The sequence below is a fragment of the Streptacidiphilus sp. PAMC 29251 genome (assembly GCF_054208735.2).
In genome coordinates, this window is sequence record NZ_CM135725.2 from 7,360,990 (window position 1) to 7,417,376 (window position 56,387).

A 56,387-nucleotide genomic window follows, 5' to 3' on the forward strand; every position below is an offset into this window, starting at 1 on the left:
GGGTGTACAGACCGTCCTCCCCATGCCCGGAACGCTGGAAACCTCGGCAATCCTGGTAATTCCCTCCGGGTTCCCAGTCGCCCCCGGCGGCTCCCCGGCCGCCCGCGGATGCCCTGCTTACCGCTGCTTTACCGGCCGAGGAGGCAGGATGGAGCCACGTGAACGGTGTCCCAGGAGGGATGCCGCACGGGTGTACTCCTGAAAGGACCACTGCGTTGCGGGTACTTGTGGTCGAGGACGAGCAGTTGCTCGCCGACGCTGTCGCCACCGGCCTCCGCCGTGAGGCCATGGCGGTGGACGTGGTCTACGACGGTCAGGCCGCCCTGGACCGGGTGGCGGTGAACGACTACGACGTGGTGGTCCTGGACCGCGACCTGCCCCTGGTCCACGGCGACGACGTGTGCCGGAAGATCGTCGAGGAGGGCCTGGCCACCCGGGTGCTGATGCTGACCGCCTCGGGCGACATCAGCGACCGGGTCGAGGGCCTGGAGCTCGGGGCGGACGACTACCTCCCCAAGCCGTTCGCCTTCAGCGAACTCGTCGCCCGGGTGCGCGCCCTCGGCCGCCGCGCCACCACCCCGCTGCCGCCGGTCCTGGAGCGGGCCGGCATCAGCCTGGACCCGGGCCGCCGCGAGGTGCTGCGGGACGGCAAGCCGGTCGCCCTCGCGCCCAAGGAGTTCGCGGTGCTGGAGGTGCTGATGCGCTCCGGCGGCGGCGTGGTCTCGGCCGAGCAGCTGCTGGAGAAGGCCTGGGACGAGCACACCGACCCGTTCACCAACGTGGTCCGGGTCACCGTGATGACGCTCCGCCGCAAGCTCGGCGAGCCGCCGGTGATCATCACCGTGCCCGGCTCCGGCTACCGGATCTGAGACCGTGGCCGCCCCCGACCCCGTCCCGCGCCCCTGGCCGGGCGATGAGCCGCACACCTCGCTGCTGCCGTTCCGGCCGACCCTGCGGATCCGGCTGACCATGTTCTACGGCGGGATGTTCCTGCTCGCCGGGCTGATCCTGGTGCTGGTGATGTACGTGTGGGTGGACCAGGCGTTCAACATGGCCACCCAGGTCCCGCAGATCAACGTCGGCAGCGGCGTCCAGGTCCAGCTCACCGACGGGCGGCAGCTCACCGGCGACCAGTTCGCCAACTACCTCGCCACCTATCAGCACAAGCACACCACCGACGCGCTGCACACGCTGGTGCTGAAGTCGATAAGCGCGCTGATCGCGCTGCTGATCCTGGCCGTCGCCTTCGGCTACGCCATGGCCGGGCGGGTGCTCAGCCCGCTCGGGCGGATCACCAGGACCGCCCGCCAGGTGGTCAGCTCCGACATGCACCGCAGGATCGAGCTGGACGGCCCCGACGACGAGCTCAAGGAGCTCGCCGACACCTTCGACGAGATGCTGGAGCGGCTCGACCGCTCGTTCGAGTCGCAGCGCACCTTCGTCTCCAACGCCTCGCACGAGCTGCGCACCCCGCTGGCGATCAACCGCACCCTGCTGGAGGTCCAGCTCTCGGACCCGTCCACGTCCAGTGACCTGCAGCAGCTGGGGAAGACCCTGCTGGCCACCAATGAGCGCAGCGAGCAGTTGGTCGAGGGCCTGCTGCTGCTGGCCCGCAGCGACAACGAGCTGACCGACCGCCGCCCGGTCGACCTGGCCGAGGTGGCCCGGCAGGCGCTGGAGCAGACCAGGGCCGAGGCGGGCGAGCGCGGGGTGCGGCTGGCCAGCACCCTGGAGCCGGCCGTGGTCGGCGGCAACGGGGTGCTGCTGGAGCGGATCGTGCTCAACCTGATCCAGAACGCGGTGCGCTACAACCGGCCGGAGGACGGCTCGGTCGAGGTCTCGGTCGGCATGGTGGACGGGGCGGGCGAGCTGGTGGTGTCCAACACCGGGCCGGTGGTCCCTGGCTATGAGTTGGAGCACATCTTCGAGCCGTTCCGGCGGGGCCGGGGCAAGGAGCGGACCCGCAGCGACAAGGGCGTCGGTCTGGGCCTGTCCATCGTCCGCTCGGTCACCCGTGCGCACGGGGGCGTCATCGAGGCGTCCCCCAGGCCCGAGGGCGGCCTCACCATGCGGGTACGCATCCCCGGCGGGTGAGCGGCTCCCGGAGCGCCCAGAGTGCGCCGGAGCGCCCCGTCCGGCTCCGCCGTCCGCCCCCGGGCCGGCAGAGCCTCTTCTTATGCGGTTCTCACCTGTGACGACCGCCCTTGCCAGCAGTCGCGTTCACAACCTACGGTGGCGTAACCTACGGAGGCGTAGGTGAATGCCGTACCGAGAGTTGGATGCCGTGACCATCGCCCCCTCCCGCCCCGCCGGCTCCGCGACGTGGAGCGACGCCCAGCTCATCCACGCCCTGGAGGAGGTCGTCGAGCGCGAGCTCAACCGCCACCTCGGCGTCGCCAAGGAGTGGATGCCCCACGAGTACGTCCCGTGGAGCCAGGGTCGCGACTTCGACGGCATCATGGGCGGCACCGCCTGGGCGGTGGACCAGTCGCCGGTCTCCGACATCGGCCGGGTCTCGCTGGTGGTCAACCTGCTGACCGAGGACAACCTCCCCAGCTACCACCACGAGATCGCCACCATGTTCGGCCGCGAGGGCGCCTGGGGCACCTGGGTGCACCAGTGGACGGCCGAGGAGGGCCGGCACGCCATCGTGATGCGGGACTACCTGCTGACCACCCGCGCGGTCGACCCGGTGGCGCTGGAGCGGGCCCGGATGACGCACATGGCGGAGGGCTTCGAGTCGGACAACAACCACTCGATGCTGCACTCGGTCGCCTATGTCGCCTTCCAGGAGCTGGCCACCCGGATCTCGCACCGCAACACCGGGCACAACTCCGGCGACCCGGTCTGCGACCGGATGCTGGCCCGGATCGCGACCGACGAGAACCTGCACATGGTCTTCTACCGGAACATGCTGAAGGCCGCCCTGGAGATCGCCCCGGACCAGGCCATGCGCGCCGTCTCGGACGTGGTGACCGGCTTCCGGATGCCGGGCCACGGGATGCCGGGCTTCGAGCGCGCCGCCGCGCAGATGGCCATCGGCGGGATCTACAACCTGCGGATCCACCACGACGACGTGCTGCAGCCGGTGCTGCGCAACCTCAAGGTGATGGACGTCTCCGGGCTCGGCGCCGAGGGCCTGCAGGCCCAGCAGGAGCTGGGGATGTACCTGGCCGGCCTGGACGCCCAGGCGACCCGCTTCGACGAGCGCAGGGCGGCCCTGCTGGCCCGCCGCGCGGTCGCCGCCGAGAAGCGCGCCAACAGCTGAGCCACAGTTTGCTTCCGGTTATGTGCCGGTAAGTCGGGACTTTTCAGAACTGTGACTAACATCACAATTCAGGCCTCTCGGCGATCGTTTCCAGCCGATCGCACTGTGTCACCCCCCGTCCTCCGGTGACGCAGCGCTATCGGCGGGCGGGTGTGGCCGGATCTGCTCTGGCCATGTGGTTTCCTGGGGGCAGCTGGGATCGGCGGAGGTCGCCCGGCAGGTTTCCGATGGTCATGATCACGGTAAGTGGTCAGAGGAGCCGCAGCACGGCCGACCCGGTCAGCGCACCCGAACATGCCCACGATCACCCCTTTGGGGGTCGGGACGGGTGTCGATTGAGTAACGGGGCTTGAAGTAAGGCAAAATCTCGCCCTCGGGTCGGGCACAAGTCCGGCTTCCCGCGCGTTAGCTGCGCTGGAGATACCCGCAGACACCCGAAGGGGGCCCGCGACATGGCTACTGATTACGACACCCCGCGCAAGACCGATGACGACCTCAACGAGGACAGCATCGAGGAACTGAAGGCCCGTAGGAACGAGAAGTCGACCAGTTCGGTCGACGTCGACGAGTTCGAAGCGGCCGAAGGTCTCGAGCTGCCCGGTGCGGACCTCAGCAATGAGGAGCTCTCCGTCCGGGTGCTGCCCCGTCAGGCCGACGAGTTCACCTGCATGAGCTGCTTCCTGGTGCACCACCGCAGCCAGCTGTCGAGTGAGAAGAACGGCAATCCGATCTGCCGGGACTGCGCGGCCTGACGCGTTTCGGGGTAGGGAGGTCCTTATGAGGCCGTTCCGACAGCGAGACAACGACGAGTCGAACAACGGCGACCGACCGGTCGCCGACGCAGCACCGGTCGACGGCACCGCGGACGAGTTGGCCCGCATCGCCGCCGAACTGGAGGTCTGGGACGGATCCGCTCCGGCGGAGTCCGTCCCGCAGGGCGAGCGGGGCCGCAGGATGGCCTCGCTCGCAGGCGCTCTCAAGGGCAGTCTGAGCGCCGGCTGGACCAAGGGGGCGTCCCTGGTCGGCAGCAGCACCAAGGACGGCGCCCTGCGCCTTGTGGACCGCCTGACGGAGGCAGTCCCGCGCATCCCGGTCCGCGACCTGGAGACGCTGCGCGCCCAACACCGGGTCGCGCGGGTCGCCGAGGACCTCGCGGACAACATCACTTCGGGCGCCGTGAAGGCGTCCGCCTCCGTGGGCGCCGGCGTCGGCGCCGCGGCCATGCTCCCGGTCCCGCCCGCGATGGCGGTGGAGATCGCCGGTGAGCTGCTGGCGGTGGCCGCCATCGAGATCAAGATGATCGCCGAGCTGTACGAGGTCTACGGCCAGCCGGTCGGCGGCAGCACGACCCAGCGGGCCGGCGCGTACCTGTCGGTCTGGTCGCAGCGGCGCGGGCTCGACCTGTCCAAGCCGACCACCCTGGTGGCCCTCGGCACGGGCAAGGAGCTGCGGCAGCAACTGCGCAAGCGGCTGACCCGCAGCGGGCTGCGGAAACTGCCGTCGCTGACGCCGATGATGGTGGGCGCGGTGGCCGGGGCGGTGGTCAACCGCAGGGACACCGCCAAGCTGGCCCAGGAGATCCGCCGCGACCTGCGCAGCCGTCCCCCGGCCGATCCCGGCTACTGGGCCGCCGCGGTGCCCCCGGTGGTGCTGGAAGCGGCCCCGGGCCAGGGGAAGTCGAAGCGGAAGGCGGTCGAGGGCTAGCCCTCAGAAGGCGGTCGAGGGTTAGCCCGCCGCCTGGAGGACGTCCTGCCTGGCCGTGTCCAGCGCAGCGGCCAGGCCCTGCGGGTCGCGGGTGGACAGGTAGAGGTAGGGCGTCGGGTCCTTCGGGTCGGTCACCTCGACCTTGAGCGCGGTCGGGATGTAGGCCCGCAGCAGCATGAACGCCCGGGCGTCCGCCTTGCGGGTGCGCCAGAGGAAGGCCTCCTTGCGGTCCAGCGGCAGCGCGGCCCCCAGCGCCTCCACCGGGATCCGGGCGTCGCCGGCCACCAGCAGCCCCTGCACCACCCGGATCCGGACCGAGCCGTAGGAGCTCAGCAGCACGGCGCCGACCGCGGCGCCTGCCATCAGGGCCAGCAGCCCCGGCACCGCCCCGAACAGGTAGAAGATGAGCCCGAAGGAAATGCCGCTGCCCGCGGGGAACAGCCACCAGGTGAGCGGAGCCGTGAGGCGTTCGTCGTACATGGCCCCATTGTCGCCGGGTCGCCCCGGGGGCCGTGCACAGGGGTCGCCGGTTCGGTCTCTCCCCGCGAAGTTCTGTAATGTCCGGTCCGTGAGCACGCACACCTCCCGCCCTCCGCTGACCCCGCCGCCGGACGCGGCCGTCCCGGTCCGGCACGCCGAGGCCCCGGCGCCGGGGGCGCTGATCGACCCGCACTACGAGCACTGCTTCGGCTGCGGTCCGCAGCAGCCGAACGGCCTGCGGCTGGCCGCGACGGCCGGTTCCGGGGTCGACGTGTTCGCCGAGTTCACGGTGGGCCCGGCGCACCAGGGCGGCCCGGGCCTGGCCCACGGCGGGGTCCTGGTGGCGGCCATGGACGACGCGCTGGGCACCCTCAACTGGCTGCTGCACACCGCCTCGGTGACCGCCAGGCTGGAGACGGACTTCGCCCGCCCGGTGCCGGTCGGCGCGACCCTGTTCATCCACACCTGGGTCGACGCGGTGGCCGGGCGGAAGATCTACTGCCAGGGCGAGGGCCGGCTCGAAGGCCCGGACGGGCCGCTGGCGATATCGGCCCGCGCGCTCTTCGTCCAGGTGACCCTGGACCACTTCACCACCCATGGCCGCCCCGAGGACATCAGGGCAGCGATGGAGAACCCCGACGTCTTCAAGCGTGCCCGTGCCTTCGAGGTGAATCCCTAGTGACTGCCCACCATCCTGTTGACGTGCTGCTCCGCCGGCTGGATCCGGATCTGCCGGCTCCCTCCTACGCCCACCCCGGCGACGCCGGAGCGGATCTGCGCACCACCGTGGACGCCGAGCTGGCGCCGGGCGAGCGGGCGGTGCTGCCGACCGGCGTCGCCATCGCGCTGCCCGACGGCTACGCCGCGTTCGTCCACCCGCGGTCCGGACTCGCCGCCCGCTGCGGTCTGGCCCTGGTGAATGCCCCAGGAACGGTGGATGCCGGGTACCGTGGTGAGATCAAGGTGATCGTCGTCAACCTCGACCCGCGCGAGCGGGTGGTCTTCCACCGCGGGGACCGGATCGCCCAGCTGGTCGTCCAGCGGGTCGAGAAGGTCCGCTTCCACGAGGTGGAGGAGCTTCCGGGGTCGGCGCGTGCCATCGGTGGCTTCGGGTCGACGGGCGGCCATGCCGCGGTTAGCATTCCGGCGGCCGGGCAGGAAATCTCTTCGGTACCCGACCGGGAAGGACAGTGACCGTGTTCCGTCGTCGCGCCAAGAGCGAGGACGCTGTCGACCAGTTCGAGGGCTCGGAAGCCCTTGAGGACAGCGAGGACATCGCAGGTGTGGACTCCGTGGAGGAGGACGACGCCGAGGACGACCGAGTGGGGCTTCCGCCCGCGCCGCGTCCGGACGGCCCCTGGGACTCCACCGAGGTGGAGGACGCAGCCGAGGGCCGGGTGGACCTGGGCGGCCTGCTGGTGCCCGGTGTCGAAGGCATGGAGCTGAGGGTCGAGGTGGCCGGCGACTCCATCGTCGCGGCGACCCTGGTCCTCGGCAGCAGTGCCATCCAGCTGCAGGCCTTCGCCGCCCCCAAGTCCGAGGGCATCTGGGGCGAGGTCAGGGACGAGATCGCCTCCGGTATCACCGAGCAGGGCGGCATCGTCGAGGCCGAGGAGGGCCCGCTGGGCTGGGGCCTGGTGGCCCAGGTCCCGGTGGCGCTGCCGGACGGCGCCCGCGGCGAGCAGGTGGTGCGCTTCGTCGGCTGCGACGGGCCGCGCTGGTTCCTGCGCGGTGTGATCTCCGGCCAGGCCGCGGTGCAGCCGGAGTCGGCCGGGGTCCTCGAGCAGGTGTTCAGGGAGACCGTGGTGGTCCGCGGCGAAACGCCGATGGCTCCCCGCGACCCGATCGTGCTGAAGCTCCCCGAGGACGCGCAGATGGTCGCGGACGGGATGCCGCAGCAGCAGACGGCGCCGCCCGAGAACCGCTTCAGCGGCGACCCGATGAACCCGTTCGACCGCGGCCCTGAGATCACCGAGGTTCGCTGATCTCCGAAGTCGGCTGACGACTGAGATCCGCTGACCGCAAGGTCCTGATTCACCCGGCAGGCCCCCGTTCGCGGGGGCCTGCCGCATTTCTGCCCGCGGCAAGCGGAGGGTCGTCTGCAGCTTCCCCGGATTCCTTGATCTGCCGGGCGGGCCGGGCCATGCTGTGCTGATCGCTTCTGGTCTAGACCAGGTGGGCTGGGCGTACAGGGCGGGTCGGGGGAGGGCGGGGTGGCCACGACGGCTGTCAGGACCGCGGGGTCGGGGACCGCGGGCGGCGGACGGGAGCACCGGCTGCCGCTTCCGGTGCGGCGCTCGGCGCACCACGGTCTGGTGCTCACCGCCGCCGCGCTGAGCGTGCTGCTGGCCGGGACGGTGCTGTCGGCCCTGGCCGCGCTGGCCGGTTTCGCGGTGGGTGCGGGCAGCGTCGGCCGGCTCGCGGCCGAGCCGGACGCCCAGGTCCAGGTCGGCGCGACCTACTCGGCGGCGGGGATGGCGGTGGGGGACCGGGACATCCGCGCGGCCGTCGACCGCGCCTTCGGCCCGGTGGCCCAGCACACCTACCTGGGGCTGATCGGCCAGACCCCGCTCTCCCCGGTCGCCGGGGCCGGAGCCAAGGCGCTGCTGCACCCGGCCGCGGTGCAGGGCGCGGCGGCGCACGGCGTCCTGCTCTCCGGCGCCTGGCCGGCCGGCGCGGGCGACCCGTCCGCCGAGGCCTTCCGGCAACTGCCCGCCGTCCGCGCGGGCAGCGGCGGGGACCGGGCGCCGGTGGACGCGGCCGTCCCGCAGCGGCTGGCGCTGGCGCTGCACCTGAGGCCCGGCCAGGTGGTCACCCTGAAGGACTCCTTCGCGCACCGGGTGGAGGTGCGGATCGCCGGTGTGTTCCGGCCGACCGACACCGATCCCGGGTTCTGGGCGGGGGCTGCCGGGAACGCCACCGACGCCCCGAACCTGCTGGTGGTCGCCCCCGCTCAGCTGGCCGGCAACGGGGCTTTCAACCAGCAGATCGGCGCCCTCTGGAACGCCGTCCCCGACTTCTCCCGGCTTCGCGCGGACAGCCTTCCCGGGCTGGGCGACCGGGTCGCCGTCCTCGTCGGCGGTGACACCGGCCACTCGGTGTTCCACGGGGCCGAGCCGGCCCTGGCGCAGGTCAGCACCGCCTCCCTGCTGCCCGGCCTGCTGGACCAACTGGCCGGGACCGCTGCCGTGGCCAGGTCCGCGCTCTATCTGCCGACCGCGCTGCTGGCCGTGCTGGCGCTCACCACCCTGGTGCTGACGGCCCGTCAACTCGCGGCGCACCGGCAGGCGGAGCTGCTGCTCCAGCAGACCCGGGGGGCCGGGTCCTGGCGGCTGCTGCGCGCGGCCGGCGCCGAGTGGGCCGCGATCGTGCCGCCGACCGCCGCGGCCGCGCCCTTCCTGGCCCGTCCCCTGCTGCGGGGGCTGCACCTGGCCGGACTCGTCGGCGGTCCTGTGCCCGGCAGCACCCTGGGCGCCGCCGCCTGGGGCGCGGTGCTGCTGACCGTCCTGGTGCACGGACTCGCCACGCTGCTGCCGGTGCTGCGGACGGTGACCGGGCGCGACCCCGGCGCCAGGTTCCGGGCGCGCGGAGCCCGGGCGGCCGCGGCGCAGCGGTTCGGGGCCGACCTGGCGCTGCTCGCCGTCGCCCTGCTCGGCTACCTGCAGCTGCGGCACTACCACTCCACGCTGACCGCCGACGGGACGGTGGACCCGGTGCTGGTGCTGGTCCCGGTGGTCGCGGTCGGGGCCGCCTCGGTCCTGCTGCTCCGGCTGCTGCCGCTGGTCTCGCACCTCCTGGACGGCTTCGGCCGGCGCCGGACCGGACTGCTGCTGCCGCTCGCGGGCTGGCAGATCAGCCGGCGTGCCAACCGCCAGGCCGGCCCGGTGGTGCTGATCTGCCTCGCGGTGACCGTGGGCGCGCTCGCCACCACCGCGCTGGCCTGCCTGAGCACGCTGGCCGAGGACCAGGCGCAGTTCACCGTCGGCGCCGACGTCGCGGTCAGCCCGACGCCCGGGGTGCTCGGCTACCCGGTGCAGTCGCTGCGCGACCGGCTCCAGGCGCTGCCCGGGGTGACCGGGGTGAACCAGGTGACCGTGACCGAGGCCTCGGTCGGCCAGGCCGGGGTGCCGGTCGGGCTGGTCGGCATCGACACCACCGCGACCGCGCCCGGCCGGGCCGCCCCACCGCTGCCGGCGCTGCGCCGGGACCTGGCCGGGCCCGGCTTCGCCGCCGCCGTGGCCGCCCTCGCCCAGGGGAGGCCGTCCGACGGGATGCCGTTGCCGGGCCGTCCGGCGCGGCTGGACCTCGATCTCGCGCTGACCGCCTCGGTCGCCGGCGGCCGGGTCTCCCCGCCGCTGCTGAACGTCACCGTGATGGACGCGGACGGGCAGACCGACACGGTCAGTGGTCGGATCGGCCGGGCGGACGGCACCCGGCAGACCCTGAGCCTGGCCCTGCCGGGAAGCGCCCGCAGCGCCTATCCGCTGCGGGTGGTCGGACTCTCGCTGCTGCCGGTCGGTCAGGAACCCTCGGTTAGGATGTCGCTGACGGTGTTCCGGATCGGCGGCGACGGCTGGACCGGCTCGCTGCCGGCCGGCACCGGGTGGATCGACCGCACAGCCACCCCCGACCCGAACCTGAGCCAGCGGCAGATCACCGCCCTGGACTGCGGCACGGCCAGGGGGCCGGACCAGCTGGCCGGCTCCGCGGTGTGCGGTCTGACCGGCGGCACCGTCGCCGGAGCGCCGCTGCTGCAGGTCGTGGTCGCCAGCGGCGAGCCCGGACGGACCTCCCAGGGCGGCGAGGTCGACCTGTCCGCGGGCCCGCCGGGGTTCGTCAACCGCCCGGCACCGGTCCCGGTGCTCGCCGGCGACGACTTCGTCGCCGACACCGGTGCCGCGGTCGGCGACCAGCTGCAGCTCCTGGTCGGCCTGGACGACAGCGGCCAGGACCAGAGCATCGACGCGACGATCGTCGGGACCGTCCGGGCCGTCCCCGGCGTCGGCCGGATCGGCGACCGCCTGCTGGTCGACCAGCGGGCCCTGGCCGCCTACGAGCTGCCGCTCGGCATCAAGGGCGGCCGCCCCGGCGGCTGGTGGCTCAGCAGCAGCGACCCCGCCGCCACCGCGGCGGCCGTCGCCAGGGATCCCGAGTTGGGCGCCGCCGTCACCACGGCCCAGGTCGCCGCACGGCAGCGGGCGGATCCGTTCCGCGGCGGAATGCGGGCGGTGCTGGAACTGTGCCGACTGCTCGCTCCGGCCTTCGCGGTGATCGGCTTCACCGTGCACGCGGTGATCACCACCCGGGAGCGCCGCCGGGAGTTCGCCCTGCTCCGGGCCATGGGCCTGCGCGGCAGGGGACCGGCCGCGCTGCTCTGGCTGGAGCAGATCGGGGTCACCCTGTTCGCGGTGCTGCCCGGCACGCTTCTGGGGGTCGGCCTGGCCGCCGTCATCCTGCCGCTGGTGACCCTGGACGACTCGGGGAACCCGCCGTTCCCGGCGCTCCGGATCGACGTGCCCTGGGCCTGGGTGGCGCTGACCGCGCTGGCCGCCGCCGGGGCGATCTGCCTGGTGGTGATGACCCTCTCCCGGCTGCTCGCCCGGGTGGACCTGGTCCGGACCCTGCGGGCCGGGGAGGACGCATGACCGGCTGGTTCCGCCTGGTGCGGCGTGAGGCCAGAGGGGATCTGCCGCTGCTGGCCTGCCTGGCGGTGGTGGTGGCGGTGATCGCCGGGATCGCCGCGGTCGGTCCGGTGGCCCTGGCCGGCCGGGAGGACCAGGCCCTGCGTCAGCGCGTCGCCACGGCCGCCCAGGCCGGCCCTGCGGTGACGGTCTCCACGAAGGTGAACCGCTTCGACGACCCCTTCCAGGAGGCCCAGGCCGGCCCGCTGCTCCAGCAGACCGCCCCGGCCGAGCAGCGCATCGCCCGGACGGCGGCGCTGCCCGCGGGATCGTCGCTGGACCTGGTCCGCACCGAGGTCGACTACCCGCTGACGAAAGTGGTCACGCCGGTTACCCGGATCAACCACATCGTCTCCACCTCGCTGGTGCCGCGTCATGTCAGCGACGCCGCGGCGCACCTGCGCTATGTCTCCGGCGGCGCGCCGGCCGCCCGGACCCCGGCCGGAGCCTTCCCGGGCATCGGCCTCTCGCAGGCCGCGGCCACGCTCACCGGGCTCAAGGTGGGCGAGCACATCCATGTCCTGGTGCTCCTGCAGCCGGTGGTCTACGCCGACTTCACCGTGTCCGGGATCTTCCGGCCGATCGACCCCGACGACGGCTTCTGGCGGGACCAGCCCCAGCTCGACCAGCCGGTGTCGTATCCGGACGGAACCAGGGCCGCGGGCAACGAGGTCTCGTTCCAGGGGCTGATCGGAGCCGACGCCCCGGCCGTCCTCAAAGCCGACGGCATCCCGTTGCCCACCGTCACCTGGGAGTTCGGGGTCGGCCTCGGGCACGACGCGGTGCACCGGGCGGCCGGTGCGGTCGACGCCCTGCGCGCGCTCCCGCTCGCCCTGGCCGCCCGGATGTGCGCCACTGTCGACCCCCGGGGCCAGCCGCTGTGCACCATGGGCACCGTGCGCTCCGGCCCCTACGGCGTCACCGACTCCTTCACCCCGCTGGTCGGAGCCTTCACCGCCGAGGACGGGCAGACCCGCGAGCTGGCCTCGTTCGCCGTCGCCTCGCTGCTCGCCGTCGCGCTGGCGACCACGGTGGTCGCGGTGCGGCTGCTGCTGCGCCGCCGTGGCGGCCACCTCGCCCTGCAGCGCTCGCGCGGGGCGTCCACCACCGGTCTGGTCCTGCTGCGGACCGCGATCACCACCCCGGCGCTGCTCGTGGCGGCGGCCCTGGGCTGGCTGCTGGGGCTCCGGCTCGCCCCCGGCGGCACCAGCGGGGCCCCGCAGCCGCTGATCGCCCTGGTCGGCGCCGGAGTGGCGGTGCTGCTGGTCCCGCTGCTCAGCTGGCAGGCGGTGCGGGAGCCGGCCGGCGGCCGCGAGTCGCGCCGCGACCGGCGGGGCCGGGGCCGGGGCCGGCGGGTGGTGGCGGAGTCGACCGCGGTGCTGCTGGCGGTGGCCGCGACGGTCGCCCTGCGGGCCCGCGGCACCGGCGCCGGCACCGGGGTGGACGTCCAGCTCAGCCTGGCGCCGGTGCTGATCGCGCTGGTCGCGGTGCTGCTGCTGGTCCGGGTCTATCCGCTGGTGCTGCGGCTGCCGGCGGTCCAGGCCCGGCGCGGCGGCGGGACCGTCGCCTTCGTCGGCCTGCGCCGGGCGGCCCAGGACGCGCCGTCGACCAGTCTGGCCCTGTTCGTCCTGGTGATCACCCTGGGCACGGCGGTGTTCGGCGGCCTGGTCACGCGCTCGGTGCAGGACGGATCGGTGGTCGGCGCGGCCTGGGCGACCGGGGGTGACGCGGTCGTGCTGCAGACCGGCAATGTGACGCCGGCACCGGTCCGGACCACGGGCGGCAGCCCGGTCGGGGCCGTGCTGGCGGAGTACGGCCGAGGCGTCCGCCTGGTCGACGACGACGAGGGCGAGGTGCTCGCCGACGGCGAGCTGATCACGGTCGACCCGGCCCGGCTGGCCGCCGTCGAGCCGGGATCGCCGCTGGTCCGCGCCCTCTCCGTGCTCTCCGCGGGCGGCGGCGCACCGGTGCGCACCGGGCCGCTCGATCTGCGGATCCCGGTGCTGACCGACCCGGAGCTGTACGCCCAGGGCGCGCACGCGTCGCTGACCCTCACCGTCGACGCCTCGCTGCCGCCCGGCGACCGCAAGCTGCACCCGCGTCCGGTGGGCGTCCTGGACGCCGCCGCGCTCAGCGACCCGGCGCTCGGGCCGATCGTCGGCGCACTGCCGGACGGCACCCGGATCATGATCGCCTCCACCGCCGCGGACCCGGTCCTCCCCGGCCAGCCGAGCGGCAGCACCGCGCTGCTGGTCTACGCCAGGACCGGCGCCGATCCCCGGGCGGCGGCCGCCCTGGCCGCCGACGCGCTGGGCCCGCTCGCCGAGGTGCGGGTGCGCGCGGACCGGCTGGCGCAGTTGCGCGGGGACGGCCTGGCCCGGCTGGTGGACCTCAGCTACACCGGCTGCACGCTGCTGGCGCTGCTGTTCGGCCTGCTCGCGGTCGCCCTGGAACTGGTGCTGACCTCCCGCGAGCGCGGCCGGACCAGTTCCTATCTGCGCACGCTGGGTCTCGGCAGCCGGTCCACCACCGTGCTGCAGGTGGTGCAGCTGCTGCCGATGGCGGTCGCGGCCGCGGTCGGCGGAACACTCGTCGGGGTACTCGAACCACGGCTGCTGGGACCGTTGCTGAATCTCCGTCAGTTCACCGGCGGGCCGACCGGGCCGGCCCTGCACACCGACTACCCGCTCACCCTGGCGCTGGGAGCCGCGCTGGCCCTGCTGGTCCTCGGGGCGGCGCTGGTGGAGAGTTCGGTGGCCCGGTCGCGGCGGCTGGGCGCGGTGCTCCGGCTGGGGGAGGTGTGATCAGGATGGGCAAAGGCCATACCGATTCCGGCAATCGCACGACAGAATTGGCCCGCGCAGACGCTTCGCCCACAGACGCTGCCAGCTCAGGGGGAACACCGTGACCGTCAACAACCTCGACGCCGAGGCGCCCGACCTCGCCGAGCTGCGCCGTCGCGCCGCCGCGGCCAGCGTCCCGGACCGGGAGGAGGGCCTGATCGTCTGCGAGAACCTGGTCAGGATCTACCAGACCGAGGGGGTCGAGGTGCAGGCCCTGCAGGGCCTCGACCTGGCCGTGGCCAAGGGCGAGATGGTCGCCGTGATCGGCGCCTCGGGCTCCGGCAAGTCCACCCTGCTCGGCATCCTGTCCGGGCAGGACGTCCCCACCGCGGGTTCCGCCGAGGTCGCCGGGCACGACCTGCTCGGAATGAAGCGCCGGGACCGGCTGGCCTACCGGCGCAGCACCGTGGGCTTCGTCTGGCAGCAGACCGCACGCAATCTGCTTCCCTATCTGACGGCCGCCGAGAACGTGATGCTGCCGATGACCTACACCGGGGTGAAGCGGGACCGGCGCCGGGCCCGGGCCGAGGAACTGCTCGACCTGCTCGGCGTCGCCCACTGCCGGGACCGCGGCCCCGGCGAGATATCCGGCGGCGAGCAGCAGCGGGTCGCCATCGCGGTGGCCAACGCCAACGAGCCCCGGGTGCTCTTCGCGGACGAGCCGACCGGGGAGCTGGACACCGCCACCAGCGAGGAGATCTTCGCCGCGCTGCGCCGGGCCAATGAGGACCTGGGCGTCACCGTGGTCGTGGTCACCCATGACGCGCTGGTCTCCGAACAGGTCCAGCGCACCGTCCGGATCCGCAACGGCCGCACCTCCACCGAGGTGCTGCGCAGCGTCACCACCGGGCACGACGGGGTGGAGGAGCTGACGGCGGAGGAGTACGCGGTGCTGGACCGCAACGGGCGGCTGCAGCTGCCGTCCGAGTTCACCGAGCGGCTGCACATGCGCAAGCGGGTGAGGCTGGCGCTGGAGGCCGACCACATCGGAGTATGGCCGGACGCGGCGGCCCAGCAGGCCAGGGCCGACGCGGACGCAGGCAGCAGTAGCGGCAGCGGGGCTGATAGCGGCACCGGCAGCGGCAACGGCAGCGACACTGGCACCGGCAGCGTAGAGATCGAGACCGAAGAGATCGAGGGGGAGCGATGACCAGCAGCACCGCGCCGCAGGGCGGCACCACCGTGGCCGAGTCCGGAGCGCCGATGGTGGAGGTCGAGGACCTGCGGAAGACCTTCGGCAGCGGCTCCACCGCCGTGCACGCCCTGCGCGGGGTGTCCTTCACCGCGCGGCGGGGGGAGCTCACCGCGCTCAAGGGGCGCTCGGGGTCCGGCAAGACGACCCTGCTCAACCTGGTCGGCGGCCTGGACCGGCCCAGCTCGGGCCGGATCGTGGTGGACGGCCGCACCCTGGCCGACTCCGACGGCGAGGAACTGGCCGAGGACGGCCTGCTGGCGCTGCGCCGGGACCGGATCGGCTTTGTGTTCCAGTCCTTCGGGCTGATCCCGATCCTCACCGCCGCCGAGAACATCGGCGTGCCGATGCGGCTGAAGCGCACCCCGCCGCGCGAGCGCGAGGAGCGGGTGCGGGAGCTGCTGGGGCTGGTCGGTCTCGGCGACCACGCCAACCAGCGGCCGGGCGAGCTCTCCGGCGGCCAGCAGCAGCGGGTGGCCATCGCCCGGGCGCTGGCCAACCAGCCGGCCCTGATCATCGCCGACGAGCCGACCGGCCAGCTGGACTCCGACACCGGTCGCGCGATCATGCAGCTGCTGCGCGCGGTCGTGCGCAGCGAGGGCGTCACCGCGCTCGTCGCCACGCACGACCCGGCGCTGATGGAGCTGGCCGACCGGGTGCTCGACCTGCGGGACGGCCACATCGTCAAAGAGCACTGATCCCGTCGCGGAGCAGTGCTCTGCTCCGTGAGCAGTGCACTGCACTGCATCGTGAGCACTGCTCTGCGCTGAGAGCACCGCTCCACCCGCGGAGCAGTGCTCTCAGACGGCCTCCGCCTCCTCGATGACGCCCAGCTCCGTGAGCAGTTCCGTCCGCAGCTCCGCGAAGCCCGCCCCGGTGCGCGCCCTCGGCTCCGGCAGCAGCACCTCGCGGGACGGGCCGAGCTGCCCGTCCGTCAGCACCACGATCCGGTCGGCGAGCGCGATGGCCTCGTCCACGTCGTGCGTCACCAGCAGCACCGCCGGACGGTGCTTCCGGCACAGCTCCCGGAGCAGGGCGTGCATCCGCAGCCTGGTCAGCGCGTCCAGCGCGCCGAAGGGCTCGTCCAGCAGCAGCAGTTGCGGATCCCGCACCAGCGCCCTGGCCAGGGCGGCGCGCTGGGACTCGCCGCCGGAGAGGGTGATCGGCCAGGCCCTGGCGTGCTCGGTCAGGCCCACCTCCTCCAGCGCGGTGAGCCCGGCCTCCTTGGCCCCGGCCCGCGGCAGCCCGAGCACCACGTTGTCCAGCACCCGCTTCCAGGGCTGCAGCCGGTGGTCCTGGAACACCACCGAGCGCCGCTCGGGCACCAGCAGCCGGCCGGTGAAGTCCGGGTCGAGCCCGGCCATGGCGCGCAGCAGGGTGCTCTTGCCGGAGCCGCTGCGCCCCAGCAGGGCCAGGAACTCGCCCTGGTGCAGGGTCAGGTCGACGCCGGCCAGCACCTCGCGGCCGTCGAAGGAGCGGTGCACATCGGTGGCGCTGACGGCCAGTGCTGAAGCGGCCAGTGCCGGAGCGGTCGGTGCGGACGCGGTCGATGCCGTGGCGGTGGATGCGGTGACGGTCGAGGCGGTGACGGTGGTCATTCTCAGGCTCCGTTGAATCCGCGGCGCCAGACCAGCAGGCGACGCTCCAGCAGGCGGACGAGCGAATCGGCGAGCAGCCCCAGCAGCCCGTAGATCAGCAGCCCGAGGACGATGATGTCGGTGCGGTACCAGGCCTGGGCCTGGTTCATCAGATAGCCGATGCCGCTGGTCGCGTTGAGCTGCTCGGCGATGATGATCACCAGCCAGGCGCTGGTCAGCGCGAACCGCAGACCGACCAGGAACCCGGGCACGGCGCCGGGCAGGATCACGTTCCGGACCAGCCCGAACCGGCCGAGGCCGAGCACCCGTCCGGCCTCGACCAGCCGGTTGTCCACCCCGCGGATGCCGGCGTAGGTGTTGATGTAGACCGGGCAGGCGGCGGCGAAGGCCACCAGGGCGATCTTCGGCTCTTCACCCACCCCGAACCAGATGATCACCAGCGGCAGCAGCCCGAGCACCGGCAGTGCCCGCACCACCTGCATGGTGGAGTCGATCAGTTCCTCGCCCAGCCGGAACAGCCCGGCCAGCACGGCCAGCAGCACGCCCAGGCTGACGCCGATCAGCAGGCCGACCGCGACCCGCTGCAGCGAGGCCAGCAGATTGCTGCCCAGCTCGCCGTCCTTGGTCAACTGCCATGCTGCTACCGCGACCTGACTGGGCGTCGCCAGAATGCGCGGATTGATCTGCCCCAGTGCGCCCAGCAGCTGCCAGAGCGCGACGAACAGGGCGGGGCCGGCCAGCCGCCGCAGCCATCGGGGCAGCGGCACCCAGGTCCGGTGCGGACGGCTCAGCGTGGCGGCGTCGATCAACCCCGCGGAGTCGGGGGCCGGGGTCGTTGCCGGTGGTGCTGCGACGGTGGTCGCCATGATGGTCCTCTCGGTCGTCGGCGGAAGGCTCAGACGGTGGCCGCGACGCGGTGGTCGGCGGTGAAGGGCCTGCCCTCGACGAGTTCGGAGCTGCGCCCGTCCGGGCCGACCGGCAGGTCGCCGATCAGGGTGACCCGGTGCAGCCTGCGCTCCACGTCCAGGTGCTCCAGGTCGCGCGGGGCCAGGTGGGCGGTGGCGCGGTTGTCCCAGAAGGCCACGTGCCCGGCCTCCCAGCGGAAGCGCACGGTGTACTCGGGGCGGGTGATCTCGGCGTAGAGCAGGTCCAGGATCCGCTTGCTCTCGCTGGGGGTGACGTCGACCAGGTGGCTGGTGAAGCCGGGGTTGACGAACAGCGCCCGCTCGCCGGTCTCCGGGTGCACCCGGACCACCGGGTGGATCGACACCAGCAGGTTGCTGTTGATCCGCTTGGCGTACTCGCTGTCGCCGGACACCCGGCCGCTGCCGCCGTAGCGGTGCTCGGCCCGCAGCGTGTCCACGAAGGCGCGGACCGGGGCGGACAGGCCCTGGTAGGCCGCGACCAGGTTGGTCCAGGTGGTGTCGCCGCCGACCTCCGGCACCCGCTCGGCCCGCAGGATCGACCCGGCCGGCGGGTTCACCGCCGCCGTCACATCGGTGTGCCAGCCGTCGAAGTAGCTGTACTGGCGCTTGCGGTACTCCTCGCGGAAGCCCTTGCCGTAGCGCTCCTCGAAGCGGGCCGGGTCGATGGTGAAGATCTCCGGGTGGTCCTCCGGCGGGGTGTCGTCGTGCGGGTGGGCGTAGGTCAGCTCGCCGAACTGCCGGGCGAAGGCGATCTGCGAGGAGTGGTCGAGCTCCTGGCCCCGGAAGAACACCACCTTGTGCCGGTGCAGCGCCTCCCTGATCTGCTGGACGTCGCTCTCGGCGAGCGGCTGGGCGAGGTCGACCCCGTTGATGTCGGCGCCGATGTGGCCGGCGACCTGGCGGACGGTCAGAGTCATGGTTCTTCCCCTTGCTGCTGATTGGCCTTACTGCTGGTTGGCTGCGACGAGTGCGCTGAACTCCTGGGTGACGTCGGACGGGAACTCGCCGGTGACGTCGACCTTCGCGGGGACCTGGCCGTTGGCCAGGAACAGGTCGGCCTGCCGCTGCTGGGCGCCGATGACGGTCTGGTCCAGCGGTGCGAACTTGGTCTCGCCCGAGTTCTGGTAGACCAGCTTCCCGACCGCCGGGGTCTGCTTGTTGACCTTGACGTAGTACGCGTCGATCCACTGGTCCGGGTGCGAGCGGGCCCAGCTGGTGGCCTTGATGATGCGTCCGACCAGGTCCTTGAGGGCGGTCCGCTGCCCGCTGTTCGCCAGCGCCTTGCGGCTGGCCAGGTAGAAGGCGTAGCCGGAGGACACCTGCGAGCCGTTGATCAGCTTCACCGCGTCCGGGTGGGCGGTGGTGTAGTGGACCAGGTCCTGGGCGGCCACGGTGGCGGCGTCCACCGTGCCCGACTCCAGCACGCTGCCGACGTTCTGCAGCGGCACGTCGACCGGGGTGACGTCCTGCTGCTTGAGGTTCACCGTGGCCAGGGCCTGGATCAGGAAGCCCTGGTTGGCGGTGCCCTTGGAGTAGGCGACCTTGTGGCCCTTGATGTCGGCGAGGGTGTGGATGTTCGAACCCGCCTTCGTCAGCAGGGTGTAGCCGGGGCCGACGGTGTGGCTGGCGGCCACCACATCGATGGGAAGGCCGGCCGCCGCGGCGAAGATCGCGGGGGTGTCGCCCATGACGCCGAAGTCCACGGCCCCGGCCGACAGCGCCTGGTTCACCAGCGGACCGCTGTTGAACTGGTCGAACACCACCTTGTAGGGGAGGTTGTCCAGCTCGCCCGAGGTCTGCAGCAGGGTCTGCACCTGCTTCCCCTGGTCACCGATGTGCAGGGTGACCTCTCCGGACTTGGATCCGCCGTCCGTGCTCGCGGAGGCACTGCCGCCGCAGGCGGTGGCGAACGGGAGGATCAGTGCCGCGAGGGCGGGCAGGACGAGGACGCGAAGAGCTCTGGTACGCATGGCTGGGGTTTCCTCAGGTCGGTTCGGGCTGAATCAGATGGAGACGGAGGCGTAGCGGTTGGCGGGGCGGGCCAACCCGTAGTGCTCGCGCAGGGTGCGGCCGGTGTACTCCTGCCGGAACAGGCCGCGCTGCCGCAGCAGCGGGACGACGTGCTCGGCGAACAGGTCCAGGCCCTCGGGCAGGATCGGCGGCATGATGTTGAAGCCGTCGGCCGCGCCGTGGGTGAACCAGTGCTCGATGTGGTCGGCGACCTGCTCCGGGGTCCCGGCCAGGACCTGGTGCCCGCGTCCGCCGCCGAGCCTGCCCACGAGTTGACGCAGCGTCAGTCCGTCCCGCTCGGCCAGGTCGCGGATCAGGGTGAAGCGGCTCTTGGCCCCGTTGATCTCGGTCAGCGGGGGCAGCGGCGGCAGCGGGGCGTCCAGCGGATGGTCGCTGAGGTCCACTCCGAGCACCACCGACAGCGTGCCGATCGCCCGGGCCGGGTCGATCAGGTCGTCCAGCTCCTGGTCCAGCGCCTTGGCCTCGGCCTCGGTGGAGCCCAGCACCGGCACGATGCCGGGCAGCACGACGATCCCCTCCGGGTCGCGGCCGAGCGCGGCGGCCCGCCGCCTGAGGTCGCCGTAGAACTCCTGGCCCTCCTCCAGCGTCTGCTGGGCGGTGAACACCGCCTCGGCGTTGGCGGCGGCGAAGCCCCGGCCGTCCTGCGAGCTGCCGGCCTGGACCAGCAGCGGGTGCCCCTGCGGGCCGCGCGGGATGTTCAGCGGGCCGAGCACCTGGAAGTGCTCGCCGCTGTGGTCGATCTCGTGCAGCTTGGCCGGGTCGGTGAGCCGGCCGAGCTCCCGGTCCAGCAGCAGCGCGTCGTCCTCCCAACTGTCCCAGAGCGCCCGCACCACCTCCAGGTACTCGGTGGCCCGCTGGTAGCGGACCGCGTGCTCCTGGTTGGCGCTGCGGTTGAAGTTCCGGGCGGCCCGGTCGCCGGCCGAGGTGACGATGTTCCAGCCGGCCCGGCCGTTGCTCAGGTGGTCCAGCGAGGCGAACTGCCGGGCCAGGTTGTAGGGCTCGGTGAAGCCGGTGGAGACGGTGCCGATCAGCCCGATCCGCTCGGTGCTCACCGCCAGCGCGGACAGCAGGGTGAACGGCTCGAAGTGCCCGATCCAGGTGTTGGCCCGGGCCGGGTCGGGACCCTCGACCCCGTCCGCGAGGAACACCGAGTCGAAGCCGGCCGCCTCGGCGGTGGCGGCGAGCCGCTGGAAGTGGGCCAGCGAGGAGAGGTTCGCCGGGTCGGTGCGGGGGTGGCGCCAGGCGGCCTCGTGGTGGCCCACGCCCATCAGGAACAGATTGAGGTGCAGTTGCCTGCGCGTAGACAGAGACATGCGGAAGCACTCCGGGACGTAGGGCAGCGCGCAGCGGCGTGCGCGGTGCTCGGTTCGGGTGAGGGTGTTGCGTGCTGACGAACCGTCAAGACCCGGCGGTGGCCACGGGGACGGCAGAAAGCGGGAAGCGGGGTGCGGTCGGGAGGGGACTAACAGCCCAGACCGGCGAAGTGGTGCAGGCGGAAGACATTCACGGGGTGCCGGCCTGCGGCCCCCCGGATCGTCGCCCTCCGCTGTGCGTCCATAGGTCGAGTCTGCTGCCTGCCGGAGCCGCCGACAACGGTTTCTGACGCGGTGGAAGTAACTCCGCCCCCGCTCCGCCCCCGCCCCGCCGGGTCATGCCGACCGGGCGGTCCGCAAGGCCATCGGATTGCGGTGCACCGCGGCCAGCACCGGCGCCCCGGCCGCGACCGCGAGCGCCCTGGGGCCGAAGGAGCTGGCCCGCACCAGCTGCTCCACCGGCTGCCGGGTCCGGGCGGCCACCTCCTCGTGCAGCACGGCCAGCAGCTCCGGCAGATAGAGGGTGACCGCCTCGGTCAGCACCAGGACGTCCGGGCTGATCATGTCCAGCAGCTGCGCCACCGCCGGTGCGATCAGCCGCAGCCGGGTCCGGCACAGCTCCAGGGCGCGCTCGTCGCCCTGCACCGCCGCCGCGATCAGCAGGCCCAGCTCGGGGCGCGGCACGATGCCCGCGGCGACCGCGCGCTCGACCATGGTGCGGTCGGAGACGGTGGCCTGGAGGCAGCCGGTCCCGCCGCAGGGGCAGGGCGTGCTGGAGCCCGGCACCGGAAGGTGCGCGATCCCGCCCGCGCCGTTGCGCCGCCCCCGGAGCAGGGTGCCGCCGGCCGCGATGGCCGCGTCCACCACATTGCCGACGAAGAGGTGCACCAGATCGGCGTCCCGGCCCGCGCCGAACAGCAGCTCGGCCTGGGCCAGCGCCCGGGCGTGGCTGTCCACATGGATCGGCAGCCGGGTCGCGGACCGCAGGGTCTGCCGCAGCGGGACGTCGCGCCAGCCCAGCGCGGTGTTCTCGATCAGGACCCCCGACTCCGGGTCCACCCAGCCGCCGGTGACCACGCCGAGGCCGAGCACCGAGCGTCCCCCGGCGTGCCGGCGCAGGAAGCCGGGCAGCTGCGCCGCGATGTCCTGGAGCACCGCCGCCGAGGTCCGCCGCCGGGGCGCCTGCTCCTGGGCGACCACCCGGCCGCGCAGGTCGGTGAGCGAGTAGGTCAGCTGCGGGATCGCGATGTGCACCCCGGCGGCGAGGTGGTGCGCGGTGTCGATGTCCAGCGGGATCCGGGGCCGTCCCGGCCGGGGCGCGGACGGGGGGTCCTGCGGCTCGTAGACCAGGCCGAGGGCCAGCAGGTCGGCGGCGTGCCGGGAGACCGCCGCCGGGCTCAGCCCGGTCTCCCGACTGATCGCGGTACGGGCCAGCGGACCCCCGCGCAGGGCGGCGCGGAGCACGGCGGCGGCCCCGTCCGGCTGCTCCGGCACGGGCGGTGGCGCGGGTGTGGCGATGAGCGCGAGCGGCATCAGTGGTGTCCTCGGTCGACGGGGTGCGGAGCGGTTACCGGCTGCCGGGACAGGTCGAGGAGGTCATGCGCCGATGGTCGCAAGGCCGTTCGGACGGGTCAATGGACGGGTGTTACAGCGGCATGGCGTTTGTGCGAAGCACGGCAGTAGCCGCACCGGGCAGTAGCCGCACCGGGCAGTAGCCGCACCTGGCAGGAGCCGTGGCTACCAGAGCGCGGGCTTGCGGTGGGCCCAGGGCCTGGCGCGTTCCAGCTGGGCGGAGAGCGAGATCAGCGTGGCCTCGTCGCCGTAGCGGCCGCCGAGCATCACGCCGATCGGCAGCCCGGCCTCGGTCCAGTGCAGCGGCAGGCTGACCGAGGGCTGCCCGGTGGCGTTGTAGAGGGCGGCGAACGGGGTGAAGGCGGTGAGGTTGTCGAACTCCTGGGCCGGGTCCGCGTCGTCGCGCAGGCCGCCGACCAGCGCCGGCGGCTGGGCCAGGGTGGGGCTGAGGATGACGTCGAAGTCCTGCTGCAGGCTCGCCACCAGCGACCCGACCGCGCGGAAGGTGTAGAGCGCGGTGGCGAAGTCAGGACCCGACACCGCCTGCCCGCGGGCCCGCAGGTGCCGGGTCAGCGGCATCAGCAGCGACTCGTCCGGCACCGGCCGCTGGGTCGCCATCACCGCCCACACCTGCTCGAAGACCAGCCGCAGGGTGTCGTCGGCCGGCAGTTCCAGCGGCTGCGGGCGGTGGCCGAGCGAGGAGAGCAGCTCGGCGGCGTTCTCGGCGGCGGTGACGCAGTCCGGGTGCACGGTGACGCCGGGGACGGCCGGAGCGGTCAGCACGGCGATCCGCAGGCCGGTCGGCTCGCGGTCCACCTGGTCCAGGAAGGTCTCGCCCGGGGGCAGCGCGGGGGCGGTGTAGGCGTCTCCCGGCATCGGCCCGGCCAGCACGTCCAGCAGCGCCGCCGCGTCCGCGACGGTCCTGGCCATCGGGCCGCTGGTGCTGAGCCCGCTGATGTCGTAGAGGGTCGGGCCGCTGCTGACCCGGCCCCGGCTGGGCTTGATCCCGAACAGGCCGCAGACCGAGGCCGGGATCCGGATCGACCCGCCGCCGTCGCTGCCCTGGGCCAGCGGCGCCAGCCCGGAGGCCACCGCCGCCCCGGCCCCGCCGCTGGAGCCGCCGGCCGAGCGCTCCAGGTCCCAGGGGGTCCTGGCGGGCGGCGCGACCTCGTTCTCGGTGTAGCAGGGCAGCCCGAACTCCGGGGTGTTGGTCTTGCCGAGCATGACCGTCCCGGCCTGGCGCAGCCTGGTGACCACATGGTCGTCGGTGTCCGCGACGTGCCCGGCGAAGGCGGCGGAGCCCTGGGTCGCGCGGACCCCGGCGACGAAGTTCAGATCCTTGACCGGTACCGGGACCCCGTGCAGCGGCGACAGCGCCCGGCCCTCGCCCAGCGCGGCCTCGGCCTGCCTGGCCTGCTCGCGGGCGAGTTCCGGGGTGACCGTGATGTACGCGCCGACGGTGGCGTTGAGCCGGTCGATCCGTTCCAGGTAATGGTCGGTCAGTTCCACCGGGGAGAGTTTCCCGGTGCTGATCAACTCGCCCTGTTCCAGCGCGGTCAGGTCATGGAGCTGCGTCATTGCAATTCCCCTCGGGTCGTGGTGCCGTCGATCCTCGCACCGGGGCCGACGGTAGGACAGGGTGCGTCAGGATGGCGTCAATACTGCCCCGCGGGCCCCGCTGAGCAGGCCCTTCCGGGCCGCCCTCCCGTACGCTTCGGCGAGGGACGAGGAGCGAGGACGGACATGCGCGGCAGGCTGCGGATCTATTTGGGGGCCGCTCCCGGGGTCGGAAAGACCTGCGCCATGCTCGGCGAGGCCCACCGCCGGCTGGAGCGCGGCGCCGACGTGGTGGTCGCCTTCGTCGAGGACCACGGGCGCGCCCGCACCTCCGCCCTGGTCGAGGGCCTGGAGGTGGTGCCCCGGCGCTCGCTGGAGCACCGCGGCTCGGTCTTCGCCGAGATGGACGTGGACGCGGTGCTGGCCCGCCGCCCCGCCGTCGCCCTGGTGGACGAACTGGCCCACACCAACATCCCCGGCTCCCGCCACGCCAAGCGCTGGCAGGACGTGCAGCAGCTGATGGACGCCGGGATCGACGTCATCTCCACCGTCAACATCCAGCACCTGGAGTCGCTCGCCGACGTGGTGCAGGGCATCACCGGCGTCCGCCAGCAGGAGACCGTGCCGGACGAGGTGGTCCGCCGGGCCGAGCAGATCGAGCTGGTCGACATGGCCCCCGAGGCGCTGCGGCGGCGGCTGGCCCACGGCCACGTCTACGCCCCGGAGAAGGTCGACGCCGCGCTCTCCAACTACTTCCGCCCCGGCAACCTCACCGCCCTGCGCGAGCTGGCCCTGCTGTGGACGGCCGACCGGGTGGACGAGTACCTGCAGCGCTACCGCGCCGACAACCGGATCAAGGACACCTGGCAGGCCCGCGAGCGGATCGTGGTCGGCCTCACCGGCGGGCCCGAGGGCCGGACCCTGATCCGCCGGGCCGCCAGGATCGCCGCCAAGGGCTCAGGGAGCGAGATCCTGGCCGTGTACGTGGCCAGGAGCGACGGCCTGACCGGGGCCTCGCCGGAGGAGCTGACCGTGCAGCGGGCCCTGGTCGAGGACCTCGGCGGGAGCTTCCACTCGGTGCTCGGCGACAGCGCCGCCGGCTCGCTGCTGGACTTCGCCCGGGGAGTCAACGCCACCCAGATCGTGCTGGGCAGCAGCCGCCGGAAGACCTGGCAGTGGGTGCTCGGCCCCGGGGTCGGCGCCACCGTGGCCCGCGAGGCCGGGGACGTGGACGTCCACATCGTCACCCATGAGCACGTCGCCAGGGGCCGGGTCCGCCCGATCCGGCGGATCGCCAGGCTCGGGCCCGCCCGCACCGCGATCGGCTGGGTGCTCGGGGTGGCCGGGCCGCTGCTGCTGACCTGGGGCCTGGGCGGCACCAGGACCAGCAACACCGACATGCTGCTCTACCTCGGGCTGACCGTGGCCGCCGCGCTGACCGGCGGGCTGTTCCCGGCGCTGGCCTCGGCGCTGGTCGGCTCACTGCTGATCAACTGGTACTTCACCCCGCCGCTGCACACCCTGACCGTCTCCGACCCGCAGAACATCCTCGCCATCGCGGTCTTCCTGGCGGTGGCGCTGGCGGTGGCCTATGTGGTCGACCTGGCCGCCTCCCGCACCGCCGAGGCCGCCCGCAGCCGGGCCGAGGCGGAGACGCTGAGCTTCCTGGCCGGCAGCGTGCTGAGCGGTGAGCAGGCCCTGCCCGCGCTGCTGGAACGGGTCAAGGAGACCTTCCAGATGGAGTCGGTGGCGCTGCTGGAGCGCAGCGAGGACTTCGGCCCGTGGACCTGCGCCGGCGCGGTCGGCCCCGACCCGGTGACCCGTCCCGAGGACGCGGACGTGGACGTCCCGGTGGGGGAGCGGCTGGCGCTGGCGCTGTCCGGCCGGGTGCTGCCGGCCGGCGACCGCCGGGTGCTGGGCGCGTTCGCGGCGCAGGCGGCGGTGGTGCTGGACCGGCGCAGGCTGGGCGAGGAGGCCGCCGAGGCCCGCCGGCTCGCCGAGGGCAACCGGATCCGCACCGCGCTGCTGGCGGCGGTCTCGCACGATCTGCGGACCCCGCTGGCGAGCATCAAGGCCTCGGTCTCCTCGCTGCGGGCCGAGGACATCAGCTGGAGCGCCGAGGACGAGGCGGAGCTGCTGGCCGGGATCGAGGAGGGCGCCGACCGGCTGGACCACCTGATCGGGAACCTGCTGGACATGAGTCGGCTGCAGACCGGCGCCGTGGTCCCGCTGGTCCGGGAGTTCGACCTGGACGAGGTGGTCCCGATGGCCCTGCGCGGCGTCCCGGCCGGCTCGGTGCGGCTGGACGTGCCCGAGGACCTGCCGATGGTCGAGGGCGACCCGGGACTGCTGGAACGGGCGCTGGCCAATGTGATCGAGAACGCCGTGAAGTACCAGGGGAAGGGCCAGGTGCTGGTCTCCGGCAGCCTGCTCCGGCTGCTGGGCGAGCCCGAACGGCTGGAACTCCGGGTCGCCGACCACGGCCCCGGCATCCCGGACGAGGCCAAGGACAAGGTGTTCGAGCCGTTCCAGCGCTACGGCGACGCGCCGAGGGGCGTGGGCGTCGGCCTGGGCCTCGCCGTCGCCCGGGGCTTCGTCGAGGCCATGGGCGGCAGCCTCGCCGCCGAGGACACCCCGGGCGGCGGCCTCACCATGGTCTTCACCCTCCCGCACACGCTCTCCCCACAGCCGCTCTCCCCGAACGCGCTCTCCCCGATGAAGGACGGTCCCGCATGACCAGGGTCCTGGTGGTCGACGACGAGCCGCAGATCGTCCGCGCGCTGGTGATCAACCTGCGGGCGCGCGGCTACGAGGTCGACGCCGCCCACGACGGCGCCTCCGCGCTGGAACTCGCCGCCGCCCGGCACCCGGACGTGGTGCTGCTCGACCTCGGCCTGCCGGACATGGACGGCACCCAGGTGATCAGGGGCCTGCGCGGCTGGACCAAGATCCCGGTGATCGTGCTGTCCGCCCGGCACGCCTCCGACGAGAAGGTCGAGGCCCTGGACGCCGGCGCCGACGACTACGTCACCAAGCCCTTCGGCATGGACGAGCTGCTGGCCCGGCTCCGCGCCGCGGTCCGCCGGGCCGCCCCGGTCGGCAGCGAGCCGGACGAGGCGGTGGTCAGCACCGACGCCTTCACCGTCGACCTGGTCGCCAAGCGGGTCCAGCGCGAGGGCGCGGACGTCAGGCTCACCCCGACCGAGTGGCATCTGCTGGAGGTCCTGGTCCGCAACGCGGGCCGGCTGGTCAGCCAGAAGCAGCTGCTCCAGGAGGTCTGGGGACCGGCCTACGGCACCGAGACCAACTACCTCCGGGTCTACATGGCGCAGCTCCGCCGCAAGCTGGAGGCCGATCCCGCGCACCCCCGCTACTTCATCACCGAACCCGGCATGGGCTACCGCTTCGAACAGTGAACTCGTACAGCGAATCAGTGAGGTGGAGCGCTGTACGCTTCGGTCATGAGTGGTGACACCGGGAGTGACCAGAAGCAGGGGGGACGGTTCCGCCGCATGCTCAACCGCCTGGCGGCGAGCAGCGAGGAACTTCAGGCGGAGGAACTCCGCCAGGACGCCGTGACAGCGGGCTGCACCCCCATCGCCTCCTGCCAGGACCGCCAGGAGGTCACGGTGACCGGCACGCTGCGTGCGGTCACCCTGCGCCCCCGGGCCGGCGTTCCCGCGCTGGAGGCCGAGCTGTTCGACGGCACCGACGCGCTGGACGTGGTCTGGCTCGGCCGTCGCTCCATCGCCGGGATCGAACCGGGCCGCCGCCTGGTCGCCCACGGCCGCATCAGCCATGCGCGGGGCCGCCGGGTGCTCTTCAACCCCCGGTACGAGCTGCGCCCCGTCGGATCGGAGTAGCACCACGTGAGCCACAGTCTGCAGTCGGCCGAGAAGGCTGAGAAGAGCGAGGTCGACACCTCGCTGATCGACGCCTTCGGCGGGGTGCGGGGCATGGTCGACATGACCGTCCCCGGCTTCGTCTTCGTGCTGCTGTACACGATCACCAAGGACCTCGGGGTCTCGACCTGGTCCGCCGTCGGCATCACCGCGCTGCTGGTGGTGGTCCGGCTGGCCCGCCGGGAGACCCTGAAGCACGCCTTCGGCGGGGTGCTCGGCGTCGCCATCGGCGCGTTCATCGCCCTGAAGTCGGGCAAGGCCGAGAACTTCTACCTGCCGTCGATGATCTACGGCGTGGTGCTGGGCCTGGTCTACCTGGTGTCGGTGCTGGTGCGCTGGCCGCTGATCGGGATGATGCTCGGCCCGATCCTGGGCGAGAACATGACCTGGCGCACCCAGAACCCGGGCCGGCTGGCCGCGTACACCAAGGCCACCTGGGTCTGGATCGCGCTGTTCGCGCTGCGTGCGGCGATCCTGTTCCCGCTCTACTGGGCCAACAAGGTCACCTGGCTGGGTGTCGCCAAGATCGGCCTGGGCGTTCCGCCGTGGCTGATCGCGATCTACCTGTCCTGGCTGATCCTGTCCAAGGCCCCGCCGCCCATCAAGGTCCTCCAGGACGAGGAGTCGGCCGAGGAGCAGGAACTCTCCGTCCCGACCGAGGCCGAACACCGCTAGGCGCGCTGCACGAATGAGGGCCGGTGACCACCTGGTCACCGGCCCTCACCCGTCTGCCGTACTGGCTACTCCTCGTGCTCGCCGGCGAGCAGCGCTTCCAGCTCGCCCTCGCGCTCGGCGGTCGCCACGAACAGCAGTTCGTCGCCGCCCTCCAGGCTGTCGCTGCCGCTGGGCACCAGCACCCGGCCCTCGCGGATGATCGTGACCAGCGCGGTGTCCTGCGGCCACTCGACGTCGCTGACCCGGGTGCCGACCGCGGTCGCGGTGTCGGACAGGGTGATCTCGACCAGGTTGGCGTCGCCCTGGCTGAAGCGCATCAGCCGGACCAGGTCGCCGACACTGACGGCCTCCTCGACCAGCGCCGACATCAGCCGCGGGGTGGAGACGGCGACGTCCACACCCCAGGCCTCGTTGAACAGCCACTCGTTGCGCGGGTTGTTCACCCGGGCGACGACCCGCGGCACGCCGTACTCGGTCTTCGCCAGCAGCGAGACCACCAGGTTGACCTTGTCGTCCCCGGTCGCGGCGATCACCACGTTGCAGCGCTGCAGCGCCGCCTCGTCCAGCGCGGTGATCTCACAGGCGTCCGCGAGCAGCCATTCGGCCTGCGGCACCCGCTCCACCGAGATGGACTTGGGGTTCTTGTCCACGAGGAGCACCTCGTGGCCGTTCTCCAGCAGCTCGCCCGCGATGGATCGTCCCACCGCACCGGCCCCGGCAATGGCTACCCGCATCAGTGATCCTCCGGGCCCTTCGCGAATACGGCCTCGACGGCCTCGAGGTCTGCTGTGCGCATCATCATGTGCACCAGGTCGCCCTCCTGCAGCACGGTCTCCGCGGTGGGCAGGGTGCCCACGCCGAGACGGCTGACGAAGGCGACCCGCACATTGGCGGCCTGCTCCAGCTTGGACAGCCGCAGCCCGATCCAGCCGGCGGCCACCGGGACCTCGGCGAGCTGTACCGCGCCGCTGGGGTCCTGCCAGTTGGGCTCGGCGCCGCTGGGCAGCAGCCGGCGCAGCATCTGGTCGGCGGTCCAGCGGACCGTGGCGACGGTGGAGATGCCCAGCCGCTGGTAGACCTCGGCGCGGCGGGGGTCGTAGATCCGGGCCGCGACGTTCTCGACGCCGAAGTTCTCCCGGGCCACCCGGGCCGCGATGATGTTGGAGTTGTCGCCGCTGCTGACAGCGGCGAAGGCCCCGGCCTCTTCGATGCCGGCTTCGCGGAGCGTGTCCTGGTCGAATCCGACGCCGGTCACCCGCTGACCGGTGAAGCCCGAACCGAGACGGCGGAACGCCGTGGGGTCCTGGTCGACGATGGCGACCGAATGACCCTGCTTCTCGAGGGTGCGCGCGAGAGCAGAGCCCACGCGACCGCAACCCATGATGACGATGTGCACGCCCGTCCTTCCGGTGTGATGTCCCGGTTCGAATCCTGGCACCTGTTCGAACGGTGCCCGCACCAGGGTCGCACCCCGGCGCGGCAATGACACAACCCCGGTACCCCGCTTCCCGGGGGTGCCACACCCCGGGAAGCGGGGAGAACTGGCAGATACCTGGGAAGCCTGGGTAAGAGCGCGTGCGCCGACTCACACCGGGTCGATACCAATCAGCAACCCAACAGTGGCCCAATAGGGTGCTTCGGGGGTTCCCGGTGGGCCGATTCCCTTGGGAAGTAAGGCATCGGGGCCGATCCTCCTGTGAATTGCCGCCTGTCGATCGCTGCTTCCCAAGGTCCGGTAGCAGCTCCGCGAGGAGTGATGGAGGCTGCCAACACGGAGGGGCGTTAAGAGCGCGTCAAACACAGGCTCTACGATCCTCGTCGTGTCCAAACTCACCGACGTGCCCAAGCGGATCCTGATCGGCCGCGCCCTCCAGAGCGACAAGCTGGGTGAGACGCTGCTGCCGAAGCGGATCGCGCTGCCGGTCTTCGCCTCCGACGCGCTCTCCTCCGTGGCGTACGCGCCGGAGCAGATCTTCCTGGCGCTGGCCGTCGCCGGTATCACCACCATCCACTTCTCCTGGTGGGTCGGCGGGGTGGTGGCGCTGGTGATGCTGGTCGTCGTCGCGTCGTACCGGCAGAACGTGCACGCCTACCCGAGCGGCGGCGGTGACTACGAGGTCGCCACGGTCAACCTGGGCGGCAACGCCGGGCTCACCGTGGCGGCGGCGCTGATGGTGGACTACGTGCTCACCGTCGCGGTGTCCACCACCTCCGGTGTCGCCAACGTGGTGTCGGCGGTGCCGGCCCTGCACGGGCACGAGGTGGTCATCTCGGTGACGCTGGTGATCATCCTGATGGGCATGAACCTGCGCGGGGTGCGCGAGTCGGGTTCCGCCTTCGCCGTGCCGACCTATGGCTTCATGATCGGCATCTTCAGCCTGATGGGCTACGCCGCGATCCGGCACTACGGGTTCGGCAGCGACATGCACGCGGCCAGCTACAAGTTCAACCTGGTCGCCGCGCCCGGACACACCGACGTCGCCGGTATCGCGCTGGTGTTCCTGCTGCTCAAGACCTTCTCCTCGGGCTGTGCCGCGCTCACCGGGGTCGAGGCGATCAGCAACGGCGTCCCGGCGTTCCAGAAGCCCAAGAGCAAGAACGCCGCCACCACGCTGCTGATGATGGCGGTGATCTCGGTGATCATGCTGATCGGGATCATCTGGATGGGTAATCTGACCGGTCTGAAGATGTCCGAGAACACCAGCCAGCTGATCGGGGCACCGTCGAACTACCACCAGAAGACGGCGCTGGCGCAGATCAGCAGCGCGGTGTTCAGCAACTTCACGCCGGGCTTCTACTTCATCGCCGCGGTCACCGGGCTGATCCTGGTGCTGGCCGCCAACACCGCCTTCAACGGCTTCCCGGTGCTCGGCTCGATCCTGGCCCAGGACCGCTACCTGCCGCGCCAGCTGCACACCCGCGGCGACCGGCTCGCGTTCTCCAACGGCATCATCATGCTGGCCGGCGTCGCCATCGTCTTCATCATCGGCTACGGGGCCGACCCCAACCGGCTGATCCAGCTCTACATCATCGGCGTCTTCGTCTCCTTCAACATGAGCCAGACCGGCATGATCCGGCACTGGACCCGACTGCTGAAGACCGAGACCGACCCCGCCGTACGCCGCCGGATGATGCGCAGCCGGGTGATCAACACCATCGGGCTGTGCTTCACCGCCTGCGTCCTGGTCGTGGTGCTGGGGACCAAGTTCCTGTCCGGGGCCTGGGTCTCCTGCCTGCTGATGGTGGTCTTCTTCATCATGATGAAGGCGATCCGGCGGCACTACGACCGGGTCTCCACCGAGCTGGTCGCCGCCGAGGAGCGTCCGGACGAGGCGGTGCTGCCGTCCCGGGTGCACTCGGTGGTGCTGGTCTCCAAGCTGCACAAGCCGACCCTGCGCGCGCTGGCGTACGCCCAGCTCGCACGCTCCGCGCACACCTCCACGCTGGAGGCGCTCACCGTCAACGTGGACCCGGCGGACACCGCGGCGCTGAAGAAGGACTGGGAGCGGCGCGGCATCGAGATCCCGCTGAAGGTGCTCGACTCGCCGTACCGCGAGGTCACCCGCCCGGTGGTGGACTACGTCCGGCAGCTGCGCAAGGACAGCCCGCGCGCCGTGGTCGCCGTCTACATCCCGGAGTACGTGGTCGGCCACTGGTACGAGCAGCTGCTGCACAACCAGAGCGCGCTCCGGCTCAAGGGCCGGCTGCTGTTCACGCCTGGGGTGATGGTGACCTCGGTACCCTGGCAGCTGGAGTCCTCCGAGCGCCGCCGCAAGCCGGTCGAGTGGAACGCCCCCGGGCAGATCCGCCGCGGAGACCTCCGCCGTGTGCAGAAGCGCGCGGGCGCCCGTCCTGACAGCGTTCAGCCGGGCGGCACCCCGACCGAAAGCAAGGACAGCAAAGCGTGACACCCGCCGGCAGGACCCCCACCTCATCCGCCTCCGCCACCTCATCCGCGTCCGCCGCCGCTTCGGCCTCCGCCGACTCGTCGGAGGCAGCGTCCCTGGTCGGGCAGCGGTACGAGGTGGAGGTCGGCCCGGTCGCCCACGGCGGCCACTGCGTGGCCAGGCACGAGGGCCGGGTGCTGTTCGTCCGGCACGCGCTGCCGGGGGAGCTGGTGGTCGCCGAGGTGACCGACGGCACCGAGTCCTCGAGGTTCCTCCGCGCCGACGCGGTGGAGGTGCTGCAGCCGTCCAAGGACCGGATCGAGCCACCCTGCCCGTTCTCCGGGCCCGGCAAGTGCGGCGGCTGCGACTGGCAGCACGCCACGCCCGGCGCGCAGCGCAAGCTCAAGGTGCAGGTGCTGACCGAGCAGCTGCGCCAGCTGGCCAAGCTCAGCCCCGCCGAGGCGGGCTGGGACGGCAGCGTGGAGCCGGTCGGCGGCAAGCGGGCCGCCGGCACCGTCCCGCGCTGGCGGACCAGGGTGCAGTACGCGGTGGACCCGGCCACCGGCCGGGCCGGGCTGCGCCGGCACCGCTCGCACCAGGTGCAGCCGGTCGACGGCTGCCTGATCGCCGCGCCAGGGGTGGACGAGCTGGGCGTGGAGTCCCGCGCCTGGGACGGCATGGCGACGGTCGAGGCGGTCGCGTCCAGCGGCTCCTCCGACCGCCAGGTGATCCTCACCCCGCGCGGCGACAGCCGGCTGCCGATCGTGGAGCTGGACCGGCCGGTGTCGGTGATGCGGATCGACGGCCACGGCGGCCTGCACAAGGTGCACGGACGCTCCTTCGTCCGCGAGCGCGCGGCAGGCCGCACCTGGCGGGTCAGCGACGGCGGCTTCTGGCAGATCCACCCGGAGGCCCCCGACCTGCTGGTCTCGGCCGTCCTCGAGGGCCTGGACCCGCAGGAGGGCGAGAACGCGCTGGATCTCTACTGCGGGGTCGGGCTGTTCGCCGGCGCGTTGGCGGACCAGCTGGGCGAGGACGGCGCGGTGCTCGGCATCGAGTCCTCCAAGCAGTCGGTGGCGGACGCCCGGCACAACCTCTCCGACCTGATCGGCGACGGCCGGGTCCGGATCGAGTGCGACAAGGTCGAGCGGCTGCTGCCGCGGACCGGCATCACCGAGACCGACCTGGTGGTGCTCGACCCGCCGCGCTCCGGCGCGGGCCGGGAGACCGTGCGCCACCTGGCCGGGCTGAGCCCCCGCCGGATCGCCTATGTGGCCTGCGACCCGGCCGCGCTGTCCCGTGACCTGGCCTTCTTCGCCGACGCCGGCTACCGCCCGATCAGCCTGCGGGCCTTCGACCTGTTCCCGATGACGCAGCACTTCGAGTGCGTGGCGATCCTGGAGCCGATGGGGCTTGCGCGCTAGCAGAATCGCGCTAGCTTGGAGATATGACGAAGAAGCAGCTGAACGTCCGAGTGGACGCCACCACAGCGGAGATAGCCCGTTCCAGGGCGGAACAGGAGGGGATCAGCATGAACCAGTACATCGAGAAGCTGGTCCAGCAGGACATGGGTGAGACCGGCCGGTCCTTCGTGGACGCGGCCGCGCAGTTCATGAAGGAGTACGAGGCGGCCTTCCTGGCCGAGTTCGGCGACCCCGAGGTGACGGGTCAGCGCCGTTGAACGTCGAGATCGACCTGTCCTGGCTGCTCATGGTCGCCGAGCAGTACACCCCTGGCGACCCCAGGGTCACCGACTACGGCTCTCTGGTCGCGGCGGTGACCCGGCACCAGGCAGAGATCTTCGACGTCCTGGTCTACCCCGAGCCCGAGGACCGGGCGGCGGCGCTGATGCACCAGCTGATCCGGGTGCCCGCGCTGGAACGCAACAACGAGCTGTTCGCCACCGCCGTCGCCTTCGCCTACCTGGTCTCCGGCGGCGCCAACGTGGCCACCACCACCCGCGAGATGCGCAGCCTGGCCCGGGCCATGCGCGAGGGCCGGATCAGCGTCGAGGCCGCGTCCGAACGACTGGCCGGCTGGATCGTCGACCAGCTGCCGGACGGCGAGGACGAGGACGGTGACGGCGGCGGGGTCGGCGGCGCGGAGGACGAGGAGTCGTAGGGTGCTGCAGGACATCGTTGAGTACCTCGCCTGCCCGCACTGCGGCCTCGGTCTGACCACTGTCCAGGACGGCCGCGCCCTGCGCTGCGCGACCGGACACAGCTTCGACATCGCCCGGCAGGGCTACGCCAGCCTGCTGCCCGGCGACGCCCACACCGGCACCGGCGACACCGCCGCCATGGTCGCCGCCCGTGACGCCTTCCTCGGCGCGGGCCACTACGCGCCGATCGCGGCCGCGCTGGCCGCCGCCGCCCAGACCGCGACCGCCCTGCCCGTGACTGACCTGCCCGTGACTGACCCGTCCGGCGCCGACTGCGTGGTCGACCTCGGCGCGGGCACCGGGCACTACCTCGCCGCCGTGCTGGACGCCCTGCCGCAGGCGCACGGCATCGTCCTGGACATCTCCAAGTTCGCGCTGCGCCGGGCCGCCCGGGCCCACCCCCGGGCCGGTGCGGTGGTCTGCGACGCCTGGCGCCCGCTGCCGCTGCGGGACGCGGCCGCCGGCCTGGTGCTGAACGTCTTCGCCCCGCGCAACGGACCCGAGATCCGACGGGTGCTCAGACCGGGCGGAACCCTGCTGGTGGTCTCCCCGACGCCGCGTCACCTGACCGAACTGGTCGGCGAGCTGGGCCTGCTCGGGGTGGACGACCGCAAGGAGCAGCGGCTGGCCGCGACCCTCGGCCCGTACCTGGACGCCGCCGGGAGCAGCGAGCACAGCTTCCCGATGCTGCTGGACCACGCGGCGGTGCGGACCGTGGTCGGGATGGGCCCCAGCGCCTGGCACACCGACCGGGAGAAGCTCGCGGAGCGGCTGGCGGCGCTGCCGGACCCGGTGCCGGTGACCGCGTCGGTCACTCTGAGTGCCTTCACTCGTTGACAGCGGTGTGAGCTCACCGCCCTCATCGCCGCCCTTACGCCGTGCCACCGTCAGCGAGCTGCGACTGGTGGCGTTCAAGTCGCATGTCGGCACCGTGCTGCCGCTGGCGCCGGTCACCCTGCTGGAGGGGGCGTCCGGGACCGGCAAGTCCAACGTCCTGGACGGCCTCGCGGTGCTGTCCGGGCTGGCCGGCGGGGACGAGCTGACCGAGGCGCTGGCGGGGGTGCGCGGCGGCCTCCCGGGCTGCGTGCCGCACGGCCGGCAGGGATTCAGGCTCGGCTGCACCGTGGAGACCCCGCAGGGCGCCGCAGTACGGCTGGAGGTGGCGGTAAGGACCGACGGCGGGCCGCGGATCGTCGCCGAACGGATCACCGAGAGCCGCGGCGGGGGACCGCAGCAGGTGCTGCTCTCCACCGCGGAGGAGGACCGGGCCCGCGGCCGGCTGAACGCCGCCTGGCACAGCGACGGCCGGCAGGGCGACATCCGGGCGCCGCTGGCCTCCGGCAGCCTGCTGGCGTCCCAGCTGCCGCTGCGGATCGCCGGGGCCACCGCCGGCGAGCAGCGGGTGCTCGCGGCCGTGGAGGGGCTGCTCACGGCGCTGCGCGAGGTGTTCCCGGTGGATCCGGTGCCGGCCCTGATGCGGGGCTGGGTGCCGACCGGGGACGACGCCAGGCTGCGCAGCACCGGGGAGAACCTCTCGGCGGTGCTGGCCAGGATCCAGGGCGAGTGCCGGATCCGCTACGGCCGCCTGGTGCAGACCGTCCGCGCGGCGAGCCCGCACCCGGTCCGGGATCTGGGGGTGCTGCGCGGGCGGCGGGAGGACGGGGCGGAACAGGTGGTCGCGGCGCTGTGGGAGGCGGAGCACGGCTGCACCGGGGCGCCGGTGATGAGCGGCGGGCTGCTCCGGCAGCTGGCCTTCGCCACGGTGCTGCTGACCGGCCCCGGGGTGCTGCAGATGGAGTCGGCCGCGGTGCCGGACGCGGAGCGGCTGCTCACCGTGCTGGCCGAGGACCTGGATCCGAGGCTGCTCGGGCTCGCGGTGGAGGTGGCGGCGAGGGGGCATGTGCGGGTGCTGGCGACCATGGGGCCGCTGGCCGGTCTCGGTCCCGGGTCCGTCCCGGACGGGGTGCGGGTGGTCGGCTGCCGCCGCGATCCTGACACCGGTACCAGCACCCTGGATACCAGCACTCTGGAGCACGGCAGAATGGGCGGATGAGCACTGATCTGACTGGTGGGACCGGTGACCCGCGGACCCTCGACGTGCCGGGGCTGCAGCAGCGGCTGCGCGCGTTCGCGGCCGCCCGGGACTGGGGGCAGTACCACACGCCCAAGAACCTGGTGGCGGCGCTGAGCGTGGAGGCGTCCGAACTGCTGGAGATCTTCCAGTGGCTGACGCCGGAGCAGGCGGCGGCGGTGATGGAGGAGCCGACCCGGGCGCACCGGGTGGAGGACGAGGTGGCCGACGTGCTGGCCTATCTGCTGCAGTTCTGCTCGGTGCTGGGGGTGGACCCGCTGGCGGCGCTGGCGGCCAAGATCGAACGCAATGAGCTCCGCTTCCCGGCCGGCGCGACCCCGCCGCTGGACGGGGTCTGAGCGGGGCCCGGACGGGGCTTGAGCGGGGCCTGAGCAGGGTCTGCCTCACCCTTCCGGGTGAGCGAATTTTCCACACCCCCTCGGTTGTCCACAGGCAGCGGACGATGGCGCCGACCAGGCCTTCTGCTCCTCCACGCTGGTCCCCTGACGGGCAGTCGGCCCGTCGGGTGGACGAGTGGGGGGAGTACCGGGATGGACGCTCTGAGGCTGATCCGGTCGACCAGGCACGGCCTGACCGAGGCACGCAGCGTGGCGCAGGTGCTGGCCGAGGCCTGGCAGGCGTGTGCGCTGGTCGAGGCGGTGGCTCTGGTGATGGCGTTGGAACTGACCGAACAGGTCGCGCTGGACGGCGGCGGCTGCGGTGCGGTGGAGATCGCCAGGGCGGTGGCCGAGGCGGCCGGCCACGCCGCCGCCTGCGTGGGCCGGCCCCCCGACGACGGGGCAGGGCCCAGCCGGGCGGAGCGGCTGACCCTGCTCGCTGACCTGCCCGGGACCGCCCGCGAGCTGCGGACGCTGGTCCAGGAGACGGCCGAGGCGCTGATCATCCTCGCCTGCGGCGCCAACGAGCAGGAGCTGTACTGGCGCTGCATCGACTCGGTGGACGCGGCGGCGGAGTGCCAGGATCTGGCCACCCAGCTGCTCAGAGCGGTCGACCCGGCCTACCGGGAGCTGCAACCACCGGGTGCCGAGTGGCAGACCGCCGACGCCGCCCCTGACGCCGCTGCTGATGCCGACGAGCCCGAATCATGACGAGGCTGCTATGGATATTCAACGTGCGGTGGTGGCGCCTGGAGATCGGCGTCGAGCCGTACCAGGTCGGCGTTCAGCTCGGCGAGCAGCTGCTCCATCTGTGCGAGCAGGTTCTGCGGGGCGGGGGCGGGGGCGGCGGCGGGCTCGGGCGAGAGGACGCCCGCCCCCTCCGGTACGACGGATGCCTCGGACATGGTGGACGCGCCCCTTCTGGAATGCGGCGGACGGGTCCGGCGGGTCGTGCCGGTCCCGAGCAGGCCAACGAGCCGCACCCCGGACCGGTCACTGTCCGTCACACCCACGAGGGACGGCCCCGCCCGCCGCCACCACGTCAGTTGTGCGTGTGCAGCTCGGCGTTGAGGCCGCCCCAGGAGCCGCTGCGGGCGATGACCTCGACCGCGCCGCTCTGCGAGTTGCGGCGGAACAGCAGGTTGTCCTGGCCGGACAGCTCGACGGCCTTGGCCACCTTCCCGTCCGGCAGGGTGACCCTGGTCCCCGCGGTCACATAGAGACCGGCCTCCACCACGCAGTCGTTGCCCAGCGAGATGCCGATCCCGGCGTTCGCGCCCAGCAGGCAGCGCTCGCCGACCGACACGGTCTGCTTGCCGCCGCCGGACAGGGTGCCCATGATCGACGAGCCGCCGCCGATGTCGCTGTGGTCGCCCACCACGACGCCGGCCGAGATCCGGCCCTCCACCATCGAGGTGCCCAGCGTGCCGGCGTTGAAGTTGACGAAGCCCTCGTGCATGACCGTGGTGCCCGCCGCGAGGTGCGCGCCGAGGCGCACCCGGTCGGCGTGCGCGATCCGCACCCCGCTGGGGGCGACGAAGTCGGTCATCCGGGGGAACTTGTCGATGCCGTAGACGGCCAGCTGGCCGCCCTCGGCGCGGACGGCCAGCCGGGCCGCCTCGACGCCGTCGACCGGCACCGGGCCGATGCTGGTCCAGGCGACATTGGCGAGCAGCCCGAAGACGCCCTCCAGGTTCTGCCCGTGCGGCCGGACCAGGCGGTGGCTCAGCAGGTGCAGTCGCAGGTAGACGTCGTGCGTGTCCAGCGGCTTCGCGTCCAGCGAGGCGATGGTCGTGCGCACCGCGACGACCTCCACCCCGCGTCGCGGGTCGGTGCGCAGGGCAGCGGCGGCGCCGGCGCCCAGCGCGGCGACGGCCTCGTCGGCGGACAGCCGTACGGTTCCGGCCGGGCCGGGCTCGGCGGTCAGTTCCGGCGCGGGGAACCAGGTGTCCAGCACGGTGCCGTCGGCGGCGATGGTGGCCAGACCTGCGGCGACAGCGCCGCGGAGGGAGGAGGGTGCGGTTTCGTTCGTCACCCCCGTACGGTACCGACTGGCCCCCCGGGCTGCCGAACCGTACCGGTGTGCGGACATCGCGACCCACGGCTCCGCCGGGCTGACCGGATCGTTCCGCCGCAGGACCCGATCCGACCTGGCTCAATGGTCCTGACCAGGGCAGAGTCATATCCATGACCCGAGCACTGATTGTCATTGATGTCCAGGAGTCCTTCCGCGCCCGCACCGCGGAATGGGCCGAGACCAACAACCCGAAGATCGCCGACCAGGTCGACCGCCTGCTGGCGCTGGCCCGCGACGCGGGGGATCTGGTGGTCTGGGTGCTGCACACGGAGCCCGGCAGCGGTGATGTGTTCGACCCGGCCCTCGGCCAGGTCCGGCTTTTCGACGAGTTGGAGCGGCTGGAGGGGGAGCCGCTGGTCCACAAGACCTCGCACAACGCCTTCACCACCACCAACCTGCAGCAGCAGCTGACCCAACACGGCGTCAGCGAGCTGGTGGTCTGCGGCATCCGCGCCGAGCAGTGCGTCGAGACCACCATCAGGGTCGGCAGCGACCTCGGCTACCAGGTCACCTTCGTCCCGGAGGCCAGCGCCTCCAACCCGATCACCCGCAACGGCGTCACCCTCAGTGCCGAGGAGATCATCCAGCGCACCGAGTTCGCCCTGGCCGACCGTTTCGCGACCATCGCCACCGTCGCCGAACTGGAAGCCAAGGCGGTCGACCGGGGATGATGGCGGCACCATGACCCGCATCCTCTTCCTGCTGGTGCCCGGCGTACACCTGCTCGACCTCGCCGGGCCCGCGCAGGTCTTCTCCACCGCCGCCGACTTCGGCCACGACTACACCCTCGGCTATGTCGCCGAGCAGCCGGTCGTGCTCAGCGCCCAGGGCGTCCCGCTCCAGGCCGGCACCGGCTGGCCGGAACTGGGGGCGGACGACCTGGTGCTGATCCCCGGCTGGCGCGCGCCCGGCCAGGAGCCGGAGTCCAAACTCGGCGCGGACACCCTGGACCGGCTGCGCGAGCACCATGCCGCCGGCGGCACCGTCGCCAGTGTCTGCGCCGGCGCGGACGCGCTGGGCCGGGCCGGACTGCTGGACGGCCGCCGCTGCACCACCCACCACGAATTCCAGGACCGGCTGGCCGCCCGCTACCCGCAGGCGACCGTGGTCCGGGACGTCCTGTTCACCCTGGACGACCGGGTGGTCACCTCCGCGGGCATCGCCAGCGGCATCGACCTCGCGCTGTACCTGGTCGCCCAGCGGCACGGCCCGGCGGCGGCCGCCGTGATCGCCAGGGACATGGTCGTCTACGCCCGCCGCAACGGCCATGAGCAGCAGCACAGCGCGATGCTGCGGAACCGCTCGCACCTGGACGACACGGTCCACCGGGCCCAGGACGTCATCGACGCCCGCTACGACGCCCGGCTCCCGCTCACCGAGATCGCGGTCTCGGTCGGCGTCAGCGAACGCACCCTGACCCGCCTGTTCACCCGCGCCACCGGCCTCACCCCGCTGCGCTACCAGCAGACCCTGCGGCTGGAGCGCGCCGAGCACCTGATCTCGCACGGCAGCACCGTCGAGCACGCCGCCCACACCGTCGGCTTCGAGGATCCCCGGATGCTCCGCCGGCTGCGGGCCGCACATCGGGTGCACGCGACGGCCTGACCGGACCACGGCCATGTCATCCGATGTTGTCGGTGTCCGCGGCCGCTCCTTCGACGATTCGCTCGATCTCACTCATGCTCGGCGTGCCCTGGTCCGCGTACGTCACCGACTCCAGCAGGTTGCCCTTGCGGGTCACGACGAGGTAGACCGTTGCCCCGCGCCCTGCCGTGGAGACGGCCTTCCGTGCGTCGGTCGCGTCACCTGCCCGGGGGAACGACACCTGGGTGAGAAGCAGCGGGAGTGTCCGTCCTACCAGCCGCACCGTGAGGTAGCCGCACGACGCCATGGTCCGCACGTAGTCCGTCCAAGCGGCGTCCACCTGGGCCGTGGTGCCGTAGGAGAGGGTCTCCATCAGACTCGGCAGGCTCGAACCTGAGGTGAAGGCGGCTTCGGCCTGCAGGGGAAGGCGGCGATAGGCGGGATCGCTCACGGCCTCGCAGTGGGAGTCGATGCGTGCGCCGCCGGTGGCGTGCTTCCAGCCGGGCGGCAGGTCCGAGAGCGTGAGCAGGTCTGCTCGGAGCACGGTGTCCTCCCCTTCCACGATCATCGCCGATAGGCTGCTGCCCGGGGAGGGCACCGAGATCCTGACCGGGCTGGCCTTCACGATGGGGTGGGTGACGGTTCCGAGGCGGGAGCATCCCGCGATCGCGGTCACGGCGGACACGACGGCGCAGGCGGCCACGGCCCGGGACAGGACGGCGTGCTGGGGCATGATGCCTCCACTCTCGGCAGACACAACCGACGCCTGCTCCGCCCGTACCTCGTGTACGACGTTAGCTCATGGCGTCGCCTGCTTGAACGGGTCATACGGCATGGAATTCGTTGGACGTCTCAGGTGAGGCGGGCGCCCCCGGCGAGGTCGCGGGCGCGGCGATCGCCGCCATGACGCCGGACGCGAGTCTGACGGCCGCCGGGTTCGGCACGTCGCGCAGCGCCCGCAGGGCCCGGTCGTGCTCCCTGCGACAGGCCGCTGTCGCCTCGGTCAGTGCTTCCTTCCCCCCGGTGTCATCGGCCACTGTGGCCAGCCCGCCCGCCACCAGCGTCTTCCAGGACATGCCGAGTCGCGTCGCCTCGCCCGTCAGCGCCAGGACGTTCTCGGCCTGCAGGAAGGCGGCGCCGCAGGCGTGTCCCACGTCGCGCAGTCGCGCAGCGCCAGACATGCCGTCGGCCGTCGGCTCCCGCACCGGCGCCGGTCGCCACGATGACGTGGCGGCTTGTCACGCCGACGCCGTCGACCAGTGCCCGCGTCGGCATGCTGAGGGCCCCGTCGGTCGGTAGGAGCGTCGCGGTGCCGTCGGTGACGTCCGCGCCGGCGTCTCGCGCGGCGGCGCGCAGCGTGTCGATCAGCTGCCTGCCGTCGCAGCTGATCATGTCTGCCTGGGGTATCAGGCGGGTGTGTCCGCCGACCCGCAGCGCCACCGCGCCGAGCGGTGCCTGGTCGATGCCGGTGGTGTCGAGCAGTGTCCCGAGGGCGGCGGTGGTGGCGCGCGGCAGGGCCACGGTGGCCGACGGCGCGTTCGACGGCGGTCCGGCCAGCAGCACCTTGAGACCTTTGCCGCAGCTGTTCGCCGCCGGTGTGATCAGCGGCGGCGGCCGTCCCGACGCGCACCAGGCGACGATCGCCGCCGCGATCGAACTCGCGACGGCAGCAGCGCGCCGGCCACCCCGACGCTCGCGACGCCGAGCACGCGACGTCGTGACACGCCAGTCGCCGGGTTTCGCTCAGAGGTGCTCAAGGGCTGCGAGGTGGTGCCCTCCACTGATCCCTGGTCCACGGAAATCCCTCCGCCAGACGAACCCATCGATTCAGACAATCACGATGGGAAGCAGCTTGATTCGAGTAGAGAGTAGTGACGGCGGGGTCTCCTATAAATCCTTCGTGGCTTTTATGTGTGAGATCAACAGTCAAGCCAGCAGCCGTAGTTGGTAGTTTTCGAGAGGATTTCTAGCATGATTATGGCCTTTTGTGACGACGATTCACGACTCGGCATCCGCAGTGGTCGCGGCAGTGGTCCTTCTGTATCAATACGTACGCATTCAGAAGGAATGGATAATTCGCTGCCCATGCGGGGCACGGCTCGGACCTCCTGGCGGCTCGGCTGCCGACGGAAACCCGGTGGGGAGTTCTGTCCCGTCCGGCGATACTCGACCGTGTGTTCCTCACCATCAGCGTCTCCGGCTCCCCCGAGCGACCCGCCACCGACCTGGGCTTCCTGCTGTACAAGCACCCGGGCAAGGCCCCAACGTCGCTTGGCTAGGCCGCGGCGGTGAAGTGTTCGAGTGTTCGTGATTGTTCGTCAAGGTTGTTGTGGGTGCAGAGGGTGACGACGGTTGCCGGGTTGCCGGGTCGGTGTGCCTGGGGGAAGAGCTGCAGCTTGACGGTGTGTGTGACGCGGGTGGTGGCGGGCTCGTCGGGTTTCAGGGTGCGGTATCCGGTGCCGCTGCGCTTGGCGGCACGGGGTGCGGCGCGTCCGGGTCGGGGTGTGACGGCCTGGCGGATGAGGTCGGCGCGGACGTCACGGGCCTTGGCGGCCAGCTGGCGAGGGGGGAAAAGCCGTCCCGACGGTGCGTCGGACGGCGGCGAGGGTGTTCTTGAAGCTGATCTCCGCGGCGGGAACGTGGGCCTGCTCGGCGGAGTCGAGGGCCAGCTCGTGGACTGCCTGGTAGACGCAGAGCATCGCCCACAGTTCCTGCTCGACCATGGCGGGGCTGTTCGAGCGCAGGGTGGCGGTGCGCCCGCCGCGCTGTTCGATCTTGATGTGCTTGAAGATCGTCTCGCTGGTCCAGCGGGACGTGTAGAGCTCGGCCAGCTCCTGTGCGGGCGCGGTGACGGGGTCGAGCAGGGTTGTGATCAGGCAAAACAGCTCCGAGGTCTCCTCCGTGGTCCCGTCGGGGCCCCAGGTGGTCGTGGTCACGGTGTACTCGATGACCCGCACCGGCATCCGCTCGCCCTTGCGTCGCCCGCGCAGTTCGCTCAGGTAGGTGCCGTCGGGCAGCACCTGGACCAGCGGCAGGGCGAACGACTGCGAGACGCGCCACAGGAGTTGGGCCCCGGTGGCCGCGGTGTCGGTGCACAGGCCGTAGGCGGGGAAGCCCCGGTCTGCCAGCAGCAGCATCTCTGGCCCCAGCAGGGGCAGCAGCCGCAGCGCCAGGGTCCGCTCGCCGACCGCGAAGGAGTCGAAGACGGCCCCGATCATCGCCTTGGTGCCGCACTCCACCAGGGCCAGCAGTCGTACCTGCGGATACGGCCCCGGGCCGGCGGCGTTCGAGGAGCGCGTGTACGCGGCGGTGTTCTTCTCGCTGTCGGGGACGTCGACCAGGGTTCCGTCCATGGAGGCCAGGCGCAGTCCGCGCCAGAACGCCCCGGTGTGGCGGGCGTCCCCCTGGCGCCGGCGACCCGGTCGAACAGCAGCCGCAGCGGACCGGGCCCCACCCGCGCCCGCGCCTCGGTCAGGGCTCCCGTGGTCGCCGGCCGCCAGGTCTCGCCCGCACGGCGCGGCCAGTTCTCCACCAGCTCGCGCAGCACCAGCCCGTAGCCGTAGCCGGTGAACAGCCACATCGTCAGAACGAAGTTGACCATCAGCGACGAGGGCAGGGACTTGGTCCGCTCCTCCCGCGCCCCGGCCTCATCGACGACGAAGTCGACCAACTCGGGCGTAAAGGTGCGCGACAGCAGCCCCATCCGCAGCCGCTCCGGGTAGCTCTCACCAGCTATGTGATCACGTGGCACAAGATCCAGACCTTAGCCGATCATGAGCTTCCCAAGCGACGTTGGGCAAGGCCCAGTCGTTCCCCACCTCCCACGGCCTCGCATCTATCGCTTAGTTGAAACCCCGATGTTAGGGTCCCTGCATGAACAGCAGCGGCACCCGGGCGCTCCTCGCAGCGCGGATCAGCCACGACACCGACGAGTCGACATCGATCGAGCGGCAGCTTGAGAAGCTGCACCGAGGCGCGGACGAGCGGTCGCTGGTCGTCGTGGATGTGGTCGAGGACCGCACAGTCTCGGGCGCCGTCGACCTGAAGGATCGCCCGTCTCTCGGGAAGTGGCTCACCGAGGAAGGTCGATCGCAGTGGGACGTCCTGCTCGTCACGACCCAGGACCGGCTCTCCCGAGACGATCTTCACTTCGCCGCATTCGTCGGCGACATGCTTCGCTGGGGCAAGCAGATCATCATCCTCGATGATCCGTCCCTGGATCTTTCGACCGTGGACGGCCGGATGATCGCCAACATCAAGGCGGGCATGGCCGCCAAGGAGTTGGAGAAGATCAAGCAGCGCATTACCGACTCCCGTGACTTCCTGCGAAGGAAGGGGCGATGGGGTGGTGGCGTTCCTCCCTTCGGCTACGTCGGCGCTGCTCGTACTGACGGAACGACCGAGTACAAGACCCTGGTGCAGGAACCCCAGTACGCAGAACTGATGCGCGGTATGTCGGAGCGCATCAGGGGCGGGATATCGACGCAAGTCCTCGCGCGAGAACTCAACGCAGCAGGGACGCTCGCCTGGAGAGATCGCCTCAGGATCCTCGCAGGGCGCGAGGCCAAAGGGACGGCTTGGACTCCGGCCGTCATCCAGCGCATCTTCAAGCATCCTTCGTGTGCCGGATTCCTGGCCTACCAGGGAAAGATATTTGAGGACGAGTCCGGCCAGCCCGTCATGATCACTGATGAGCCGATCCTGAAAGCGTGGTGGTGAACCGGTCTGCAGCTCGATGACCAGCCGCTTTCGAGTGGTCGTGGAGTTGGGGTGGCCGGTCGCGGGCAGCCAGCGTGGGGAGTGTTGGTCTGGTCGTGGAGGTGCGGGTGCCGTCGGTGATCGCGTTGCTGGAGGTCCGAGAGGCGCGGGCGCGGGAGGAGTTGGAGTCCTGGCTGGAGATGCTGCGGGAGGCCGAGGTGCAGGCGGAGGCGGCCCGGCAGCGGCTGGAGTATGCGTGGATCGCCCGCGAGGAGGTGGCGCTCATGTTCGCCGAGGGGGCAGTCCCGGCTCGGGAGGGTGACGGGACGTCACCACCAGTGTCGGCCGCGGCGGAGGTGCGGCTGGCCGGGGCCGCTGCGACGCCTACGGTGCTGCGGGAAGGCTACGACGCCCGGCCGCCGGTGTGGCAGACGGGGCTGGGGCCTGATGCGTTGAGCGGTGCATACCGGCAGGTCTTCGAAACGGCGCTGGCCGCATCGGGGCCGGTGACGGTGCAGGAGCTGACGCGGGCGCTGGGGCGGGACGCGGCGCGGTTAAACGAGGTGGAGAAGGTGCGCCACCGCGCCTATGCGCTGGAGGCCCGGGGTTGGCTGCTGCGTGAACGGGGCCTGTTCAGGCCGGCCGCGGGTCCAGGCGCCCGGGGCGGAACTCGGGCCAGTGCAGACGCTCTTTCGCCAGCTTCCGCGTCAGGGTGATCAGGCCGGCCCACCACACCATCTGCGTGTGGTGGTCGGGCCGGCGCTCGTGGTCGCGGTTCAGCCGCCTGGCCCGTGAGAGCCACCCCAACGTGCGCTCGACCACCCACCTGCGCGCCAGCACGACGAACCCCTTGGTCCCGTCCGGACGCCGAACCACCTCGACCCGCACCCCGTGCGCGGCGAACGCCCGGGCCAGGGCCGGGCCCTGGTAGGCGGTGTCCGCCCAGACCAGCTGCAGCAGGCGTCCGGGCTCGGCCATGAACGCCTCGATCAGTTCCGGTGCGGCCACCGAGTCGTGCACGTTCGCCGCGGTGACGGTGACCTCCAGCAGCAGGCCGCCCGTATCGGTCAGGATGTGGCGCTTGCGGCCGTCGCGCAGTTTGTTGCCGTCCACTCCGCGGGTGGCAGCGGGGCAGGTCTCCGACCCGTCCACCGACTGCGCGTCCATGATGCCCGCGCTCGGCTCGCCGGCCCGCCCCTCCCGCCTACGCTGCAGACGCCGTAGCCGCTGGTAGAGCTCGCGCACGTACCCGTGGCGCGACCAGCGCCGGAAGAAGTCGTAGACCTTGCGCGCACCGGGCAGGTCCACCGGCATCGCCCGCCACTTCACGCCGTTGTCGACGAGGTAGCGCACAGCGTCGACCATCTCACGGTGGCAGTAGGCCTCAGGGCGCCCGCCACGGCCCTCCAGCCATGCCGGCACCGGCATCGACGCCTTGACCTGGGCCCATTCCCCATCCGTCATGTCGGACGGGTAGCGCGGGACACGCCGCCCCGCCGCGATCGCCCCGTACTGGTGAACGTAGCAGTCACACGACAGAGTGGCCGAAGTGGCACCGACCTGCGCGCAGGTGGTCAACTGGTACAGCAACGGGCCTCCTGGGCCGGAGGGTTGGTCTCGACAACCGCACTCCTACCAAGAGGCCCGTTCGTCTATGCCCGCCCAGCGGCCAGCACGAACGTTCGAGACACCCCCGCCCGACCTCACCGAACACCACCCGGTTCACCACCACGCTTTGAGTCTTGCTGATTGGCGGGAGACCGCCAGCGTGCTCCAGTCCCGCGGTAGACCCGTCGTTCGCAGTCGGGACGAAACGGCGCTTCTCGTGGGGATCGCCACCTGTGGTGAGTGCGGAAGTCGCGTCTTCCGGCACCAGATCAAGAAGACTTTGAAGAGCGGCGAGGAGCGGGTCTACCGGCGCTACTCATGTACGGCCCGCCACAAAGGACAGCTGTGCAAACTGCCCGTCCATATCGACACCGAAAATCTCGAAGCGGTCTTCTATGACTTTCTGATGTCGGCGATCGGCCTGCTGCCAGAGGTGATCCGGGTGGTCACGCCTGGAGAGGACGTTTCGGCGGAACTTGCTCAAGCAAGGGAACGACTCCTGCGCCTGGAGAAGGATTTCAATGATGGGCGCTATGACGGCGAAACCAGGCAAGAGTCGTACTGGCGCATGCACGACGGCCTCACCACGAAGATCGACGCGCTCGCGGCGACTCCCGTCCGAACTGCGTCAGTGGAGTACAAGCAGACAGGCCGTTCATGGATGGGGAAGTGGGCTGCGATGACCCTCGCGCAGCGCCGCGAATTCCTTTCCATGCACGAGGTCAAAGTCAGAGTCTGGGGGAGAGGTGCGTTCTTCGAGGGTATGCATAGCGCTCTCCTCCACCTGGGGGACTTGAGGGCCATCTGCGAGGCGGCGGGTGTCGCGTACGAGAGGGCGGCCTCCGAGGACTGGCAGATGAGCGGCTGGAACCTCCCGGTGGCTACCTACAAGCGCCTTGTCGTGGAACTGAAGTAGGGCGACGCGTGCGGCGGCAGCGACCCGCCTGCCACGGGAGCCCTGTATCGGGCCGCCCTTCTTTATCCTATCAGCCTCAGGAGCAGCAGGGCGGGACGTTGTCCTGCTGCCTGGCGTATCAGCACTGGAGGAGGTCGAGGGCTTCGGCCCAGTCGTAGCGGTCGCGTCCTCCGCCTGCCTTGGGCGGGTGGGGCTGGTAACTCCCGAACTGGACGCCCATGGCGATGAGTTGTTCACGGCTGCGGGCGTAGGCGGGGTGGGCGGCCTGGGCGGAGTTGATGTAGGGCAGGACGACGGTGGGGATGCCGAGCCCGTAGGCCTCGGTGAGGATCCCCAGGGCCAAGGTGTCGGCGTGCCCGCTGGCCCATTTGGTGATCGTGTTGAGCGTGGCCGGCGCGACGGCGATGGCGTCGGCGGGCGGGAGTGGGCGGGCTTGGTCGGGGGTGCGCCAGGCGGAGCGGATCGGGTAACCGGTCTGGGCCTCGACAGCCGGGGCGTCGAACAGCGCCAGGGCGTTGGGCGTGGCGATGACGCCGACTTCCCAGCCGCTCTCCTGGGCGGCCTGGATGAGCGTACCGACGTCGTCGGCGACACCGGAGGCGCAGACGACGACATACAGGAACCGCTTGGCCTGCTCGGTCACACTGGGACTCCCCACTCCTGGCACAGCTGCCTCAGTTCGGGCACCCTACCGGAGCGGTCACGGGCGGCGAGGTCGGCGACGAGATCACGCACTGCGGGGCGGCGCACGTCCTCCGGAGCAGCATGCTGGGCCAGGCGCAGGGCGTGATGAGCCTGCGGGAGGTTGCCGAGCTGGGAGTGGGCGCGGGCCACGTCCAGCCACAGGGCGGCGCGGCGTTCGGGGCGGGGATGCGGCAGCGCATCAGGGGGGCGGCCTGCTGGAGGGCGGTTCCGGCGTCACCGAAGGCCACGTGCGCGCTGACGGCGTGCAGGGTGAGATTGGTGGTGCTGAAGTTGGCCCAGGAATCGGGGCGGTCGACCTGGACGTAGCGGGCCACGTCGGTGGCCTCGTTAAGGAAGTCCTTGACGGCGGCGCGGTCGCCACCCCGGCTGGCGGCGGTGACGCCGCGCAGCAGGAGCAGTCCGAGCGCGGCCAGGTAGTCGGTGGAGCGGTGGTCGTAGCTGCCGGTGAGTTGGTCGGCAGTGTGGCGGATGGCGGCGACGGCGGCCCCGGTATGTCCTTCGCGGGTCAGTGCGTGGCCTTGCAGGCGCACGGAGGAGGCGAGGGTGACCGGGTCGGCGCTGCGTTCGCCCTCGGCGACTGCGCGGCCGACCGCCAGCCAGGCGCTGCCTACGTCGTTGCGCTTGAGGAGGGTGCTGGCGGCGAGCTGGTAGGCCGTGGCGAGCATGCGGGAGAGTCGGGCGTCGTCCCTGCCGTCGGCCGAGGCGGCGCGCAGGTCGATGATCAGCGCAGGCAGGGTGGCGTCGAGTTCGCGGTAGCGGGCGGTGCAGAACAGGGCGCGGGCCGCCAGGACTCGGGGTTCCGGGCCTGCGTAATGGACGGCCTGGGTCTGTGTGGCGGTCCACCCGGGCATCAGGGCGCGGACCAGCTCTGCCGCCGCACCGACGGCACGTCCCGTGCCGGGTGCTGGCAGGGTGAGGGCGCTGACGCCGGCGGCTAGGAAACTGCGACGGTGCATGTCTTGGATCTCACTGTCCGAGCTGACGACAGGGGCAAGGCCCAGGGCCTGTAAGGGGATGTCGAGGGCCACTGCGACGGCACGTAGGATGTGCCCGTCCTGAGTACCGGCTCGCTCCATCCGCGAGACCTTCGACTGGTGGTAGCCCAGCCGTCCGGCCAGTTCTCCCTGCGTCCAGCCGCGCAGATGCCGAGCGCGGCGGATGACCTCGCCTATCTGCCTCGCGCTCACCTCTCCGCGGTCGTCCGGTCGTAACACGACTCCTCCTGCGGTGAGCGATTCTGTCTCGTGCAACGAGCGTAGGAGGCCCTGGCTATCCCGTATGCGAGATCTGCATACCCGGCGCAGGCCTCGCATGAGGGCTGTCTGCTGTGCACGGAACAGCGGTTGTGTGGCTTACCGCCAGCACACGACTCTCTTCGGAGACTCCATTCGTGAGGAGTTCTCAGTGAACCAGCGACCCCCTTCCCCTCTTGCGCCGAGCAACACCGAAAGCAGGCCCCCTGCCACCTGTGGCAGTGGACAGCTTCCACAGCGCACACCCCGCACGGCCTTCCGGCGCAGCGAATTCGCAGCTCCACCCGCTGGCTGGGACGCCTTCACAAAGCTCACCCCTGCACCAGAAGGCGGCGAGCACGGGTGAGCGCAGAGATGCTCGCGATGACCTGGGTCATCGCCCGAGCCCCGGAGGCAGTATCGGTACTGCGCCGCCGGACTCTCCAGGTCCTACGGCAGTGGTTGCCGGGGGTGTCGGACGAGACGGCGGACGACTTCCAGCTGCTGGTCAGCGAGTTGGTCACGAACGGGGTCCGGTACGACACGAGCCCCCAGCTCACTGTGGGAATGGTGCTCTCGCCCCTCCACGACGAGGTATTCCTGCAAGTCATCGACGGAACAGCGCCCGCTGCGGGTGCCTTCCCGGCTGTACGGCAGGCCGGTGCACTGGAGGAGTCCGGACGGGGCTTGTTCCTGGTGGACCAGTTGACCGGCCATAACTGGGGAGCGGACGCCACCGTGGGTGGAGGCAAGCTGGTGTGGGGCGTACTGCCGATCCCCGAGCCCCCAGCGCCTGCTCCGGTAAGGGGCCGGCCACCCGCCCATCCAGCGCTCCCCAGGATCCGCGTCGAGCACGTACTACCGCTACCGCAGCTACGAGTGGGCCTGGCCGCCTCCTGAACACGTCCGTCCCGCACCCCCTGACCGGACCAGGGCGGACCTGCCAGACGCCACACCGCAGAGCCCTGCTCATGCCACCGCCGCTGCAACACGGCCCGCCGGACGATCTCCGGCCCTCGCAGATTGGTCCACCACCATGGACGTACTCGTCACCGGCGGAGCCGGGTTCATCGGCTCGCACTTCGTCAAGCGCCTCCTGCCCGCCGACGACATCGGCCAGGTCACCGTCCTGGATGCCCTCACCTACGCCGGGCACATCCACAACCTGGGCGAGGCATTCCTCTCTCCCAAGCTGACCTTCGTCGAGGGCAACATCCTCGACCGACCGCTGGTCGACCGAATGGTTCAGCAGCACGACGCAGTGGTGCACTTCGCCGCCGAGTCCCACGTCGACCGCAGCTTCTACGCCGCCGGCACCTTCCTGGCCACCAATGTCATGGGCACCCAGACCCTGCTGGACGCAGCCCAGCGCCACGGCATCGACCGCTTCGTCCACGTCTCCACCGACGAGGTCTACGGCCCGCTGCTGACCGGCTCGGCCGCCGAGGACGCCCCGCTGCGCCCGTCGGTCCCCTACGCCGCTTCCAAGGCCGCCTCCGACCTAATCGCCCTCTCGTACTGGCAGACCAGCGGCGTGCCGGTGTGCGTGACCCGCTCCAGCAACAACTACGGGCCCCACCAGCACCCCGAGAAGATCATCCCGCTGTTCGTGACCCGGCTTCTGAAGGGTGAACCGGTCACACTGCATGGCCAGGGCCAGCACATCCGCAAACTGGTTGCACGTCGCCGACCACTGCGCCGGAATCGAGTTGGTCCTGCGCTACGGCACGCCCGGCGAGGTCTACAACCTCGGAGCCGGAACCGACCTGACCGGCCGCGAGCTCACGGGCATGATCCTGGACGCCTGCGGTGCCACCTGGGAGGCGGTCACCTACGTTCCCGACCGGCCCGCCAACGACCTGCGCTACGCGATGGACTGCTCCAAAGCCGTCCAACTGCTGGGCTACCAGCCCGGCCACGACTTCGCGGCGGGCTTAGCCCAGACCGTGGACTGGTACCGAACGAACCCCGACCGCTGGGCACCGATGCTGCGCAATCCCGCCGCCCAGTTCGAACTGGCCGCACCTGCGGTCCTGGAAGGGTGATCCCGATGACCACAGGTGCCGCGCAGACCGGTGTCAACGCCAAGCCCTTCATGCACGGCCCCGAGACGGATGCGGTGGCCGCGGTGCTGGCCGAGGGCCAGTACGGACACAGCCGCGAGACCGAGGCGTTCGAGCACGAGCTGGCCCAGTTCCTGGGCGTGCCGGAAGTGGTGGCCGTGGCCTCGGGCACTGACGCGCTCCACATCGCTCTGCTCGCCGCTGGCATCGGGCGGGGCGACGAGGTGGTCGTGCCCTCGATGACGTTCTGCGCCAGCGTGCAGGCGATCATGATGTGCGGCGCGATTCCGCGCTTCGCCGAGGTCGACCCCGACACGCTTTGCATGACCGAACGCACCGTCATGGACGCGATCACCCCCACCACCCGCGCCATCATGCCCGTGCTGTACGGCGGGCGGGCAGTTGACCTGAGCGCCGTCCACGGCACCCTCGCGGCCTCGGGCATCGCCATCGTGGAGGACGCTGCCCAAGCATTCGGCTCCGTGTGCGGCGCCCTGCGGGTCGGGGCGAGCCCGCAGGTGGCGACGTGCTTCTCCTTCGGCCCGATCAAGCAGTTGACCTGCGGACAGGGCGGAGCGATCGTGCCGCGCACCGCTCAGGAGGCCGACATCGCGCGGAGCCTTCGGCTGCTGGGCATCGTCCAACCGCAGAGCGAACGCGTGCGGACCACCACCTACACGGTGCAGAGCGTCGGCCTGCGTGCACCACTGTCGGGCATCAACGCCGCGATCGGCCGGGTCCAGCTGCGGCACTTCGCCACACTGGAGACCCGGCGCAAGTCTCTGTGGCGGGCTTACCAGGCCGCGCTGCTCAACCTGGACGAGGCGGCCCTGGTGGACGTCGGCATCGACAGCGCGGTCCCGTTCAACTGCGTGGTCCGCGTCCCCAGGCGCGACGCAGTCTTCCAGCTGATGCACGCCGAGGGTGTCGCCGTGGGCGTGCACTACCCGCCCAACCACCTCCAGCCCGCCTTCTCCACCTGGCACCGTGACCTGCCCACCACTGAGCAGGTGGCCAGGGAGATTCTGAGCTTGCCCTTCCACCCGGCCATGAGCAGCACAGACGTGGTCCACGTCGTCAGCGTGCTCGGCCAGGCGCTCCGCGTCACCCGCAGCGACGACTGCACCACCGCGCCGTACTACGGGCGGCCCTCCGCGACGACGGACAGCAGTACGTCGACCAGCAGCTCAGTCGCCTCGGGGCGCCCGTGAGCACGTGCCTGCCGCGCCACCTCGGCGCGCCGTGCGGGGTCGGCCAGCAGGTGCGCGACCGCCTCACGCAGTGTCTCTGGGGTCACCTCGCCGAGCAACGCGACAGCGGCCCCGGCCTGCTGCAGGTGGGCGGCATTGTGGGCCTGCTCGTTGCCGGCCGAGGTCGCCAGCGGAACGAGCACCGAGGCCTTACCCAGGGCGGTGATCTCCGCGATGGTGCCCGCGCCGCTGCGCGAGACCACCACGTCGGCCAGGGCGAGCACATCGGGAAGCTCCGGCCCGACGAACCCGGTCAGAAAGTAGCGGTCCGCCAGTTCCTCAGAGAGCGCGGCGGCCTGAGCCGCCAGCCCCTCGACGGCAGTCGGCCCGCACTGGTGCACCACGTTGGCCCGCTCCAGCAGCCACGGCAGGACAGTGCCCACCGCCTGGTTGATCTGCCGGGCCCCCTGCGCACCACCGGTGACGTAGACGGTCGGCAGCCTGCGGTCGAACCTGTACAAGCCCAGCGCCGCGACGGCCTTGTCCGCGCTCCCCGTGAGCACCTCCGGGCGCACCGGGTTGCCAGTCACCACCGCCGTGCGCCTGGCAGAGGCGGGCAGCAGCGGCAACGACGCCTCCGAAGAGACAGCCACCCGCGCCGCCGCACGGGCCAGTGCCTTGTTCGCCAACCCCAGCCGGACCGTCTGCTCATGGATCACCAACGGCACCCGACACACCCTCGCCGCCAGACCGATGGGGACGGCCACATAGCCACCAGTCCCCAACACCACGTCGGGACGAAAGTCCGAGACGATCGCACGCGCCTGCGCGGCACCCAGCGGCACCCGGCCCATGTCCTTCGCATTCGCCACCGACAGCATCTTCAGGGGGTTGCTCGAACGTCGGATCTTGCCCGTGGCCACTGGAGCGAAGGCGATGCCCTCACCTGCGGCGACACGCTCCTCCAGGCTTCCGGCGGTGCCGACCCACAGCACCTCCAGCGTGCGGCCGTGCGTGGCCAGTCGCGCGGCCAGCGCTCGCACCGCGGTCAGCGCGGGGTATGTGTGTCCGCCGGTTCCGCCCCCGGACACGATCAGGCGAAACGCCCGCTCCGGGCCGAACGGCAGGGCACTGACGAGGTCACTGGCCATGGCGGGACTTCCTGTCTGGCAGTGCCGGGGCCGGGCCCTGGCTGACGAAGGATTGGGAGATTACGGGACGATAGCAGGCTTTTCGTCCTCTGCAAGACGCGAACCATTCATTCAGCGAGTGCAGTTGAGGAGAGGAGGCGGCGAACGTGAAGCGTGCAGCCGTACTCGGAAAAGGCAGCCTTGCCGCCCACGCCTGCGCGGCCATCGCAGCGCTGCCCGACACCGTCCTGGAGACCGTGGTCCCCATCGCCGACGAGCCCGACTGGGACATCCGCCTGTCCGACTACGTGGCCGGCCGATGGCCCGCGACACGGATCGTACGCTCGGGCGACTGGCGTGGCCTGGAGGGACGCTTCGACCTCGTCTTCAGCGTGCTCTACGACCGGATCATCGGTCCCGATCTGATCGACCGCGCCGATCGCATCATCAACTTCCACCCCGGTCGGCTGCCCCACTACCGAGGCGTGCGACCGGTCAACTGGGCTCTACGAAACCGCGAGCACCTGCATGGTGTCACCATCCACGTCATCGACACCGGCGTCGATACCGGACCGATTCTGGCTGAGGCCCTCTTTTCCATCTGGCCGGACTTCGACGAGGTTCGGGACGTCTGGCAGCGCTCCATGAAACATGGACGCCTCCTTATCTCCGATACCTTGCCCCGACTCGACCTCATCGTCCCCCGCGTCCAGGATGAGGCCCAGGCGGCGACTCATCGCAGTCGGGACAACCACCAACTCGGCGACCGCGGCGGCTGGACCCGACACGCGTCTGGACGATTGCAGTCGTGATCACAATGCGCGCGGAAGGCGCCGCGGAGCAGCCGTTGAAGAGCTGAAGATCCCGGGGGATAGCGCCGTCCTATCCGTCGTAGGTGATCCCGCCAAAAGTGAATGCTCCCGCCTGGGTGATCGGGATGGGGACCGGCGTGGTGATTCCGTCAGCGGCGTCGATCACGCCGAAGCCCAGGGTGGTGCGCAACGTCGCTTGGGAAGCTCATGATCGGCTAAGGTCTGGATCTTGTGCCACGTGATCACATAGCTGGTGAGAGCTACCCGGAGCGGCTGCGGATGGGGCTGCTGTCGCGCACCTTTACGCCCGAGTTGGTCGACTTCGTCGTCGATGAGGCCGGGGCGCGGGAGGAGCGGACCAAGTCCCTGCCCTCGTCGCTGATGGTCAACTTCGTTCTGACGATGTGGCTGTTCACCGGCTACGGCTACGGGCTGGTGCTGCGCGAGCTGGTGGAGAACTGGCCGCGCCGTGCGGGCGAGACCTGGCGGCCGGCGACCACGGGAGCCCTGACCGAGGCGCGGGCGCGGGTGGGGCCCGGTCCGCTGCGGCTGCTGTTCGACCGGGTCGCCGGCGCCAGGGGGACGCCCGCCACACCGGGGGCGTTCTGGCGCGGACTGCGCCTGGCCTCCATGGACGGAACCCTGGTCGACGTCCCCGACAGCGAGAAGAACACCGCCGCGTACACGCGCTCCTCGAACGCCGCCGGCCCGGGGCCGTATCCGCAGGTACGACTGCTGGCCCTGGTGGAGTGCGGCACCAAGGCGATGATCGGGGCCGTCTTCGACTCCTTCGCGGTCGGCGAGCGGACCCTGGCGCTGCGGCTGCTGCCCCTGCTGGGGCCAGAGATGCTGCTGCTGGCAGACCGGGGCTTCCCCGCCTACGGCCTGTGCACCGACACCGCGGCCACCGGGGCCCAACTCCTGTGGCGCGTCTCGCAGTCGTTCGCCCTGCCGCTGGTCCAGGTGCTGCCCGACGGCACCTACCTGAGCGAACTGCGCGGGCGACGCAAGGGCGAGCGGATGCCGGTGCGGGTCATCGAGTACACCGTGACCACGACCACCTGGGGCCCCGACGGGACCACGGAGGAGACCTCGGAGCTGTTTTGCCTGATC

Annotated in this window: 52 protein-coding genes and 4 pseudogenes (1 of these 56 running past the window's edge); 35 read left to right on the forward strand and 21 right to left on the reverse strand. The window is 71.6% G+C overall.

The window, feature by feature from the left end; all coding sequences use genetic code 11:
- The first annotated feature begins 215 nt into the window (after positions 1–215).
- The 5 genes from ACXKR8_RS34920 (at position 216) to ACXKR8_RS34940 (ending at position 4,972) form a co-directional block, all read left to right on the forward strand.
- Positions 216–869 (forward strand): response regulator transcription factor, encoded by a 654-nt coding sequence (locus tag ACXKR8_RS34920; protein WP_458268553.1) that lies wholly within the window; start codon positions 216–218, stop codon positions 867–869.
- A gap of 4 nt (positions 870–873) precedes the next feature.
- Positions 874–2,094 (forward strand): sensor histidine kinase, encoded by a 1,221-nt coding sequence (locus ACXKR8_RS34925; protein WP_458268554.1) that lies wholly within the window; start codon positions 874–876, stop codon positions 2,092–2,094.
- 190 nt (positions 2,095–2,284) lie between these two features.
- Complete coding sequence (locus tag ACXKR8_RS34930; protein ID WP_458268555.1) at positions 2,285–3,268, forward strand: acyl-ACP desaturase; 984 nt, start codon at positions 2,285–2,287, stop codon at positions 3,266–3,268.
- Positions 3,269–3,720: 452 nt separating this feature from the next.
- The gene (locus ACXKR8_RS34935; RefSeq protein WP_458268556.1) at positions 3,721–4,020 is read left to right on the forward strand and encodes a DUF4193 domain-containing protein; all 300 of its coding nucleotides are present in this window, start codon (positions 3,721–3,723) and stop codon (positions 4,018–4,020) included.
- A 25-nt stretch (positions 4,021–4,045) separates the two neighbouring features.
- Positions 4,046–4,972 (forward strand): hypothetical protein, encoded by a 927-nt coding sequence (locus tag ACXKR8_RS34940; protein ID WP_458268557.1) that lies wholly within the window; start codon positions 4,046–4,048, stop codon positions 4,970–4,972.
- Between the two features lie 21 nt (positions 4,973–4,993).
- On the opposite strand, the gene ACXKR8_RS34945 is transcribed toward ACXKR8_RS34940, so the two are convergent.
- Positions 4,994–5,452, reverse strand: coding sequence for a DUF3093 domain-containing protein (locus tag ACXKR8_RS34945; protein WP_458268558.1), 459 nt, complete (start codon positions 5,450–5,452; stop codon positions 4,994–4,996).
- A gap of 88 nt (positions 5,453–5,540) precedes the next feature.
- On the opposite strand from ACXKR8_RS34945, the gene ACXKR8_RS34950 reads away from it, so the two are divergent.
- The 7 genes from ACXKR8_RS34950 (at position 5,541) to ACXKR8_RS34980 (ending at position 15,866) form a co-directional block, all read left to right on the forward strand.
- Positions 5,541–6,131: a PaaI family thioesterase gene (locus ACXKR8_RS34950; RefSeq protein ID WP_458268559.1), complete on the forward strand. Its 591-nt coding sequence runs from the start codon at positions 5,541–5,543 to the stop codon at positions 6,129–6,131.
- Positions 6,131–6,646 carry a dUTP diphosphatase gene (gene dut, locus ACXKR8_RS34955; RefSeq protein WP_458268560.1) on the forward strand — a complete coding sequence of 172 codons (516 nt, stop codon included), beginning with the start codon at positions 6,131–6,133 and terminating at the stop codon, positions 6,644–6,646. The genes ACXKR8_RS34950 and dut overlap by 1 nt, the downstream gene beginning before the upstream one ends.
- A gap of 2 nt (positions 6,647–6,648) precedes the next feature.
- Entirely contained in the window at positions 6,649–7,437 is a 789-nt protein-coding gene (locus tag ACXKR8_RS34960) for a DUF3710 domain-containing protein (RefSeq protein ID WP_458268561.1), read from the forward strand.
- A 228-nt stretch (positions 7,438–7,665) separates the two neighbouring features.
- Positions 7,666–11,097 (forward strand): FtsX-like permease family protein, encoded by a 3,432-nt coding sequence (locus tag ACXKR8_RS34965; protein WP_458268562.1) that lies wholly within the window; start codon positions 7,666–7,668, stop codon positions 11,095–11,097.
- Positions 11,094–13,937 carry a hypothetical protein gene (locus ACXKR8_RS34970; protein WP_458268563.1) on the forward strand — a complete coding sequence of 948 codons (2,844 nt, stop codon included), beginning with the start codon at positions 11,094–11,096 and terminating at the stop codon, positions 13,935–13,937. The genes ACXKR8_RS34965 and ACXKR8_RS34970 overlap by 4 nt, the downstream gene beginning before the upstream one ends.
- A gap of 100 nt (positions 13,938–14,037) precedes the next feature.
- Positions 14,038–15,126, forward strand: a complete 1,089-nt coding sequence (locus ACXKR8_RS34975; protein WP_458268564.1) for an ABC transporter ATP-binding protein — start codon at positions 14,038–14,040, stop codon at positions 15,124–15,126.
- Positions 15,123–15,866 carry an ABC transporter ATP-binding protein gene (locus ACXKR8_RS34980; RefSeq protein WP_458268565.1) on the forward strand — a complete coding sequence of 248 codons (744 nt, stop codon included), beginning with the start codon at positions 15,123–15,125 and terminating at the stop codon, positions 15,864–15,866. Before ACXKR8_RS34975 ends, ACXKR8_RS34980 begins: the two co-directional genes overlap by 4 nt.
- 102 nt (positions 15,867–15,968) lie before the next feature.
- Here the strand turns inward: ACXKR8_RS34980 and ACXKR8_RS34985 are convergent, their stop codons facing one another.
- From ACXKR8_RS34985 to ACXKR8_RS35015, 7 genes are all read right to left on the reverse strand, one after another.
- On the reverse strand, positions 15,969–16,766 hold the full coding sequence (locus ACXKR8_RS34985) for an ABC transporter ATP-binding protein (RefSeq protein ID WP_458268566.1): 798 nt from the start codon (positions 16,764–16,766) through the stop codon (positions 15,969–15,971).
- Positions 16,767–16,768: 2 nt separating this feature from the next.
- Complete coding sequence (locus ACXKR8_RS34990; protein WP_458268567.1) at positions 16,769–17,632, reverse strand: ABC transporter permease; 864 nt, start codon at positions 17,630–17,632, stop codon at positions 16,769–16,771.
- A gap of 29 nt (positions 17,633–17,661) precedes the next feature.
- Positions 17,662–18,609: a TauD/TfdA dioxygenase family protein gene (locus tag ACXKR8_RS34995; protein ID WP_458268568.1), complete on the reverse strand. Its 948-nt coding sequence runs from the start codon at positions 18,607–18,609 to the stop codon at positions 17,662–17,664.
- Between the two features lie 27 nt (positions 18,610–18,636).
- A complete protein-coding gene (locus tag ACXKR8_RS35000; RefSeq protein WP_458268569.1) occupies positions 18,637–19,662 on the reverse strand; it encodes an ABC transporter substrate-binding protein in 1,026 nt (341 codons plus the stop codon).
- Positions 19,663–19,695: 33 nt separating this feature from the next.
- A complete protein-coding gene (locus tag ACXKR8_RS35005) occupies positions 19,696–21,036 on the reverse strand; it encodes an LLM class flavin-dependent oxidoreductase (RefSeq protein WP_458268570.1) in 1,341 nt (446 codons plus the stop codon).
- 336 nt (positions 21,037–21,372) lie between these two features.
- Positions 21,373–22,569: an ROK family transcriptional regulator gene (locus ACXKR8_RS35010; RefSeq protein WP_458268571.1), complete on the reverse strand. Its 1,197-nt coding sequence runs from the start codon at positions 22,567–22,569 to the stop codon at positions 21,373–21,375.
- A 204-nt stretch (positions 22,570–22,773) separates the two neighbouring features.
- Complete coding sequence (locus ACXKR8_RS35015; protein WP_458268572.1) at positions 22,774–24,186, reverse strand: amidase; 1,413 nt, start codon at positions 24,184–24,186, stop codon at positions 22,774–22,776.
- 165 nt (positions 24,187–24,351) lie between these two features.
- Here ACXKR8_RS35015 and ACXKR8_RS35020 point away from each other — a divergent pair, with 165 nt between their 5' ends.
- Genes ACXKR8_RS35020 through ACXKR8_RS35035 form a run of 4 tightly spaced genes read left to right on the forward strand, consistent with a single transcriptional unit; the run spans position 24,352 to position 28,742 of the window.
- On the forward strand, positions 24,352–26,901 hold the full coding sequence (locus ACXKR8_RS35020) for an ATP-binding protein (protein ID WP_458268573.1): 2,550 nt from the start codon (positions 24,352–24,354) through the stop codon (positions 26,899–26,901).
- Positions 26,898–27,581 carry a response regulator gene (locus ACXKR8_RS35025; protein ID WP_458268574.1) on the forward strand — a complete coding sequence of 228 codons (684 nt, stop codon included), beginning with the start codon at positions 26,898–26,900 and terminating at the stop codon, positions 27,579–27,581. Before ACXKR8_RS35020 ends, ACXKR8_RS35025 begins: the two co-directional genes overlap by 4 nt.
- 45 nt (positions 27,582–27,626) lie before the next feature.
- Positions 27,627–28,028 (forward strand): OB-fold nucleic acid binding domain-containing protein, encoded by a 402-nt coding sequence (locus tag ACXKR8_RS35030; protein ID WP_458268575.1) that lies wholly within the window; start codon positions 27,627–27,629, stop codon positions 28,026–28,028.
- A gap of 6 nt (positions 28,029–28,034) precedes the next feature.
- Complete coding sequence (locus ACXKR8_RS35035) at positions 28,035–28,742, forward strand: DUF3159 domain-containing protein (RefSeq protein WP_458268576.1); 708 nt, start codon at positions 28,035–28,037, stop codon at positions 28,740–28,742.
- A gap of 65 nt (positions 28,743–28,807) precedes the next feature.
- On the opposite strand, the gene ACXKR8_RS35040 is transcribed toward ACXKR8_RS35035, so the two are convergent.
- The gene (locus tag ACXKR8_RS35040; protein WP_458268577.1) at positions 28,808–29,476 is read right to left on the reverse strand and encodes a potassium channel family protein; all 669 of its coding nucleotides are present in this window, start codon (positions 29,474–29,476) and stop codon (positions 28,808–28,810) included.
- Positions 29,476–30,138, reverse strand: coding sequence for a potassium channel family protein (locus tag ACXKR8_RS35045; protein ID WP_458268578.1), 663 nt, complete (start codon positions 30,136–30,138; stop codon positions 29,476–29,478). Before ACXKR8_RS35045 ends, ACXKR8_RS35040 begins: the two co-directional genes overlap by 1 nt.
- Positions 30,139–30,562: 424 nt before the next feature.
- On the opposite strand from ACXKR8_RS35045, the gene ACXKR8_RS35050 reads away from it, so the two are divergent.
- The 8 genes from ACXKR8_RS35050 to ACXKR8_RS35085 all read left to right on the forward strand — a co-directional run bounded on the left by ACXKR8_RS35050 (position 30,563) and on the right by ACXKR8_RS35085 (position 37,970).
- On the forward strand, positions 30,563–32,650 hold the full coding sequence (locus ACXKR8_RS35050; RefSeq protein WP_458268579.1) for an APC family permease: 2,088 nt from the start codon (positions 30,563–30,565) through the stop codon (positions 32,648–32,650).
- A 95-nt stretch (positions 32,651–32,745) separates the two neighbouring features.
- Positions 32,746–34,053, forward strand: a complete 1,308-nt coding sequence (locus ACXKR8_RS35055; RefSeq protein ID WP_458275167.1) for a class I SAM-dependent RNA methyltransferase — start codon at positions 32,746–32,748, stop codon at positions 34,051–34,053.
- Between the two features lie 23 nt (positions 34,054–34,076).
- Positions 34,077–34,310: a toxin-antitoxin system HicB family antitoxin gene (locus ACXKR8_RS35060; protein WP_458268580.1), complete on the forward strand. Its 234-nt coding sequence runs from the start codon at positions 34,077–34,079 to the stop codon at positions 34,308–34,310.
- Positions 34,307–34,750, forward strand: a complete 444-nt coding sequence (locus ACXKR8_RS35065; RefSeq protein WP_458268581.1) for a fic family toxin-antitoxin system, toxin component — start codon at positions 34,307–34,309, stop codon at positions 34,748–34,750. The genes ACXKR8_RS35060 and ACXKR8_RS35065 overlap by 4 nt, the downstream gene beginning before the upstream one ends.
- Position 34,751: 1 nt before the next feature.
- The gene (locus ACXKR8_RS35070) at positions 34,752–35,627 is read left to right on the forward strand and encodes a putative RNA methyltransferase (RefSeq protein ID WP_458268582.1); all 876 of its coding nucleotides are present in this window, start codon (positions 34,752–34,754) and stop codon (positions 35,625–35,627) included.
- Positions 35,628–35,694: 67 nt separating this feature from the next.
- Positions 35,695–36,843 (forward strand): AAA family ATPase, encoded by a 1,149-nt coding sequence (locus tag ACXKR8_RS35075; RefSeq protein ID WP_458268583.1) that lies wholly within the window; start codon positions 35,695–35,697, stop codon positions 36,841–36,843.
- On the forward strand, positions 36,840–37,220 hold the full coding sequence (locus ACXKR8_RS35080) for a nucleotide pyrophosphohydrolase (protein WP_458268584.1): 381 nt from the start codon (positions 36,840–36,842) through the stop codon (positions 37,218–37,220). Before ACXKR8_RS35075 ends, ACXKR8_RS35080 begins: the two co-directional genes overlap by 4 nt.
- 192 nt (positions 37,221–37,412) lie before the next feature.
- A complete protein-coding gene (locus ACXKR8_RS35085) occupies positions 37,413–37,970 on the forward strand; it encodes a DUF6099 family protein (protein ID WP_458268585.1) in 558 nt (185 codons plus the stop codon).
- 8 nt (positions 37,971–37,978) lie between these two features.
- Here the strand turns inward: ACXKR8_RS35085 and ACXKR8_RS35090 are convergent, their stop codons facing one another.
- Positions 37,979–38,164 carry a hypothetical protein gene (locus ACXKR8_RS35090; RefSeq protein WP_458268586.1) on the reverse strand — a complete coding sequence of 62 codons (186 nt, stop codon included), beginning with the start codon at positions 38,162–38,164 and terminating at the stop codon, positions 37,979–37,981.
- A 137-nt stretch (positions 38,165–38,301) separates the two neighbouring features.
- Positions 38,302–39,294: a 2,3,4,5-tetrahydropyridine-2,6-dicarboxylate N-succinyltransferase gene (gene dapD, locus ACXKR8_RS35095; protein ID WP_458268587.1), complete on the reverse strand. Its 993-nt coding sequence runs from the start codon at positions 39,292–39,294 to the stop codon at positions 38,302–38,304.
- A gap of 152 nt (positions 39,295–39,446) precedes the next feature.
- Between dapD and ACXKR8_RS35100 the strand changes: the two genes are divergently transcribed.
- Both ACXKR8_RS35100 and ACXKR8_RS35105 read left to right on the forward strand, forming a co-directional pair.
- On the forward strand, positions 39,447–40,007 hold the full coding sequence (locus tag ACXKR8_RS35100; protein ID WP_458268588.1) for an isochorismatase family protein: 561 nt from the start codon (positions 39,447–39,449) through the stop codon (positions 40,005–40,007).
- Positions 40,008–40,017: 10 nt separating this feature from the next.
- Positions 40,018–40,941 carry a GlxA family transcriptional regulator gene (locus ACXKR8_RS35105; RefSeq protein WP_458268589.1) on the forward strand — a complete coding sequence of 308 codons (924 nt, stop codon included), beginning with the start codon at positions 40,018–40,020 and terminating at the stop codon, positions 40,939–40,941.
- Positions 40,942–40,957: 16 nt separating this feature from the next.
- Here ACXKR8_RS35105 and ACXKR8_RS35110 read toward each other — a convergent pair whose 3' ends face one another.
- The gene (locus ACXKR8_RS35110) at positions 40,958–41,653 is read right to left on the reverse strand and encodes a hypothetical protein (RefSeq protein WP_458268590.1); all 696 of its coding nucleotides are present in this window, start codon (positions 41,651–41,653) and stop codon (positions 40,958–40,960) included.
- Positions 41,654–41,744: 91 nt separating this feature from the next.
- Positions 41,745–42,101 (reverse strand): hypothetical protein, encoded by a 357-nt coding sequence (locus tag ACXKR8_RS35115; RefSeq protein ID WP_458268591.1) that lies wholly within the window; start codon positions 42,099–42,101, stop codon positions 41,745–41,747.
- 993 nt (positions 42,102–43,094) lie between these two features.
- Between ACXKR8_RS35115 and ACXKR8_RS35120 the strand changes: the two are divergent.
- Positions 43,095–43,181, forward strand: a pseudogene (locus ACXKR8_RS35120) (hypothetical protein); the annotation flags it as partial.
- Positions 43,182–43,457: 276 nt separating this feature from the next.
- Here ACXKR8_RS35120 and ACXKR8_RS35125 read toward each other — a convergent pair.
- Together ACXKR8_RS35125 and ACXKR8_RS35130 are read right to left on the reverse strand one after the other, a co-directional pair.
- Positions 43,458–44,273, reverse strand: coding sequence for an IS4 family transposase (locus tag ACXKR8_RS35125; protein ID WP_462099961.1), 816 nt, complete (start codon positions 44,271–44,273; stop codon positions 43,458–43,460).
- 80 nt (positions 44,274–44,353) lie between these two features.
- Positions 44,354–44,623, reverse strand: a pseudogene (locus ACXKR8_RS35130) (transposase domain-containing protein); the annotation flags it as partial.
- 170 nt (positions 44,624–44,793) lie between these two features.
- On the opposite strand from ACXKR8_RS35130, the gene ACXKR8_RS35135 reads away from it, so the two are divergent.
- Together ACXKR8_RS35135 and ACXKR8_RS35140 are read left to right on the forward strand one after the other, a co-directional pair.
- Positions 44,794–45,639, forward strand: a complete 846-nt coding sequence (locus ACXKR8_RS35135; protein WP_458268592.1) for a recombinase family protein — start codon at positions 44,794–44,796, stop codon at positions 45,637–45,639.
- A gap of 107 nt (positions 45,640–45,746) precedes the next feature.
- The gene (locus ACXKR8_RS35140; protein ID WP_458268593.1) at positions 45,747–46,334 is read left to right on the forward strand and encodes a hypothetical protein; all 588 of its coding nucleotides are present in this window, start codon (positions 45,747–45,749) and stop codon (positions 46,332–46,334) included.
- On the opposite strand, the gene ACXKR8_RS35145 is transcribed toward ACXKR8_RS35140, so the two are convergent.
- The gene (locus tag ACXKR8_RS35145; protein ID WP_458268594.1) at positions 46,252–47,082 is read right to left on the reverse strand and encodes an IS5 family transposase; all 831 of its coding nucleotides are present in this window, start codon (positions 47,080–47,082) and stop codon (positions 46,252–46,254) included. The genes ACXKR8_RS35140 and ACXKR8_RS35145 overlap by 83 nt on opposite strands.
- 361 nt (positions 47,083–47,443) lie before the next feature.
- Between ACXKR8_RS35145 and ACXKR8_RS35150 the strand changes: the two genes are divergently transcribed.
- On the forward strand, positions 47,444–48,142 hold the full coding sequence (locus ACXKR8_RS35150) for a recombinase zinc ribbon domain-containing protein (RefSeq protein WP_458268595.1): 699 nt from the start codon (positions 47,444–47,446) through the stop codon (positions 48,140–48,142).
- A 118-nt stretch (positions 48,143–48,260) separates the two neighbouring features.
- On the opposite strand, the gene ACXKR8_RS35155 is transcribed toward ACXKR8_RS35150, so the two are convergent.
- The 3 genes and pseudogenes from ACXKR8_RS35155 to ACXKR8_RS35165 form a co-directional block, all read right to left on the reverse strand.
- Positions 48,261–48,785, reverse strand: coding sequence for a flavoprotein (locus tag ACXKR8_RS35155; RefSeq protein WP_458268596.1), 525 nt, complete (start codon positions 48,783–48,785; stop codon positions 48,261–48,263).
- Between the two features lie 31 nt (positions 48,786–48,816).
- Complete coding sequence (locus tag ACXKR8_RS35160; RefSeq protein WP_462100761.1) at positions 48,817–49,803, reverse strand: heavy metal transporter CzcB; 987 nt, start codon at positions 49,801–49,803, stop codon at positions 48,817–48,819.
- Between the two features lie 105 nt (positions 49,804–49,908).
- Positions 49,909–50,160, reverse strand: a pseudogene (locus ACXKR8_RS35165) (helix-turn-helix domain-containing protein); the annotation flags it as partial.
- A 282-nt stretch (positions 50,161–50,442) separates the two neighbouring features.
- Between ACXKR8_RS35165 and ACXKR8_RS35170 the strand changes: the two are divergent.
- The 3 genes and pseudogenes from ACXKR8_RS35170 (at position 50,443) to ACXKR8_RS35180 (ending at position 53,353) form a co-directional block, all read left to right on the forward strand.
- On the forward strand, positions 50,443–50,979 hold the full coding sequence (locus tag ACXKR8_RS35170) for an ATP-binding protein (protein WP_458268598.1): 537 nt from the start codon (positions 50,443–50,445) through the stop codon (positions 50,977–50,979).
- Positions 50,980–51,115: 136 nt separating this feature from the next.
- A pseudogene (rfbB, locus tag ACXKR8_RS35175) lies at positions 51,116–52,124 on the forward strand (dTDP-glucose 4,6-dehydratase).
- A gap of 5 nt (positions 52,125–52,129) precedes the next feature.
- On the forward strand, positions 52,130–53,353 hold the full coding sequence (locus ACXKR8_RS35180; protein ID WP_458268600.1) for a DegT/DnrJ/EryC1/StrS family aminotransferase: 1,224 nt from the start codon (positions 52,130–52,132) through the stop codon (positions 53,351–53,353).
- On the opposite strand, the gene ACXKR8_RS35185 is transcribed toward ACXKR8_RS35180, so the two are convergent.
- Positions 53,281–54,483 carry a UDP-N-acetylglucosamine--N-acetylmuramyl-(pentapeptide) pyrophosphoryl-undecaprenol N-acetylglucosamine transferase gene (locus ACXKR8_RS35185; protein WP_458268601.1) on the reverse strand — a complete coding sequence of 401 codons (1,203 nt, stop codon included), beginning with the start codon at positions 54,481–54,483 and terminating at the stop codon, positions 53,281–53,283. The genes ACXKR8_RS35180 and ACXKR8_RS35185 overlap by 73 nt on opposite strands.
- A gap of 146 nt (positions 54,484–54,629) precedes the next feature.
- Here ACXKR8_RS35185 and ACXKR8_RS35190 point away from each other — a divergent pair, with 146 nt between their 5' ends.
- Entirely contained in the window at positions 54,630–55,274 is a 645-nt protein-coding gene (locus ACXKR8_RS35190; RefSeq protein WP_458268602.1) for a formyl transferase, read from the forward strand.
- Positions 55,275–55,505: 231 nt separating this feature from the next.
- On the forward strand, positions 55,506–56,387 hold the 5' portion of the coding sequence (locus tag ACXKR8_RS35195; RefSeq protein WP_458267222.1) for an IS4 family transposase. The gene runs 333 nt beyond the window's last position; 882 of the gene's 1,215 nt are visible here — the first part of the coding sequence; the start codon lies at positions 55,506–55,508; the stop codon falls past the right edge of the window.

Coding starts and splice junctions, on each gene's coding strand:
- ACXKR8_RS34935 (WP_458268556.1), top strand. CDS start 3,721: ATGGCTACTGATTACGACACCCCGCGCAAGACCGATGACGACCTCAAC.
- ACXKR8_RS34940 (WP_458268557.1), top strand. CDS start 4,046: ATGAGGCCGTTCCGACAGCGAGACAACGACGAGTCGAACAACGGCGAC.
- ACXKR8_RS34945 (WP_458268558.1), bottom strand. CDS start 5,452: ATGTACGACGAACGCCTCACGGCTCCGCTCACCTGGTGGCTGTTCCCC.
- ACXKR8_RS34970 (WP_458268563.1), top strand. CDS start 11,094: ATGACCGGCTGGTTCCGCCTGGTGCGGCGTGAGGCCAGAGGGGATCTG.
- ACXKR8_RS34980 (WP_458268565.1), top strand. CDS start 15,123: ATGACCAGCAGCACCGCGCCGCAGGGCGGCACCACCGTGGCCGAGTCC.
- ACXKR8_RS34985 (WP_458268566.1), bottom strand. CDS start 16,766: ATGACCACCGTCACCGCCTCGACCGTCACCGCATCCACCGCCACGGCA.
- ACXKR8_RS34990 (WP_458268567.1), bottom strand. CDS start 17,632: ATGGCGACCACCGTCGCAGCACCACCGGCAACGACCCCGGCCCCCGAC.
- ACXKR8_RS34995 (WP_458268568.1), bottom strand. CDS start 18,609: ATGACTCTGACCGTCCGCCAGGTCGCCGGCCACATCGGCGCCGACATC.
- ACXKR8_RS35000 (WP_458268569.1), bottom strand. CDS start 19,662: ATGCGTACCAGAGCTCTTCGCGTCCTCGTCCTGCCCGCCCTCGCGGCA.
- ACXKR8_RS35005 (WP_458268570.1), bottom strand. CDS start 21,036: ATGTCTCTGTCTACGCGCAGGCAACTGCACCTCAATCTGTTCCTGATG.
- ACXKR8_RS35010 (WP_458268571.1), bottom strand. CDS start 22,569: ATGCCGCTCGCGCTCATCGCCACACCCGCGCCACCGCCCGTGCCGGAG.
- ACXKR8_RS35015 (WP_458268572.1), bottom strand. CDS start 24,186: ATGACGCAGCTCCATGACCTGACCGCGCTGGAACAGGGCGAGTTGATC.
- ACXKR8_RS35020 (WP_458268573.1), top strand. CDS start 24,352: ATGCGCGGCAGGCTGCGGATCTATTTGGGGGCCGCTCCCGGGGTCGGA.
- ACXKR8_RS35025 (WP_458268574.1), top strand. CDS start 26,898: ATGACCAGGGTCCTGGTGGTCGACGACGAGCCGCAGATCGTCCGCGCG.
- ACXKR8_RS35030 (WP_458268575.1), top strand. CDS start 27,627: ATGAGTGGTGACACCGGGAGTGACCAGAAGCAGGGGGGACGGTTCCGC.
- ACXKR8_RS35040 (WP_458268577.1), bottom strand. CDS start 29,476: ATGCGGGTAGCCATTGCCGGGGCCGGTGCGGTGGGACGATCCATCGCG.
- ACXKR8_RS35060 (WP_458268580.1), top strand. CDS start 34,077: ATGACGAAGAAGCAGCTGAACGTCCGAGTGGACGCCACCACAGCGGAG.
- ACXKR8_RS35080 (WP_458268584.1), top strand. CDS start 36,840: ATGAGCACTGATCTGACTGGTGGGACCGGTGACCCGCGGACCCTCGAC.
- ACXKR8_RS35085 (WP_458268585.1), top strand. CDS start 37,413: ATGGACGCTCTGAGGCTGATCCGGTCGACCAGGCACGGCCTGACCGAG.
- ACXKR8_RS35090 (WP_458268586.1), bottom strand. CDS start 38,164: ATGTCCGAGGCATCCGTCGTACCGGAGGGGGCGGGCGTCCTCTCGCCC.
- ACXKR8_RS35100 (WP_458268588.1), top strand. CDS start 39,447: ATGACCCGAGCACTGATTGTCATTGATGTCCAGGAGTCCTTCCGCGCC.
- ACXKR8_RS35105 (WP_458268589.1), top strand. CDS start 40,018: ATGACCCGCATCCTCTTCCTGCTGGTGCCCGGCGTACACCTGCTCGAC.
- ACXKR8_RS35110 (WP_458268590.1), bottom strand. CDS start 41,653: ATGCCCCAGCACGCCGTCCTGTCCCGGGCCGTGGCCGCCTGCGCCGTC.
- ACXKR8_RS35115 (WP_458268591.1), bottom strand. CDS start 42,101: ATGTCTGGCGCTGCGCGACTGCGCGACGTGGGACACGCCTGCGGCGCC.
- ACXKR8_RS35125 (WP_462099961.1), bottom strand. CDS start 44,273: ATGGACGGAACCCTGGTCGACGTCCCCGACAGCGAGAAGAACACCGCC.
- ACXKR8_RS35135 (WP_458268592.1), top strand. CDS start 44,794: ATGAACAGCAGCGGCACCCGGGCGCTCCTCGCAGCGCGGATCAGCCAC.
- ACXKR8_RS35145 (WP_458268594.1), bottom strand. CDS start 47,082: ATGACGGATGGGGAATGGGCCCAGGTCAAGGCGTCGATGCCGGTGCCG.
- ACXKR8_RS35160 (WP_462100761.1), bottom strand. CDS start 49,803: ATGCACCGTCGCAGTTTCCTAGCCGCCGGCGTCAGCGCCCTCACCCTG.
- ACXKR8_RS35180 (WP_458268600.1), top strand. CDS start 52,130: ATGACCACAGGTGCCGCGCAGACCGGTGTCAACGCCAAGCCCTTCATG.
- ACXKR8_RS35185 (WP_458268601.1), bottom strand. CDS start 54,483: ATGGCCAGTGACCTCGTCAGTGCCCTGCCGTTCGGCCCGGAGCGGGCG.